49 protein-coding genes (2 of these 49 cut by a window edge) are annotated in these 57,671 nt (G+C 71.5%); 15 read left to right on the plus strand and 34 right to left on the minus strand.

The window, feature by feature from the left end; genetic code table 11:
* Positions 1 to 873, minus strand: partial view of a uroporphyrinogen decarboxylase gene (gene hemE / locus AB4091_RS14010; RefSeq protein WP_442292363.1) — the 5' portion only. It extends 180 nt beyond the left edge of the window; the window shows 873 of its 1,053 coding nt (coding positions 1-873); its start codon is at positions 871 to 873; its stop codon lies beyond the left edge, outside the window.
* A 93-nt stretch (positions 874 to 966) separates the two neighbouring features.
* Here hemE and AB4091_RS14015 point away from each other — a divergent pair, with 93 nt between their 5' ends.
* From AB4091_RS14015 to AB4091_RS14035, 5 genes are all read left to right on the plus strand, one after another.
* On the plus strand, positions 967 to 1,551 hold the full coding sequence (locus AB4091_RS14015) for a DUF3000 domain-containing protein (protein ID WP_442292364.1): 585 nt from the start codon (positions 967 to 969) through the stop codon (positions 1,549 to 1,551).
* Positions 1,548 to 2,822, plus strand: a complete 1,275-nt coding sequence (locus AB4091_RS14020; RefSeq protein WP_442292365.1) for an HRDC domain-containing protein — start codon at positions 1,548 to 1,550, stop codon at positions 2,820 to 2,822. The genes AB4091_RS14015 and AB4091_RS14020 overlap by 4 nt, the downstream gene beginning before the upstream one ends.
* Before the next feature lie 120 nt (positions 2,823 to 2,942).
* The gene (locus AB4091_RS14025; RefSeq protein WP_442292366.1) at positions 2,943 to 4,184 is read left to right on the plus strand and encodes a thiolase family protein; all 1,242 of its coding nucleotides are present in this window, start codon (positions 2,943 to 2,945) and stop codon (positions 4,182 to 4,184) included.
* Positions 4,181 to 6,313 (plus strand): 3-hydroxyacyl-CoA dehydrogenase NAD-binding domain-containing protein, encoded by a 2,133-nt coding sequence (locus AB4091_RS14030; protein ID WP_442292367.1) that lies wholly within the window; start codon positions 4,181 to 4,183, stop codon positions 6,311 to 6,313. Before AB4091_RS14025 ends, AB4091_RS14030 begins: the two co-directional genes overlap by 4 nt.
* Before the next feature lie 130 nt (positions 6,314 to 6,443).
* A complete protein-coding gene (locus tag AB4091_RS14035) occupies positions 6,444 to 7,973 on the plus strand; it encodes a helix-turn-helix domain-containing protein (RefSeq protein ID WP_442292368.1) in 1,530 nt (509 codons plus the stop codon).
* Here AB4091_RS14035 and AB4091_RS14040 read toward each other — a convergent pair.
* Positions 7,907 to 8,764 (minus strand): 2-oxo acid dehydrogenase subunit E2, encoded by an 858-nt coding sequence (locus tag AB4091_RS14040; protein ID WP_442292369.1) that lies wholly within the window; start codon positions 8,762 to 8,764, stop codon positions 7,907 to 7,909. The two genes, AB4091_RS14035 and AB4091_RS14040, sit on opposite strands and share 67 nt — an antisense overlap.
* Complete coding sequence (locus AB4091_RS14045; protein ID WP_442292370.1) at positions 8,761 to 10,314, minus strand: carboxylesterase/lipase family protein; 1,554 nt, start codon at positions 10,312 to 10,314, stop codon at positions 8,761 to 8,763. Before AB4091_RS14045 ends, AB4091_RS14040 begins: the two co-directional genes overlap by 4 nt.
* Before the next feature lie 218 nt (positions 10,315 to 10,532).
* Here AB4091_RS14045 and AB4091_RS14050 point away from each other — a divergent pair, with 218 nt between their 5' ends.
* Positions 10,533 to 11,354, plus strand: a complete 822-nt coding sequence (locus tag AB4091_RS14050; RefSeq protein ID WP_442292371.1) for a 3-hydroxybutyrate dehydrogenase — start codon at positions 10,533 to 10,535, stop codon at positions 11,352 to 11,354.
* A 68-nt stretch (positions 11,355 to 11,422) separates the two neighbouring features.
* Positions 11,423 to 13,315, plus strand: a complete 1,893-nt coding sequence (locus AB4091_RS14055) for a helix-turn-helix domain-containing protein (protein WP_442292372.1) — start codon at positions 11,423 to 11,425, stop codon at positions 13,313 to 13,315.
* Here AB4091_RS14055 and AB4091_RS14060 read toward each other — a convergent pair.
* From AB4091_RS14060 to AB4091_RS14085, 6 genes are read right to left on the minus strand one after another with little or no spacing between them, the layout of a single operon-like run.
* Entirely contained in the window at positions 13,300 to 14,223 is a 924-nt protein-coding gene (locus AB4091_RS14060; protein ID WP_442292373.1) for an alpha/beta fold hydrolase, read from the minus strand. The two genes, AB4091_RS14055 and AB4091_RS14060, sit on opposite strands and share 16 nt — an antisense overlap.
* The gene (locus AB4091_RS14065; RefSeq protein WP_442292374.1) at positions 14,220 to 15,296 is read right to left on the minus strand and encodes a branched-chain amino acid ABC transporter permease; all 1,077 of its coding nucleotides are present in this window, start codon (positions 15,294 to 15,296) and stop codon (positions 14,220 to 14,222) included. The genes AB4091_RS14060 and AB4091_RS14065 overlap by 4 nt, the downstream gene beginning before the upstream one ends.
* 53 nt (positions 15,297 to 15,349) lie before the next feature.
* The gene (locus tag AB4091_RS14070; protein WP_442292375.1) at positions 15,350 to 16,234 is read right to left on the minus strand and encodes a branched-chain amino acid ABC transporter permease; all 885 of its coding nucleotides are present in this window, start codon (positions 16,232 to 16,234) and stop codon (positions 15,350 to 15,352) included.
* Complete coding sequence (locus AB4091_RS14075; protein WP_442292567.1) at positions 16,231 to 16,971, minus strand: ABC transporter ATP-binding protein; 741 nt, start codon at positions 16,969 to 16,971, stop codon at positions 16,231 to 16,233. Before AB4091_RS14075 ends, AB4091_RS14070 begins: the two co-directional genes overlap by 4 nt.
* Positions 16,972 to 16,985: 14 nt before the next feature.
* Complete coding sequence (locus tag AB4091_RS14080) at positions 16,986 to 17,720, minus strand: ABC transporter ATP-binding protein (protein ID WP_442292376.1); 735 nt, start codon at positions 17,718 to 17,720, stop codon at positions 16,986 to 16,988.
* 16 nt (positions 17,721 to 17,736) lie between these two features.
* Positions 17,737 to 18,957, minus strand: a complete 1,221-nt coding sequence (locus AB4091_RS14085) for a substrate-binding domain-containing protein (protein WP_442292377.1) — start codon at positions 18,955 to 18,957, stop codon at positions 17,737 to 17,739.
* Positions 18,958 to 19,254: 297 nt separating this feature from the next.
* On the opposite strand from AB4091_RS14085, the gene AB4091_RS14090 reads away from it, so the two are divergent.
* Positions 19,255 to 21,255, plus strand: a complete 2,001-nt coding sequence (locus AB4091_RS14090) for a hypothetical protein (protein WP_442292378.1) — start codon at positions 19,255 to 19,257, stop codon at positions 21,253 to 21,255.
* 169 nt (positions 21,256 to 21,424) lie between these two features.
* Here AB4091_RS14090 and dxs read toward each other — a convergent pair whose 3' ends face one another.
* From dxs to AB4091_RS14125, 7 genes are all read right to left on the minus strand, one after another.
* Entirely contained in the window at positions 21,425 to 23,293 is a 1,869-nt protein-coding gene (dxs, locus tag AB4091_RS14095; RefSeq protein WP_442292379.1) for a 1-deoxy-D-xylulose-5-phosphate synthase, read from the minus strand.
* A gap of 106 nt (positions 23,294 to 23,399) precedes the next feature.
* On the minus strand, positions 23,400 to 23,777 hold the full coding sequence (locus tag AB4091_RS14100; protein ID WP_442292380.1) for a hypothetical protein: 378 nt from the start codon (positions 23,775 to 23,777) through the stop codon (positions 23,400 to 23,402).
* A gap of 92 nt (positions 23,778 to 23,869) precedes the next feature.
* A complete protein-coding gene (locus tag AB4091_RS14105; RefSeq protein WP_442292381.1) occupies positions 23,870 to 25,192 on the minus strand; it encodes a peptidase C39 family protein in 1,323 nt (440 codons plus the stop codon).
* Positions 25,193 to 25,361: 169 nt separating this feature from the next.
* A complete protein-coding gene (locus AB4091_RS14110; RefSeq protein WP_442292382.1) occupies positions 25,362 to 26,510 on the minus strand; it encodes a peptidase C39 family protein in 1,149 nt (382 codons plus the stop codon).
* A gap of 148 nt (positions 26,511 to 26,658) precedes the next feature.
* A complete protein-coding gene (gene acnA / locus AB4091_RS14115; RefSeq protein ID WP_442292383.1) occupies positions 26,659 to 29,451 on the minus strand; it encodes an aconitate hydratase AcnA in 2,793 nt (930 codons plus the stop codon).
* Positions 29,452 to 29,639: 188 nt separating this feature from the next.
* Complete coding sequence (locus AB4091_RS14120) at positions 29,640 to 30,938, minus strand: class I SAM-dependent RNA methyltransferase (protein ID WP_442292384.1); 1,299 nt, start codon at positions 30,936 to 30,938, stop codon at positions 29,640 to 29,642.
* Entirely contained in the window at positions 30,935 to 32,944 is a 2,010-nt protein-coding gene (locus AB4091_RS14125) for an APC family permease (protein ID WP_442292385.1), read from the minus strand. The genes AB4091_RS14120 and AB4091_RS14125 overlap by 4 nt, the downstream gene beginning before the upstream one ends.
* A 122-nt stretch (positions 32,945 to 33,066) precedes the next feature.
* Between AB4091_RS14125 and AB4091_RS14130 the strand changes: the two genes are divergently transcribed.
* Entirely contained in the window at positions 33,067 to 33,729 is a 663-nt protein-coding gene (locus tag AB4091_RS14130; RefSeq protein WP_442292386.1) for a potassium channel family protein, read from the plus strand.
* Positions 33,730 to 33,751: 22 nt separating this feature from the next.
* Positions 33,752 to 34,438 (plus strand): potassium channel family protein, encoded by a 687-nt coding sequence (locus AB4091_RS14135; RefSeq protein ID WP_442292387.1) that lies wholly within the window; start codon positions 33,752 to 33,754, stop codon positions 34,436 to 34,438.
* A gap of 3 nt (positions 34,439 to 34,441) precedes the next feature.
* On the opposite strand, the gene AB4091_RS14140 is transcribed toward AB4091_RS14135, so the two are convergent.
* The 5 genes from AB4091_RS14140 to AB4091_RS14160 form a co-directional block, all read right to left on the minus strand.
* Positions 34,442 to 35,173 carry a DUF3159 domain-containing protein gene (locus AB4091_RS14140; RefSeq protein ID WP_442292388.1) on the minus strand — a complete coding sequence of 244 codons (732 nt, stop codon included), beginning with the start codon at positions 35,171 to 35,173 and terminating at the stop codon, positions 34,442 to 34,444.
* A complete protein-coding gene (locus AB4091_RS14145; protein ID WP_442292389.1) occupies positions 35,166 to 35,558 on the minus strand; it encodes an OB-fold nucleic acid binding domain-containing protein in 393 nt (130 codons plus the stop codon). The genes AB4091_RS14140 and AB4091_RS14145 overlap by 8 nt, the downstream gene beginning before the upstream one ends.
* Positions 35,559 to 35,604: 46 nt before the next feature.
* Positions 35,605 to 36,378 carry a DUF3710 domain-containing protein gene (locus AB4091_RS14150; protein WP_442292390.1) on the minus strand — a complete coding sequence of 258 codons (774 nt, stop codon included), beginning with the start codon at positions 36,376 to 36,378 and terminating at the stop codon, positions 35,605 to 35,607.
* Between the two features lie 97 nt (positions 36,379 to 36,475).
* On the minus strand, positions 36,476 to 37,018 hold the full coding sequence (gene dut, locus AB4091_RS14155; protein WP_442292568.1) for a dUTP diphosphatase: 543 nt from the start codon (positions 37,016 to 37,018) through the stop codon (positions 36,476 to 36,478).
* Positions 37,019 to 37,080: 62 nt separating this feature from the next.
* Positions 37,081 to 37,380, minus strand: coding sequence for a DUF4193 domain-containing protein (locus tag AB4091_RS14160; RefSeq protein ID WP_030146251.1), 300 nt, complete (start codon positions 37,378 to 37,380; stop codon positions 37,081 to 37,083).
* Between the two features lie 347 nt (positions 37,381 to 37,727).
* Here AB4091_RS14160 and AB4091_RS14165 point away from each other — a divergent pair, with 347 nt between their 5' ends.
* Entirely contained in the window at positions 37,728 to 37,913 is a 186-nt protein-coding gene (locus tag AB4091_RS14165; protein ID WP_442292391.1) for a hypothetical protein, read from the plus strand.
* A 103-nt stretch (positions 37,914 to 38,016) separates the two neighbouring features.
* On the opposite strand, the gene AB4091_RS14170 is transcribed toward AB4091_RS14165, so the two are convergent.
* The 3 genes from AB4091_RS14170 to AB4091_RS14180 all read right to left on the minus strand — a co-directional run bounded on the left by AB4091_RS14170 (position 38,017) and on the right by AB4091_RS14180 (position 40,841).
* Complete coding sequence (locus AB4091_RS14170) at positions 38,017 to 38,919, minus strand: inositol monophosphatase family protein (protein WP_442292392.1); 903 nt, start codon at positions 38,917 to 38,919, stop codon at positions 38,017 to 38,019.
* 10 nt (positions 38,920 to 38,929) lie between these two features.
* The gene (hemH, locus tag AB4091_RS14175) at positions 38,930 to 40,108 is read right to left on the minus strand and encodes a ferrochelatase (RefSeq protein WP_442292393.1); all 1,179 of its coding nucleotides are present in this window, start codon (positions 40,106 to 40,108) and stop codon (positions 38,930 to 38,932) included.
* Between the two features lie 97 nt (positions 40,109 to 40,205).
* Positions 40,206 to 40,841 carry a trimeric intracellular cation channel family protein gene (locus tag AB4091_RS14180; RefSeq protein WP_442292394.1) on the minus strand — a complete coding sequence of 212 codons (636 nt, stop codon included), beginning with the start codon at positions 40,839 to 40,841 and terminating at the stop codon, positions 40,206 to 40,208.
* Between the two features lie 120 nt (positions 40,842 to 40,961).
* Here AB4091_RS14180 and sepH point away from each other — a divergent pair, with 120 nt between their 5' ends.
* On the plus strand, positions 40,962 to 42,317 hold the full coding sequence (gene sepH / locus AB4091_RS14185) for a septation protein SepH (RefSeq protein WP_442292395.1): 1,356 nt from the start codon (positions 40,962 to 40,964) through the stop codon (positions 42,315 to 42,317).
* A 95-nt stretch (positions 42,318 to 42,412) separates the two neighbouring features.
* Here the strand turns inward: sepH and AB4091_RS14190 are convergent, their stop codons facing one another.
* From AB4091_RS14190 to AB4091_RS14205, 4 genes are all read right to left on the minus strand, one after another.
* The gene (locus AB4091_RS14190) at positions 42,413 to 43,105 is read right to left on the minus strand and encodes a thymidine kinase (RefSeq protein WP_442292396.1); all 693 of its coding nucleotides are present in this window, start codon (positions 43,103 to 43,105) and stop codon (positions 42,413 to 42,415) included.
* An 11-nt stretch (positions 43,106 to 43,116) separates the two neighbouring features.
* On the minus strand, positions 43,117 to 44,307 hold the full coding sequence (locus AB4091_RS14195; RefSeq protein WP_442292397.1) for an alkaline phosphatase family protein: 1,191 nt from the start codon (positions 44,305 to 44,307) through the stop codon (positions 43,117 to 43,119).
* 8 nt (positions 44,308 to 44,315) lie between these two features.
* Complete coding sequence (locus tag AB4091_RS14200) at positions 44,316 to 44,915, minus strand: DUF5998 family protein (protein ID WP_442292398.1); 600 nt, start codon at positions 44,913 to 44,915, stop codon at positions 44,316 to 44,318.
* A gap of 110 nt (positions 44,916 to 45,025) precedes the next feature.
* Positions 45,026 to 47,722, minus strand: coding sequence for a bifunctional acetate--CoA ligase family protein/GNAT family N-acetyltransferase (locus AB4091_RS14205; RefSeq protein WP_442292569.1), 2,697 nt, complete (start codon positions 47,720 to 47,722; stop codon positions 45,026 to 45,028).
* 89 nt (positions 47,723 to 47,811) lie between these two features.
* Here AB4091_RS14205 and AB4091_RS14210 point away from each other — a divergent pair, with 89 nt between their 5' ends.
* From AB4091_RS14210 to AB4091_RS14220, 3 genes are read left to right on the plus strand one after another with little or no spacing between them, the layout of a single operon-like run.
* The gene (locus AB4091_RS14210) at positions 47,812 to 48,432 is read left to right on the plus strand and encodes a nitroreductase family protein (protein ID WP_442292399.1); all 621 of its coding nucleotides are present in this window, start codon (positions 47,812 to 47,814) and stop codon (positions 48,430 to 48,432) included.
* Between the two features lie 56 nt (positions 48,433 to 48,488).
* Positions 48,489 to 51,041: a DNA gyrase/topoisomerase IV subunit A gene (locus AB4091_RS14215; protein ID WP_442292400.1), complete on the plus strand. Its 2,553-nt coding sequence runs from the start codon at positions 48,489 to 48,491 to the stop codon at positions 51,039 to 51,041.
* A complete protein-coding gene (locus AB4091_RS14220; protein WP_442292401.1) occupies positions 51,038 to 52,294 on the plus strand; it encodes a sucrase ferredoxin in 1,257 nt (418 codons plus the stop codon). Before AB4091_RS14215 ends, AB4091_RS14220 begins: the two co-directional genes overlap by 4 nt.
* 206 nt (positions 52,295 to 52,500) lie before the next feature.
* Here the strand turns inward: AB4091_RS14220 and AB4091_RS14225 are convergent, their stop codons facing one another.
* The 6 genes in view from AB4091_RS14225 to AB4091_RS14250 are tightly spaced (at most 45 nt apart) and all read right to left on the minus strand, a layout consistent with a single transcriptional unit that may run on beyond the window.
* On the minus strand, positions 52,501 to 53,397 hold the full coding sequence (locus AB4091_RS14225; RefSeq protein WP_442292402.1) for a tetratricopeptide repeat protein: 897 nt from the start codon (positions 53,395 to 53,397) through the stop codon (positions 52,501 to 52,503).
* Complete coding sequence (locus AB4091_RS14230; protein WP_442292403.1) at positions 53,397 to 54,404, minus strand: VWA domain-containing protein; 1,008 nt, start codon at positions 54,402 to 54,404, stop codon at positions 53,397 to 53,399. The genes AB4091_RS14225 and AB4091_RS14230 overlap by 1 nt, the downstream gene beginning before the upstream one ends.
* Positions 54,401 to 55,390: a VWA domain-containing protein gene (locus tag AB4091_RS14235; RefSeq protein ID WP_442292404.1), complete on the minus strand. Its 990-nt coding sequence runs from the start codon at positions 55,388 to 55,390 to the stop codon at positions 54,401 to 54,403. Before AB4091_RS14235 ends, AB4091_RS14230 begins: the two co-directional genes overlap by 4 nt.
* A complete protein-coding gene (locus tag AB4091_RS14240; RefSeq protein WP_442292405.1) occupies positions 55,381 to 55,863 on the minus strand; it encodes a hypothetical protein in 483 nt (160 codons plus the stop codon). Before AB4091_RS14240 ends, AB4091_RS14235 begins: the two co-directional genes overlap by 10 nt.
* Positions 55,850 to 56,737, minus strand: a complete 888-nt coding sequence (locus AB4091_RS14245; protein WP_442292406.1) for a DUF58 domain-containing protein — start codon at positions 56,735 to 56,737, stop codon at positions 55,850 to 55,852. Before AB4091_RS14245 ends, AB4091_RS14240 begins: the two co-directional genes overlap by 14 nt.
* A 45-nt stretch (positions 56,738 to 56,782) precedes the next feature.
* Positions 56,783 to 57,671, minus strand: the 3' portion of a protein-coding gene (locus AB4091_RS14250; protein ID WP_442292570.1) for an AAA family ATPase. It continues 86 nt past the right edge of the window; only the last 889 of its 975 coding nucleotides appear in the window; its start codon lies off the right edge, out of view; the stop codon is at positions 56,783 to 56,785.

Here is a 57,671-nt window from a genome sequence, read left to right on the forward strand (position 1 = left end):
GTCGAGGTTGCCCTGCACGGCATACGTCGGCCCGAGTCGCTCGACGGCGTCGGTGAGCGACACGCGGTAGTCGACGCCCACGACGTCGGCGCCCGCCTCGCCCATCAGCGCGAGCAGCTCGCCGGTGCCCACACCGAAGTGGATGCGGGGGATGTCGAGGTCGGCGACGGCACCGAGTGCCACCGTCGAGTGCGGCATCGCCCGGGCCGTGTAGTCGGCGCGTGAGAGGGCGCCGGCCCAGGAGTCGAAGAGCTGGACGGCGCTGGCCCCGGCCTCGGCCTGCACGCGCAGGAACTCACCGGAGATCTGGGCCAGACGGGCACACAGGGCGTCCCACAGCTCGGGGTCGCCGTGCATGAGGGCCTTCGTCTTCTCGTGGTTCTTCGACGGGCCACCCTCGACGAGGTACGACGCGAGCGTGAAAGGAGCCCCCGCGAACCCGATGAGTGGCGTCTCACCGAGCTCGGCGACGAGCAGGCGCACCGCCTCGGAGATGAAGGTGACGTGGTCGGGCGTCAGCGGCACGAGCTGGTCGAGGTCGGCCCGGGTGCGGATCGGACGGGCCACCACGGGACCCACGCCGGGGACGATGTCGAGGTCGACGCCGATGGCCTTGAGCGGCACGACGATGTCGCTGAAGAAGATCGCCGCATCGACACCGTGGCGACGCACGGGCTGCAGCGTGATCTCGGTGACCAGTTCGGGGCGCATGCACGACTCGAGCATCGGGACGTTCTTGCGCACGGCGCGGTACTCCGGCAGCGAGCGGCCGGCCTGGCGCATGAACCACACGGGCGTCCGCGTGACCGACTCGCGGCGGGCAGCCCGCACGAGATCGCTCTGGCGGGTGGCAGGTGGGGCAGTGGTCGGCACCGGACAATCCTGCCACGACGCCGGGCAGGCTCCGTCCCAGCCGCTCGGCGCGCCCTGAGGACAGATCGCCCGACTCCGGCATACCCTCATGTGGTGCACACGAGAACGTTGCCGGGCAGCCACGGCGCGGTCTTCGCGAGGACGCTGAGCGCCCTGCGAGACGTCCGTCTGCGCTCGGAGGTGCGCCTGACCGAGGTGCCGGCCCCGACGCGCATCGCTCCGTATGCCGCCGCGCTCACTGCCGACGTCATCGACGTCTCCGACTCCGAGGCCGACCTCGCGACCGGTCGCTTCGTGCTCCTGCACGACCCCGCCGCGCCCGAGACGTGGAACGGCCAGTGGCGCGTGGTCACGTTCGCCCGCGCGGAGCTCGAGGCCGAGCTCGCCGGCGACCCGATGCTCGGCGCCGTCGGCTGGTCGTGGCTGACCGACTCGCTCGCCGAGCGCAACCTCTCGTGGACGGCCGAGGCCGGCACCGTGACCCGTGTGCTCAGCGAGAGCTTCGCCGGCCTCGCCGACCGCGAGGCGAGCGTCGAGATGGAGATCCGCGCCTCGTGGACCCCCGTGGCCGGCGACGTCGTCGACCACCTGCGGGCCTGGGCCGACATGCTCTGCACCATCGCAGGCATCCCGCCGCTCCCTGACGGGGTCGTCCCCCTCCCGGGGCAGCGCCGGTGACGGCTGAGCCCGACGCGCCTGCCGCCGACATCGACGCCGACATCGAAGCGGTCGCCACCGACCTCGTCCCGCTCACCCACCCGCGAGACGGGGTTCCCGACGTCGTCGTCGAGGAGCGCGACCTCATGCGGGCGGCCGAGGCCATCGCGACGGGCACCGGTCCGGTCGGCATCGACGCCGAGCGCGCCTCCGGCTACCGCTACGGCCAGAAGGCCTACCTCGTCCAGATCCGCCGCGAGGGCTCCGGCACCTGGCTGATCGACCCCATCGCCTGCCCCGACCTCTCGCCGGTCGGCGAGGCCATCGGCGACGCGGAGTGGATCCTGCACGCCGCGACCCAGGACCTGCCCTGCCTCGCCGAGGTCGGGCTGCACCCGAAGGCTCTCTTCGACACCGAGCTGGGTGGCCGTCTGGCCGGCCTGCCCCGCGTGGGCCTCGGAGCCATGGTCGAGCACTACCTGGGGCTCCAGCTCGCCAAAGAGCACTCGGCCGTCGACTGGTCGGCGCGTCCCCTTCCCGAGCCGTGGCTGCGGTATGCCGCCCTCGACGTCGAGGTGCTCGTCGACCTGCGTGACGCGGTCGGCGCCGAGCTCGCCGCGCAGGGCAAGGCCGCGTGGGCCGCCGAGGAGTTCGAGCACCTGCTCGACTTCACCGGGCCCGAGCCGCGCGTCGACCCGTGGCGCCGCACCTCGGGCATGCACAAGGTGCGTGGCCGTCGTGGGCTCGCCATCGTGCGCGAGCTCTGGCTGTGGCGTGACGCCCTGGCCCAGCAGCGTGACACCTCACCAGGTCGCGTGCTGCCCGACGCCGCCATCAGCGAGATCGCCCTGGCCAACCAGCGTGCGACGCGACCCCCGCGCACGGTGGGGTCCGCCGATCCGCGGCTGGCGAGATCGGTGCGCCGCCACCAGGAGGCGATCATCGAGGTCGTCGCACGGGCCCTGGGGCTGCCCGAGGACGACCTCCCGGTCGTGTCGCTGCCCCCCACCGGTCCGCCGCCGCCCAAGGCCTGGGCAGACCGCGACCCCGTCGCCGCCGGTCGGCTCGCTCGCTCGCGCGAGCTGCTGGGCGCCGTCTCGGTGGAGCTCTCGGTGCCGGTCGAGAACCTGCTGACCCCCGACCTGCTGCGCCGGTTCCTGTGGGAGGGGCCCGCTGCCCCGACGACGGCCGAGGTCGCCGAAGGACTCTCGGCCCTCGGTGCGCGGCGGTGGCAGACGACGATCTGCGCGCCGCTCATCTCGCTGGCCTGCAGCGAGAACCCGTCCGCCTGACTCCGTGCGGCTCGTGAGGATGGTCACCCGAGCGCCCGTTGGCCCGGAAGTTACTCGGAAGTAGTATCGAGGTGTCGCGCTCCGTCGCGGCCCACCGACCCTCGATCCCCTGGAGGCACCGTGCCCCGCGCACTCAATGAGGTCGTCTTCGTCGACGGCGTCCGCACGCCGTTCGGCAAGGCGGGCGAGAAGGGCATGTACGCCCAGACCCGAGCCGACGACCTCGTCATCCGGTGCATCCGCGAGCTGCTGCACCGCAACCCGAACCTGCCCAAGGACAAGGTCGAGGAGGTCGCCATCGCGGCGACCACCCAGATCGGCGACCAGGGCCTGACCCTCGGCCGCACGGCGGCGCTGCTCTCGGGCCTGCCGAACACGACCCCCGGCTACTCGATCGACCGGATGTGCGCCGGAGCCATGACGGCCGTGACCAACACCGCGAGCTCGATCGCCTTCGGCGCCTACGACGTGGCCATCGCGGGCGGCGTCGAGCACATGGGCCGGCACCCGATGGGCGAGGGAGTGGACCCCAACCCCCGCATCGTCGCCGAGAAGATCGTCGACCCCGACGCCCTCGTCATGGGCAAGACGGCCGAGAACCTCCACGACCGCTTCCCCCAGCTGACGAAGCAGCGCTCCGACGCCTTCGCCGTCGGCAGCCAGGACAAGCTGGCCCAGGCGTACGCCGACGGCAAGATCCAGCGCGACCTCGTCACGGTGGCCACCCGCCACGCCGAGCAGGGATGGGGCATCGCCTCGGTCGACGAGCCGCCACGCCCGGGCACGACGGTCGAGGACGTCGGGCTCCTCAAGACCCCGTTCCGGGCCCACGGCAACGTGACGGCGGGCAACGCCGCCGGCCTGACCGACGGTGCGACCGCGTGCCTGCTCGCCTCCGAGCAGGCTGCGAGCGACCTCGGCCTGCCGGTGCGGATGCGACTGGTCGCCTACTCCTTCGTCGGCGTCGAGCCCGAGGTCATGGGCGTCGGCCCCGTGCCCGCCACCGAGAAGGCCCTCGCCAAGGCGGGCCTCACGATCGAGGACATCGGTCTCTTCGAGCTCAACGAGGCGTTCGCCGTGCAGGTGCTCGCCTTCCTCGACCACTTCGGCATCGCCGACGAGGACCCCCGCGTCAACGAGTACGGCGGCGCCATCGCGACCGGGCACCCGCTCGCCAGCTCCGGCGTGCGTCTCATGACCCAGGTCGCCCGCCAGTTCGAAGAGCACCCCGAGGTGCGCTACGGCCTGACCGCGATGTGCATCGGCATCGGCATGGGGGGCGCCGTGATCTGGGAGAACCCGCACCACGCCGACTACTCCCCCACCGCCGTCGCCGGCACGACCGAGGAGGGTGCCAAGTGAGCGCCACGACCACCGAGAAGCCCACCGCTGCAGCCGACTTCGCAGCCGAGGTCGTCACGCGTACGCCGGTGCGCGACGTCGCGCTGCCCGGCGGCGCCGGCACGCTCGCGCTCATCACGCTCGACAACGGCTTCGACCACACGAAGCCCAACACGTTCGGCCCTCAGTCGATCGCGGGCCTGGCCGAGACCGTCGCCCGCCTGCGTGAGCGCGCCGAACGTGGTGAGATCGTCGCGGTGGCCGTCACGGGCAAGCCCTTCATCTTCGCGGTCGGCGCCGACCTCACCGGTGTTCCCGTGATCCAGTCGCGTGACCAGGCGCTCGAGATCGCGCGAGCCGGCCACGCGGCATACGCGTCGTTCTCCGACCTGCCCGTGCCGACCTTCGCGTTCGTCAACGGTGCGGCCATGGGCGGCGGTGTGGAGCTGGCGCTGTCGGCGAGCTACCGCACCATGAGCGCGGGCGTGCCCGCCGTTGCGCTGCCCGAGGTGTTCCTCGGCCTCGTCCCCGGCTGGGGTGGCTGCTGGCTGCTGCCCAACCTGGTCGGCATCGAGAAGGCGCTCACCGTCGTCATCGACAACCCGCTGAGCCAGAACCGCATGCTGAAGGGCGTCGACGCGTACAAGCTCGGCATGGCCGACGCCCTCTTCGAGCCGGCCGACTTCCTCGAGGAGTCCGTCGCCTGGGCGGCTCGCGTGCTGTCGGGCGAGGTCGCCGTCGACCGGCCGGAGGTCGACCGCGACGAGGCGGCGTGGAACGCCGCGATCGCCAAGGCCAAGGGCCTCGCCGACGTCAAGACCGGACGGCAGGCGAAGAGCCCGTATGCCGCCCTCGACCTGCTCGCCGCCGCCCGCACCGCGACGCGCGACGAGGGGTTCGCCGCGGAGGACGAGGTGCTCGCCGACCTGCTCATGAGCGACGAGCTCCGGGCCGGCCTCTACGCCTTCGACCTCGTGCAGAAGCGGGCCAAGCGTCCCGCCGGGGCCCCCGACAAGGCACTGGCGCGTCCGGTCACGAAGGTGGGCATCGTCGGGGCGGGCCTCATGGCGAGCCAGCTCGCGCTGCTGTTCATCCAGCGCCTCCAGGTGCCGGTCGTGCTCACCGACATCGACGAGGAGCGCGTGGCCAAGGGTGTCGGCTACGTGCACGCCGAGCTCGACAAGCTCGCGGGCAAGGGACGTCTCAACGCCGACAAGCTCAACCGCTACAAGGCCCTCGTCACCGGCTCCACGAGCAAGGACGGCTTCGTCGACGCCGACGTCGTCATCGAGGCGGTCTTCGAGGAGATGTCGGTCAAGCAGCAGGTCTTCGCCGAGGTCGAGGTCGTCGTGTCGCCCGAGTGCGTGCTCGCGACGAACACCTCGAGCCTGTCGATCGCCGAGATGGCCTCGAAACTCGAGCACCCCGAGCGGGTCGTGGGCTTGCACTTCTTCAACCCGGTGGCCGTCATGCCCCTCCTCGAGGTCATCCCCGGAGAGCGCACCGACGACGCGACGTTGGCAACGGCGTTCGCGGTGGGCAAGGCCCTGAAGAAGACGTGCATCCGTGCCGCGGACCGGCCGTCGTTCATCGTCAACCGACTGCTCGGCCGCTTCATGGGCGAGGCAGCGAAGATCCTCGACGAGGGCACCCCGATCGAGGTCGTCGACCGCGCGTTCGCGGGGCTCGCGCCGATGCCGCCGTTCGTGCTGATCGGGCTCGTAGGCCCGGCGATCGCGCTGCACAACGGCGAGACCCTGGTGCGAGCGTTCCCCGACCGGTTCTACGCCTCCCCGACGCTCCAGCGGATCGTGGCGGCCGGCAAGCGCGGCTTCTACGAGCTGAGCAGCGGCCGCCCGGTTCTCGACCCCGAGGTCGCCGAGCTCGTCGAGAAGCCGGCCGAGCCGGTCGTGCTCGACCTCGCCCAGGTGCGACAGCGCGTGCTCACGGTGCTGGCCGACGAGGCCCGCCGGATGCTCGACGAGGGCGTCGCCCAGGCCCCGATGGACATCGACCTCGCGATGATCACCGGCGCCGGGTTCCAGTTCTGGAACGGTGGCATCACGCCCCTGCTCGACCGCACCGGCGTCGCCGAGGCCGTCACGGGCAGCCGCTTCCTCCCCGTCGGCGTCGCGAACGCAGCAGGCTGACCGAGCCGCCCCCACGGCATACGGACGAAGCGCCACGAACCGGACGACCCGGTTCGTGGCGCTCTGCCGGTCGCCACGCCGGGCGCGCGGCGGATTTGCCCTAACTCATATATGAGTTAGCCTCGACGTCGTGCCCAAGACCTACCTGACCCGCATCGGAACCCTGATCCGCGACGCTCGACGCCACAAGGGGATGACCCAGTCGGACCTCGCAGAGCTCCTCGGGACCTCTCAGAGCGCTGTCACGCGCATCGAGCAGGGCAAGCAGAACCTCAGCCTCGACATGCTCGCGAAGATCGGCGACGCCCTCGACTCCGAGTTCGTCTCGCTCGGCCACTCCGGACCCCAGCACCTTCGCATCGTCGGCGGACAGAAGCTCAACGGCTCCATCGACGTGAAGACCTCGAAGAACGCCGCTGTCGCCTTGCTCTGCGCGGCGCTGCTCAACCGGGGTCGCACGACCCTGCGCAACCTCGCGCGCATCGAGGAGGTCAACCGCATCCTCGAGGTGCTCGCCTCGATCGGCGTGCGCACCCGCTGGCTGCCCGACAGCAGCGACCTCGAGATCATCCCGCCGGCCGAGCTCAACCTCGACGACATCGACGTCGCGGCCGCGCGTCGCACGCGCACCGTCATCATGTTCCTCGGCCCGCTGCTCCACGAGCACGAGTCCTTCCAGCTGCCGTATGCCGGCGGCTGCGACCTCGGCACCCGCACCGTCGAGCCCCACCTCAGCGCACTGCGCTCGTTCGGGCTCGAGGTCACCGCCACGCACGGCTTCTACGAGGCCCGCTCCGACCGGTCGGTCAACCCCGACCGCGCCATCGTGCTCACCGAGCGCGGCGACACGGTGACCGAGAACGTCCTCATGGCCGCCGCGCGGCACGCCGGCACGACCGTCATCCGCAACGCGAGCCCCAACTACATGGTCCAGGACCTCTGCTTCTTCCTCGAGAAGCTCGGGGTGCGCATCGACGGCATCGGCACCACCACCCTGACCGTGCACGGGCTCGCCGAGATCGACGTCGACGTCGAGTACGCCCCGAGCGAGGACCCGATCGAGGCCATGAGCCTCATCGCGGCCGCCGTGGTGACCGACAGCTCCATCACGATCCGCCGCGTCCCGATCGAGTTCATCGAGATCGAGCTGGCGACGCTCGACGGCATGGGGATGAAGTACAACCTCACGGGCGAGTACATGTCGGCCAACGGCAAGACCCGCCTCGTCGACCTCACGACCATCCCCGGCCCGCTCAAGGCGCCGGCCGACAAGATCCACCCGATGCCGTTCCCGGGCCTCAACATCGACAACCTCCCGTTCTTCGCGCTCATCGGCGCGGTGGCGGAGGGAAGCACGATGATCCACGACTGGGTCTACGAGAACCGGGCGATCTACCTCACCGAACTGACGAAGGTCGGTGCCCGCGTGCAGCTGCTCGACCCGCACCGGGTGATCGTCGAGGGGCCCACCCGGTGGCGCGCTGCCGAGGTGGTGTGCCCGCCGGCCCTGCGGCCGGGCGTCGTCGTGTTGCTGGCCATGCTCGCTGCCCCGGGCACGTCGGTGCTGCGCAACGTCTACGTCATCAACCGCGGCTACGAGGACCTCGCCGACCGGCTCAACGCGCTCGGCGCGACCATCGAGGTCTTCCGCGACATCTGACCTCGGGTCCCGTCGTCGAGGGCGGCGGCCGTCTCGACGAGCTCGCGCAGGGTCTCGACGAAGCGGGCGGCCGGCGCGCCGTCCACGACGGCGTGGTCGAAGGTGAGGGTGAGGGGAAGACGCGGCCGGGCCACCACGACACCAGCCTCGACGGCCGGCCGGTCGACGACGCTGCCCACGCTGACGATGACGGTCAGCGGGGCGACCGGGATGACCCAACCCCACGCGTGGCCGAACATCCCCAGCGACGTGACCCCGACCGCCGGGCCGAAACGGGCCGATGTCTTCGGTCGGGCCCCGAGGGCACGGATCCCCGCTCGTCGCAGGGGCGCCGGCAGGCGCAGCAGCGTGGTGACCGCGCGCGTGGCCTCGTGGACCGGCGGCGGCCCGACCTTGGCCTCGTGGAGCATCGAGGTGACCTCGGCGCAGCTGAGCCGGTCGGCGGCCGGCACGACGGTGATGTCGAGCATCGGGTCGTCGCTGGTGCCCCTCTCGACCGTGGTCCCGATGTCGACGCGGTCGAAGCAGACCAGGTGCCTGCCGGCCCTGCGCACGTTGACATCCGGGTGCACGGCCACGGCGCGGGCCACCGAGCCGATGACGAACCCCGTCCACGACACCTCACCGGCGGCGGACCGGATCCGCTCGGCGGCGCGGGCGACGTCGAGCTCGACGAGGGCGTGCACCTGGAAGCGTCTGCTGGCGCCGACCAGCCGGTCGAGCACGGGGTCGCGCTCCTTGCCGACACGCCGGACGACGTAGCCGGACGGCCGGGCTCGCGCTGCGCTCATCGCAGGCCGTCCCAGGTGGCACGTTCCCAGGCTCGCGGGTCGTCGACCACCGTGCAGGTGGTGTCGAACCGGCACGTCGAGCGGTGGTCGGTGTCGTAGGCCGGCCACCCGGGGTCCCCCGTGGACGCGAACTCCACCCAGGCGCGGTGCATGGTCCGTGCGAGGTCCTGGGGCGGCTCGGGCCCCAGCAGCGGCCCGAAGAGTGGCGCATCGCTCCGAGCCGTGTCGAAGACGAAGGGGACCTCCAGGGCGTGCACAGACCCCAGACCCGGTGCGGCCCAGGCGAACTCGTACATGTGGGTGCTCCCCGCGGGGGCGTCGTCGGCGTGCGCATCGGCCAGGCGGATGGCCGGAATCCGCATCCACCAGTCCGTCTGAACCGCGGCCAGCAGGTCGCCGGGCACCGCCTGCGGGTAGCGGTCCCGGTAGGCGCCCAGGGCGAGCGCCGCGTCCAGGCCGTACGCCGCGAGGCTCTGGTAGCCGTGGCTTCGGACGTCCCCGAGCAGCACCTCGTCCGTGATCCCGGGCAAGGCCCCACTGAGGACGAGAAACAGCCGCCAGTCGTCGGCGTTGGTCCCGACGAGCACGTCGACGTCTCGGGCCGAACCGCCCGCGATCCGCGCCAGCGGTGGGCCCGGGAGGACGTCTCCGTCGACGACCGGCTGCCAGGGCATGAGGCTCGCGACCACGGGCAGGCCCCACCGGTCCGGATCGGGGTGCGCCATGAGGTCCTGCTTCAGCTCGGCCTGCGCGACCAGCATTCGTGCGACACCCGCGTCGGCGATGGCTTCCCGCGTCGGCGGGACGCCCATCCGGCGGGCCAGGTCGTGCGCGACGCCGAGTGCCTGCTCCGTCTCCACGACGTGGTGGGCTGCCCCGCTCTGCAGCACCGCACGCCGGAAGAGACCGGCGGCGGCCGGCATCGCGAGCAGGCATCCGATGCTCATGGCCCCGGCCGACTCGCCGAAGACGGTCACGTTCGCCGGGTCGCCACCGAACGAGGCGATGTTCTCGCGGACCCACCGCAGCGCCGCCACCTGGTCGAGCAGCCCGAGGTCGGCGACCCCGTCGTCGAGGTAGAGGAAGCCCTCGGCGCCGGGGCGCCAGTTGATGACGACGCAGACGACGCCGTCGCGAGCGAACCGGCTGCCGTCGTACGCTGCGGTCGAGCTGAGCTCGAACATCCCGCCCTGGATCCAGACCATCACCGGCAGGGACGCCCGACCGGGCTCGGGCGTCCAGAGGTTGAGGTTGAGGTAGTCCGACGAGGCCGGTGCCCGATGCACCGCCTCGAAGGCGGCACCCACGTCCTGCCAGCTCTCCTCCGCTCCGGCCGGCGGGCCGCCCGTCGACGGTGGCGCCACCTGTGGCGGCTCGGGGCCCGGACTGCGCGCGTCACGGACCCCGTCCCAGACGACCGGGGGCCGGGGCGGTCGGAGCCGGTCTACGCCGACCGGCGGGGCGGCATACGGGACGCCCAGGAACGCGTGCACCCCGTCGTCCACGACGCCGCGCACGGCCCCGTACGCCGTCGACACGACACTCTCCACGCGTCCACGGTGCGTCGGCAACCGTGACGGCGACCAGAGGCGAAGGTCCCGGCACCGGAGGTCCCGTCACCGGAGGTCGAGCGCGCCAGGCCCGTCGAAGGGCTCGCTGAGGGACTCCCGGGCGGTGCGCCCGACGTGAGTGGGAGACACATGGAACCCGGTGTTTTGTGTCCGGTCACCACACAGGGGGCCTCGGGTCCCCTCCCTAGTCTCTCCGCATGGCCGACGCCCGCACCGACGCACGCGACGCCGCCCCGGACTCCCCCACGCGGGTCCGGACGGCGGTCAACGAACCCATCGACCTGACCGGCCGAACGGCCCTCGTGACCGGCGCCGCGAGCGGCATCGGGGCGAGCGTGGCCAAGGCCCTGGCCGACGCGGGCGCGAAGGTGCACGCGGTCGACCGTGACGAGCAGGGCCTCGCCGCCCTGGCCGACAGTGCGGCGCTCTCGACCATCACGGCGGACCTCGCCGACCTCGACGGTCTCGCCGATCTGCCGACCGAGGTCGACATCCTCGTCAACAACGCGGGCATCCAGCACGTCAGCCCGATCGAAGACTTCCCGCTCGAGCGCTTCGACCTCATCCTCGACCTCATGCTCGTCTCGCCGTTCCGGCTCATCCGCCAGAGCCTCCCGCACATGTACGACCGCGGCTGGGGCCGGGTCGTCAACATCTCGAGCGTCCACGGGCTGCGGGCCAGCGCGTTCAAGTCCGCCTACGTGACCGCCAAGCACGGCCTCGAGGGTCTCTCGAAGGTGGTTGCGCTCGAGGGCGGCCCGCGCGGGGTCACCTCGACGTGCATCAACCCCGCGTACGTGCGCACCCCGCTCGTCGAGAAGCAGATCGCCGACCAGGCCCGCACGCACGGCATCCCCGAGTCCGAGGTCGTCGAGAAGGTCATGCTGGCGCCGGTCGCCGTCAAGCGTCTCGTCGAGCCGGACGAGGTGGCCGCACTCACACTCTTCCTGTGCGGGCCGGCATCCGGCTCGGTCAACGGGACGTCCTTCTCCATGGACGGCGGCTGGACCGCGCACTGAGGCCCGCCCGGCGCCCCCCTATCCAGACCGCCCCCTTCCGCCACCTACGACGCGCCTAGGATCTGCCCGTGGCCACCCGCAGCGAGACGTCACAGACCGCCGAGCCAGCGGACGCGACCCTGCACGCCCAGCAGGTCCTGCACCTGCTCGAACTGCTCGCCTCGGACGCCCCCGTCGCCGAGGTCGCCGCAGCAGCCGCACCGGCCGAGGCGCGCGACGTCGCGCTGCGCATCGCGAGTGCGCGCGAGGTGCACCAGCACCGTGAGGCGGGTCTCGCCGCGCTGCTCGACACCGCGCGCGAGCTGGCCACCGCGAGCGACCCCGGGTCGGTCCTCGACGCCATCGTCCGTCGGGCGCGCCGGCTCGTGGGCACCGACCTCGCCTACCTCACCCTCTACGACCCCGAGGCCGGCGACACCTACATGCGGGCCACGGACGGGTCGGTGTCGGCCGCCTTCCAGTCGGTGCGCCTCGCGCTCGGGGCCGGTCTCGGTGGCCTCGTCGCCTCGACCCACAAGCCGTACTGGACGGCCGACTACTGGTCCGACGAGAGGTTCCGGCACACCGAGGCGATCAACAGCGCCGTCGGCGAGGAGGGGATCATCGCGATCTGCGGCACGCCGCTCATCGTCGAGTCCCACTTCGTCGGAGTGCTCTTCGCCGCCAACCGCTCGTCACGCCCGTTCACGCGCGAGGAGGTCGGCCTGCTGGGCAACCTGGCCACCCTCGCGGCCGTCACCCTCGTGCAGACACGCGCTCTTGCCGACGCCGAGAACGCCCTCGCTGCCCTGTCCGACGCGCACGAGACCGTGCGACAGTACGCCGAGGGGGTCGAGAAGGCTGCCGCGGCGCACGACCGCTTCGCCTCGCTCGTCCTGGGCGGTGGTGGCGTCGACGACATCACCCACGCGCTCGCCGAGCTGCTCGGTGGCTGGGCGGTACTGGTCGACGAGAACGGGCAGCGGCACAGCTCAGCCGGACCGGCCCCTGCCCAGTCGACCGACGGCGACGACCCCTTCGCCAGCCTGAACGCCCTGCCGGGACTCGGCAGCGGGCGCCTGGTCGAGAAGGACGGCGTCTACGCCGTCGCCGTCACCGCTGCCCGAGAGCGTCTCGGCACCATCTACGTGGGCGGCCTGGACCTCGGTGACTCGGACCAGCGCACGGTCGAGCGCGCCGGGGTCGTCACCGCGCTCGTCCTGCTCTTCGAGCGACAGGCCGCCGACGCCCGGCAGTCGGCCCGCAACCGGCTCGTCAGCGACCTCGTCAGTGCGCGCGGCTCGCGTGACGAGCGGCTCACGCTCGCCCAGACCGTGGGCTTCGACCCGCAGCGGCCGTTCTGCCTCCTCGTCCTGCGCGGGGAGGAGACGGGTGGGCACCGGGCGCTGCTGATCTCGGCCAGCGCTGCGACCGGCGAGGCCGCCCTCGTGGGGTCGCACGACGGCGACGTCATCGCCCTCGTCCCCGGCACCGACGCCGACGGCCTCGCGCGCTCGGCGGCGGCGCGCATCGGCAAGCGCACCTGCGTCACGGTCGCGGGCGTGGGACCGGTCAGAGACGTCGACGGCATCACGGAGGCGTACGAGGAGGGGCATCGCACCGTCGGCGCCCTCATCGCCCTCGGCCACCGTGGCAAGGGCGCGGCGGCCACCCAGCTCGGCTTCGCCGGCCTCATCGTGGGCTCGGCGCCCGACGTGGACGAGTACGTACGCCGCCTGCTCGGACCCGTCGTCGACTACGACGAGCGCCGCGGCACCGACCTCGTGGGCACGCTCGCGGCCTACTTCGGCGCCGGGGGCAGCCCGCGTCACGCGGCTGGCACGCTCCACGTGCACGTCAACACGGTGTCGCAGCGGCTCGAGCGCATCACGGCACTGCTCGGGGAGTCCTGGCAGCAGCCCGAGCACGCGCTCGAGCTGCAGATCGCGCTGCGACTGCGCGCCCTTCAGGCCCCCAGCTGACGGTCGACGGCGTCGACGACGGCCGCAACGCCCCGGTCTCCGAGGATGACGTCGTAGTGGTTGGCGTCGACGCGGGTGACCTTGACCTCCGAAGGCACCCCGAGGGCCTCGAGCCGCGACTCGTCGTAGAGGCCCTGCGGCTCGTCGAGCAGCCCCCTGGCTGCCCACACGAGCTCGGCGCGCACGCCGGCGGCCACGGCCGAGCGCAGCGCGCCGTGCGTCTCCGGGTCGGCCAGGACGTCTGCGCCGTCGGCCCGCACCGCGTCGAGCACGCACGTGCTGCGCCACTCCCCCGGCGCGTCCTCGACGAGGTCGTGCTCGATGTAGGCGCGCGCTGCGTCGCCGCCAGGTCCGCGAAGGACCGGCCCGAGCGCGGGGTGCTGCGACCAGAAGTCGAGGTATGCCGCCCGGTCGGCGAAGCGCATCGACAACCGGTCCATGGCCGGCCCGATGACGGACTGGAGCGCGGCGTCGACGTCGAGGTCATCGGGCACCGGGAAGGCGAGACCACCGTCGACGAGGACGGCCCCCGAGAACCGATCGGGATGGCGAGCGGCTGCCAGGGCGCAGATGAACGCCCCCATCGAGTGCCCCACGAGCAGTGGAGTCGCCGCGAACGCCGTCGCGACCGACACGAGGTCGTCGACGTGCGCTTCGAGTCCGTAGGGGGCCGGCGCCGACCGGCTGTCGCCACGGCCCCGCAGGTCGGGCGCCAGGACTCGCACAGCGCCGGGCCCGTGCCGGTGGCCGATCTCGTCGGCCACCCTTCGCCAGGAGAGTCCGTTGGCGGTGATGCCATGGACTGCGAGCACGACCGGTGCATCGGGAGGCGGGTTGCCGAGGCTCAGGTCGTGGATGGCGAGGCTGCCCTCGGGCAGCTCGATGACGAAGGCGGACGTGGTGCTCACCTGGACCCCGCTCTCCTGATCAGACGGCCACCGAGCCCGGTCAGGCCCGATGGTGCGAAGTAGACCACGACGACGAAAAACGCGCCGAGGATGAAGAGCGGCTGTGACAGCACCTGGCGCACGACGTCCGGCACGGACTGGAGGACGGCCGCGTTGCTGACCTCGACGAGCCGGGCGTCGGCATACGTGTAGAGCACACCACCGAGCAGGGCACCCCAGCGGCTGCCGGCCCCACCGAGCACCACCATGACGAGCAGCGCCAGGGTGAACTCGGAGGTGGTGAGGTGCGGGTTGGACCCGCCGAGCACGAGGGCGTGGACGACGCCGCCGAGCGCGCCGAGGAACGATCCCGCGACGATCGCCATCAGCTTCACCCGGTAGGTGCCGAAGCCCAGGACCGCGGCGCGTCGCTCGTTCTCCCGCACCGCTGCCATCGCGTGCCCAGTCCGCGATCGCACGAGCACCGTGACCAGGACCCACGCGACGACGACGAAGGCGAGTGCGAGCCAGTAGCGGTACGGCGCGTTGCTCACCCCGACCAGCACGTCGGGCAGGGCGTCACGGTCGAGGGGGCGCCCCTCCTCGCCCCCGGTGAGGCCTCCGGGGTTGCGCATGACGATGATGGAGGCCGCCTGCGCGAAGGCGAGGGTGACCATCGCGAAGGCGATCCCACCGACGCGCAGGGCGATCGCCCCGACGGTCACCGCGAGCAGCGTCGAGAGCCCGAGCGCCACGAGCACGGCCACGGGCAAGGGCAGCTCCCAGGTGGAGAGCGAGATCGTCAGCAGGTAGCTGCCCGCCGCCACGAACAGGGCGTGCCCGAAGCTGAGCAGCCCGGTGCGTCCGAAGAGCACGTCGTAGCTCAGGGCGATGCCGCCCACCACGAGACAGGTGGCGAGCAGCTGCATCGAGCCCGGCCCGTTCACGCGTCCGGGCAGGATGCCGGGCAGCTCGACCGCGACGTACGGCAGGTACGCCAGGGCGACCACGACGACCACGGCCGGCAGCGCGCGCAGGGCCGCACGCAGGCGGTGCGCCGGGGGCCGCGTGGCGCCGGCACGGTGATCCGTCACATCGGGCTCTCCCGAGGGGCTGCGGACACCTGGAGGGGTCTGCGTCGAGGACGTCATGCCGGGGCCCCCTTCAGGGAGGTCGGGCGGAGCAGGAGGACGAGGGCCAGGAGCAGCACGACCGACAGGTCCCCCACCCCGCTGGCCGCGTAGTAGTTCGCGAGCTGCTGGACCAGTCCCACGACCACCGCTGCCACTGCCGTGCCGGGCAGCGAGCCCATGCCGCCGATGACGACGACGATGAAGGCGAAGATCAGCAGCGACCCGCCCTGGGCCGGCGAGACCGCACCCACGTACTGCGCGTAGAGGACTCCCGCCAGCCCGGCCGCCGCGCCGCCGATGGCGAAGACCACCGTGAAGGTGCGGCGGACGTTGATGCCGAGAGCTTCGACCATGGTGCGGTTCTCGACGCCCGCGCGGATGACGAGGCCGAGCCGGGTCAGGTGCAGCAGCGCCATCAGGGCCGCGAAGAGGGTCACCGCCACGACGACGTAGACCAGGCGGTCGTTGGGTAGCCGCGCGCCGAGCAGGTCGCTCGTCGCACTCATCCATGCGGGCTTCTCGACGGGGCGGGGGTCAGCCCCCCAGATGCCTTGTGCCGCAGCCACGCCCGCGAGCGACAGGCCGACCGTGACGAGGACCTGCTGGATGTGGCGTCGGTAGAGGGGCCGGATCAGCACGACCTCGACGACCAGCCCGATGACGGCTCCGACGGCCGCTGCGACGAGCAGGGCGAGCAGGAGTCGCGACACCGTGGGCCAGTCGGCCGGCAGGGCATCCATCGTGATCCAGCCGGCATAGGCGCCGGCCGTCATGAACGCGCCGTGCGCGAAGTTGAGCACACCCATCAGTCCGTAGATGAGGCTGAGGCCGCTCGCGGCGATGAAGTAGAGGGCACCCAGGCCGAGGCCGGTGACGAGAAGCAGCGCGAGGTCGCTCATGCCGCGCCCTCGCGCCGCATCGAGACCCCGAGCAGCTCGCGGGTCAGGTCGGCATCCGCGACGAGTTCGGCCGCGGCACCTCGGTGCACGACGCGGCCGGCGTCGAGGACCACGACCCGGTCGGCGATCCGACGCACGAGCGGGAGGTTCTGCTCGACGAGCAGGATCGGGGTCGTCCGGGCCACCTCGGCCAGCACGTCGGCGACCTCGGTGACGAGCTTCGGGGCCAGACCCTTCGTGGGCTCGTCGACGAGCAGCAGCAGGTTGTCACGCAGCAGCACACGCGCGAGCGAGACCATCTGCTGCTGACCGCCGGAGAGCGTGCCGGCGCGCTGGCCGCGGCGCTTCAGCAGGTCGGGGAACAGCGTGGCGACCACCGGCGCCTCGACGCCGCGACCGGGGTCGACGAGGCGCAGGTTCTCGTCGACGGTCAGGCCGGCGAACACCTCGCGGTCCTCCGGGACGTAACCGACGCCGCCACGCACGATCCGCGAGGTGGGCTGGCTCTGGATCTCGTTGCCACGCAGGAGGATCCGCCCCGAGGCCGGCGCCAGACCGATGACCGACTTGAGCGTGGTCGTCTTGCCCACACCGTTGCGTCCGAGCAGCGCGGTGACCCCGGTCGCCGGCACCTCGAACGACACGCCCTGGAGCACGTGCGACCCGCCGTATCGGACGTGGACGTCGTCCAGCTCCAGCACCGGTGGTGCGTCGGTGACAGGCGCCAGGTGGGGCATGGCTCTCTCGTCGGTCACAGTGCTTCTCCCAGGTAGGCCTGCTGGACTCGCTCGTCGGACGTGACGTCGGTCGGGGCTCCCACGGCCAGCAGCTCTCCGTGGTGCAGCACCGCCACCCGGTCGGCGAGGCCCAGGACCACGTGCATGTGGTGCTCGACCATGGCGACGGCCACCCCCGCGTCGCGCACCTCACCGATGATCTCCGTAAGTCCGTCGACGTCCTCGGCGGAGACCCCCGCCATCGGCTCGTCGAGCAGGAGCACGGTCGGCTCGGACGCGAGAGACATCGCGAGCTCGAGCTTGCGACGTTCGCCGTGCGAGAGGTCGCGCGCCAGCGTGCGCCCGCGACCCGGCATACGGACTCGGGTCAGGAGGGTCTCGATGACGTCGCTCGACGCTGACCCCGCGCCACGGAGCGGCGAGAACGGGGCCGATCCGGCGGCCTGCACGGCGAGGCGGACGTTCTCGCCCGCCGTGAGCCCGTCGAAGAGCGCGGAGGTCTGGAACGACCGGGCGAGACCCAAGCGCGCCCGGCGGGTGGAGCTGGCGCGCGTGACGTCGTTGTCTCCCAACGTGATCCGACCGGTCGTTGGCCTGGTCACCCCACTGAGCACGTTGACCAACGACGACTTGCCCGCCCCGTTGGGACCGATGATGCCGAGCAGCTCACCGGCCCCGACGGACAGCGACACGTCATCGAGGATCTGGGCGCCGCCGACCTTCCAGCCGACCGCTTCAGCACTGATCACGACGGGAGGGGTCCGATCACTTGAAGGGCGTGACGGGCGGGGCGACTGCTGCGGCGTCGAGCGTGTCGACGAGCTGCGGCACGACGTTGCTGCCGTCCTTCTTCAGGGTCGCGGTGAACATCGGCTGCAGCAGCGCGTGGTCGTCGGCACGGATCTCGAGATTGCCCTTGGGGCCCTCGAACGACCACCCCTCCAGGGAGGTGACCATCTTCTCGACGTCGTCCCCGCCGCCCTCGAGGGCGTGCACGATCATCTGGCCGGCGACGAAGCCGTCATTGGTGAACAGGTCGACGGTGGCGCCTTGCTTCTTCATCCCGGCGTCGAGGGCCTGATAGGCCGGGTTCTGGGCGGCGCCCTCGAAGAAGTGCGACAGGAAGTTGATCTTGGTCGCGACCGCGCCGAAGAGGGGGTGCGTCGGCTTGATGTCGAGACCGGTGACGACCTTGGTCTGGTCGAAGACGCCCTGCTGGCCGAGAGTGGTCCACATCGACGTCGCGTTCGCGCCGGCCCAGGCCACGAAGAGCAGGTCGGGCGCCGCGCCCTTGACCTTGGTGGCGAACGGCGTGAGGTCGGTGGCGGCAGCGGGCACCTCGACGGATCCGACCGTCGCGCCCTTGGCTCCGAGGATCGCCGTGACCGCAGCCACGTTCGCCTTGCCGAACGCGCTGTCCTGCGCCAGCACGGTCACGTTCTTGCCCTTGACGTCACCGAGGATGCTGCCCGCCGTGGCGACGTCCTGGTAGGTCTGGCGGCCGGAGCGGAAGGTGTAGCGGTTGGCGCCGGTGACGGCGTCCGCCGCGGCGGGGCCCGACACGAACAGGATCTTGTTGTCCTTGGCGAGGGGCGCCACCTGGAGCGCGACACCGCTGGACGTCGACCCGGCGATGATCTTGTTGCCCTTGCCGATGAGGTCGGTCGCAGAGGCCACGGCCTTGGCCGGGTCTCCGGCGTCATCCTGCTCCGAGAACTCGATGGAGCGCCCACCTACCTTGCCGGTTCCCTTCGTGGCGTAGTCGATCCCGGCGGTGAGGCCCTGGCGGTACTGCGCTCCATAGCTGGCGAGCGGACCCGACTTCGAGTAGACGAGACCCACCTTGAACGGCGCGCCAGCACCAGCGGCGGCACCGCCCGACGCATCGCCCGCGGCGGGGGCGCCCGGCTGACCCGGCGACCCGCAGGCCGCGACCGACAGGGTGATCATGGCGCTCGCGAGCGCGAGACTCCACCGCTTGGACACCGACGTCCTCCACCTCTGGCGGGCGCTCGCGCCTTTGCTGCAACGAGATCCGTTGACGCCCAACCGTTTCGGTGAACCTAGGTCAGCCTTCTGGACGCGGCCGTGGCGCCGGGAGCCACAAACGGGCTGCGCACATGTGGTTCGCAGCCACTGGGCTCGGGCCGTAGGAGTGTCGGCCTGATGGGGCCGGGCGCCTCTCGAGGGCCTGACTCCCCGCCCCGATGCACTGGGCACCGGATCGCTTCCGGACGAGTACGCGGTAGCCTCACGCTCGACATGTCGAACCGAAGGACTATGGTGCACATCTTCTCCCGCGCGACTGCCGCGCTCCTGGTCTTCGGATCCCTGTTCCTGGGCCCGGCGGCCCTCTCGCCCGCTGTCGCGGACGGCGCCGACCCCGTGGTGACGGTGCTGACACCGGTGTCGACCGTGCCGGACACGAGTGCGACCGTCGACGGACCGTTCGACATGGTGGTGCAGGTGACGGGCGGCGTGCTCCAGGACCTGACGCTGACACCGCAGCTGCCGTCGTGGTGGGTCAGCACGCCGTCGACCCCACCGATCACCATCCCCGCCGGGTCGTGTCCGGACTCGTGCCTGGCGTCCTGGCGGATCGACCCGGCTGCCGAGACCGCCCCCTGGTATGCCGGCACGGCACACCTCGGTGTCGTCGCCTCCATGGGCGACCGCTCGGTCCAGAGCTACGGCAACGGCGTCACCTACGCGCCGCGCGTGACGCCCAGCTGGGTGGCCGACCTGGCCGCAACGCCGACGGCCAACACCTTCGGCAGCAGCCCGGCCGTCTTCGACACCGGCGGTGTCGTCGTCTTCGCGGGCGAGCACGGGCGCTCGCCAGGCGAACAGGTGCGGGTCACGGTGCGCCCCGTCGATGGTGACGCGAGCACAGTCCCACTGGTCTCGACCACCGCCGTCTGGGCGCAGGATCCCGCCACCGGCCACGCCGACGGCCGGGTCGAGATCGACACCTCCACGTTGCCTGAGGGGCGCTATCGCGTGTGGGCGCAGGCCCACGACGCGGACGGACGCTGGAGCTTCGCGACACCCGCCGGCATCGTCGTGGTGCATAGCCCACCGGTCGTCGTGCTCGAGGACGGACCCGGGATCGTCGCCGCCGGCCAGCCGGCGGCCGTGACGGTCAAGGTCCGTGGGCTCCGCTCCCCCGACCGCCGCCCCGGGACCGTCCGGTTGACGGTGGGCGGCACCGAACACATCCTTCCGGCTGGCACCGCGGACTGGTTCGTGCCCTACGACGGCGCGGAGCCCTCGAGCCGCTCGCTCGACTTCCCCACCGCCGGGCTGCCCGTCGGGCCGGCCTCCGTCGAGGTCGAGGTCCTCGACACCAAGGGGGTGACGATGGGCTCGGCCTCGGCGGTCGTCGACATCGTCGACTTCAAGGACGTCGTGACGGTGCCGACGCTCGTCGTAGGACGTAGTGCCTCCGTGCGGCTGCAGGCCACCGCGCCGTCGGGCACGTCGCTGCTCCAGTGCTTCGTCTACCTGCAGGCTCCCCTCGACCAGGACTACATGTACAACCTCTGCCGCGGGCCCCGCGCCACGACGGTGGATCGCGCCGCGGTGTTCGTGCCGCAGAACGCCGGCACCGGGCTGCTGCACACCGAGATCATGGCCAATGACGGCGTCGTCGGCCCGCAGCGCGACCTGCCCGTCACGGTCTATGCGAACCGCACGACGGCGCTCTCCGCGCCCGCTCAGGCCGCATGGGGAATCCTGCAGACGGCAACGGTCTCGGTCCGCGACGAGAAGCGCGTCGGCGTGGTCAGCGCAGCGCCGGGGGTCGCGGTCACCCTGCAGCGCAAGAACGCCGGCACGACGACATGGACCACGATCGGCACCGCGACCACCGCCGCGAACGGGGTCGCCGTCATCCGGTACACCAACGCGAGCTCCGGCCGGCTGCGCGCGGTCGTCAAGGGGACCGCTCCCGGAAGCACCGTGACGAGCCCCGAGCGGGCGACCACGTCGGTGGCCGTCGTCAGCTTGTCGTCGCTACCGACCTCCGCCCGTGCGGGTGCACTCGTCACCGGCGCGGTCTACGCCAAGCCGTACGAGAGGGGCGCCACCGTCCGGTTCCAGGCGCGCAGACTGGGCACGTCAGCCTGGACGACCTACGGGTCGGGCGCGGTCGCGAGCAGCGGCTACGCCAAGGCCGCAGGCCGGCTCTGGTCCAAGGGCACCTGGGAGGTTCGCATCCAGCGCGTCGCCAGCGCGACCCAGGCAGCCGGCTACAGCCCGGTGCGTCGGGTGACGATCGGCTGAGGTGTCGAGAGTGGGCGCCACGCAAGCGTCACGATGAGGTCATGTCGGCCCGCATGATGCGGCGACACCTCTCGGCGCTCGACCGACTCCGAGCACCCACCAAGACGTGCGCAGCCGTGCGCTCTGCCTCGACCAACTGCACGCGCCAGCGTCGTCGACGCCCCCCCGGTCAGCGCAGCCGCGGCTCGAGGTCGGCGACGACCTGGTCGGCGGTCAGGCCCAGCTCCTCGAGGATCTGCCCCCGGGACGCGTGGTCGAGGAACTGCTTCGGTATGCCGTAGGTGTGGACGGGCACGTCGAGCCCGGCTGCCCGCAGGGCGAGGGTGACGGCAGAGCCGACTCCGCCGCTGACGAGGTTGTCCTCGATGACCGCCACGGCGCCGGCGTGCCGGGCGAGCTCGACGAGGTCGTCGCTGACGGGAACGACCCAGCGCGGGTCGACGACGCGGACGTCGCGACCGTGGGCCGCGACCTTCTCGCCGGCCTCGATCGCGAGACCGGCGAAGGCGCCCACCCCGACGACGAGCAGGTCGACGTCCTTGCCCGAGTTCTCGAAGAGCACGTCGACGTCACCGGCGGTCCGCACGGCCGTCAGCGGGTCTGCGACATCGCCCTTCGGGAAGCGGATGACGGTGGGCCCGTCGGAGACGTCGAGTGCTTCACGCAGCTGCCGCTTGACCTGCTCGCCGTCACGTGGGGCCGCGAGGCGCAGGCCGGGCACGATCGAGGTGAGGGTCATGTCCCACATGCCGTTGTGCGAGGCGCCGTCGCTGCCCGTGACGCCAGCCCGGTCGAGGATGAAGGTCACCCCGGCCTTGTGCAGGGCGCAGTCCATGAGCAGCTGGTCGAAGGCGCGGTTGAGGAACGTCGCGTAGACGGCGACGACCGGGTGCAGGCCGGAGTACGCGAGCCCGGACGCCATCGTGACGGCGTGCTGCTCGGCGATGCCGACGTCGAAGACGCGGTCGGGGTAGGCCGCGGCGAAGCCGTCGAGACCGACGGGGATGAGCATCGCGGCCGTGAGGGCGACGACGTCGGGACGCTCGGCCCCGACCGCCACCATCTCCTCGTTGAACTCGTCGGTCCAGATGCGGCCCGACACCTCGAACGGCAGGCCGGTCTCGGGGTTGAACTTGCCGACGCCGTGGAACTGGTCGGCCTCGTCGTCGATCGCCGGCTGGTAGCCCCGACCCTTCTGGGTGATGACGTGGACGATGACCGGGCCGCCGAAGTCCTTGGCCTTGCGGAGCGCCCGCTCGACGGCCGGCTCGTCGTGTCCATCGACGGGGCCGATGTACTTCAGGCCGAGGTCCTCGAACATGCCCTGCGGCGCGACGATGTCCTTGATGCCCTTCTTGACGCCGTGGAGGGTCTCGAACATCGCGCCGCCGACGACCGGCGTACGAGCCAGCGAGCGCTTGCCCCAGTCGAGGAACCGCTCGTAGCCGCGGGTCGTGCGCAGGGTCGCGAGGTGGTCGGCGAGACCCCCGATGGTGGGGGCGTAGGAGCGCTCGTTGTCGTTGACGACGATCGTGAGCGGGAGCGTCTTGTCGACGGCGATGTTGTTGATCGCCTCCCAGGCCATGCCACCCGTCAGGGCGCCGTCGCCGATCAGAGCGACTGTGTGCCGGCCGGTCTCGCCCCGGAGGCGGCGGCCCTTGGCGATGCCGTCGGCCCACGACAGCGCAGTTGACGCGTGGGAGTTCTCCACGACGTCGTGCTCGGACTCGGCCCGGCTCGGGTAGCCGGACAGGCCCCCCTGCTTCTTGAGCCGGCTGAAGTCGTGACGTCCGGTGAGCAGCTTGTGCACGTACGACTGGTGGCCGGTGTCGAAGACGAACGTGTCGCGCGGCGAGTCGAAGACCCGGTGCAGCGCGATCGTGAGCTCGACGACACCGAGGTTCGGACCGAGGTGACCGCCCGTCTTGGACACCTCGGTGACGAGGAAGGTGCGGATCTCCTCCGCGAGCGCCGGCAGCTGGTCAGCCGGCAGCGCCTTGAGCGCCGCAGGGCTCGTGATGGTCTCCAGCAGGGCCACGCTGCCTCGTCCTCTCGGGTGTTCGGTGAAGTCGATCGAGTCTACGGGTCGGCGCGCATGGGCTCCCACGTGCGCGCACGCCACTGTCACGACCGTCACATCATCGTCACAACCGCGGGGCGAAGACCTTGCCCTGGAGCGCCTCCTGCAGCAGCTTGACCGACCGCGACGTGGCCATCAGACGGATGCCCTCGGCCTCGATCTGCCCGAGGATCTCGGTGAGGGCCTCGGCAGGCACGTGTGGCCCGACCGCGACCCGCGCCTCGCGCCAGGCATCGCGCATCGCGACGGCTTGGCCGTCGACGTGCCGGCCGGTCAGCCAGGCGAGCGCGATGGGGTGACGCCGCCACCCGGCATACGCCCGGTAGTCCGGCGGGCACTGGTCGAGCAGCCACAGCACGGCACGGTCCTCCCACCCCGGCGTGTGGGCCGGCGGGACACCCTGCGGCCACCCCGGCGGGGTGTGTCCGGTCGGCGTGGGCATGCCCCCAGTGTGCCTCCCCCGGTCGTCGGCCTCGAGGGCGGTCACCCGGCACCAGCCCACGCCGGTCGGTCAGCGGTGGGTCACCGGAACGGTCACCAGTTGGACTCCGGCCGCGGCGAGCGCGGCAGCGGGTGCCGCTCGGGGTGGATGACGTAGACGATGCCGCCGCTGTGGGGCACCCAGACGTTCTCGAACTGCTCACGGTCGTACGTGACGCGCACCTCGCCGTTGTCGCGGATGAGGTGCGAGGCGGGGTCGTTGCACACGACGTCACCGTCGGGGGTGAAGCCGACGACGACCATGAGGTGGCCGTTCGTGCCGTAGCCGGCACCGTCGAGCTCCCCCTTCTCGAACGACACGGACGTCACCAGAGGTATGCCGGCTGCGATGAACTCCTCGGCCTCGGTGAGCGAGCGCAGGCGCGTGACGAAGCCCCGCATGCGCGGACGCGTGGCTGCGTAGGCCGCGTTGAAGGGCCAGTTGCCACCACCGTCGTAGGTGTAGTCGTAGACGTTGCGGGCCGCGAAGTCGACCTGCGGGTCGTGCTCGTCGGGCATCGCCTCGGTGACCCAGGCCGTCTCATCGTTGCGAGGACCGGAACCCCAGTACGCGAGCACCATCGACGTCGACGTGGGCGAGCACCAGGCCTCGCCCCCGTTGTCCCACTGGGGGAAGTGGCCGATGTGGGTCTCCTGCGAGAAGGTCGGGACGTCCAGGACCCGGCCGCAGGCCCGCCCGTTCGCACTGCGGGGCACCCGCTCGACGTCGGGCAGCGCCGACGCCATCGCCCCGCAGGAGCGCAGTCGCGGTGCGTGCACGGTCCCCTCGGGACGCATGAGGCGCACGACGAGCTGCCAGGCCTCGAAGGTGACACCCGAGCGGGTCGCCAGGGTGTCGGTGTAGACCGTCGCGACGGTGTCGCCCTGGCCCTTGAGCGATGTGCGGTGGATGCCGCCGCCCTCTGCCGGGTCCCAGCGGGCCCAGCGCCCGAGGACGTACTCCTTGCTCCAGGTCCCGGCCGCCGCGCGACCTCGCGCGACGATCTCCACCCATGAGCGGCCCGGGGTGTCGGCGTTCCACGAGGCCACGAGCTCGGTCAGGCCGAATCCCGGCCGGACCACGGGTGAGGTCCACGTCGCGACGTCGTAGCGCTGGGTCGCGCCACTGGGGTCGTGCGGGTCGACGTACTCGCGGGTTCCGGTGAAGCGGGCGACGCCCAGCTGCTCACCGCTCCACTCCCGGTAGGCGACGTGGCGCGGGGGTTCGGCGGGCGGCACCGCGTCGGTCCCGGCCGCGCCGGCCGGTCGCGCTCCGACGACGCCGAGCAGCGCTGCCCCGGCTGCTGAACCGATGACGGCGCGACGTCCGGGCGCTCCTTCGTGGACGGTCCGAGAGCTGGTGGTGGGACGCGACATTGGGACACCTTCCGACGGAGGGACGGCCGGGCTCACCGGCACGCCGAAACGCGGTCAGTCAACACCGCGAGGAGCCGCCACGGGGCCTTGCGTGACAGTCTTTTCCGCTGAAGTCGATATTTCGCAAGAAATTTACGTCTCGTTGACCTTTGGGGCCGACATCCGTCGGTCAGGCCCAGTTGGCCTCGGCCGGCGGCGTCGGCAGCGGGACCCCTCGCGGATGCATGACGTACGCGAGTCCGCCGTTGTCGCCGAGCCAGACCCGCTCGAACTGGTCGCGCCGGTAGACGCGTCGCACCTCGTCGTTGGTCGCGACCCGGCCGGAGTTGGGGTCGTTGGACACGACGTCGCCGTCGGGGGTGAAACCCACGATCGTCAGCAGGTGGCCGTTCGTGTCGTAGCCCGAACCCTCGAGCTCGTCTTCGCGGAAGGCCACCGAGACGACGAGGGGCACACCCGCGGCGACGAAGGCCTCCGCCTCGGTGAGGTCGCGCAGGCGCGTGACGTAGGCGCGGAGTCCGCGAGCGCCCGCGTAGGCCGCGTTGAAGGCCCAGTTGCCCGCGCCCCCGTAGGCGCGGTCGAAGACGCGCCGCACCCCGTGCACGACCTGGGGGTCGGTCTCGTGACCGACCCACGCGACCTCCTCGGGGCTGGGAGCGGCGTCCCAGTGCTCGAGCAGCATGGTCACCGACGTCGGCGAGCACCACGACTGGCCGCCCCGGTCCCAGTCGGGGAAGGTGTCGATGTGCAGCCGCTGCGAGTGGGGCGGCACGGGCACCTCGCAGCCGGATCCGACGCCCGGCTCACTCGTCGGCGCATCCTCTGGGACGGTCATGCGCTGCGCGGCCCCGGCCACGAGCGACAACGTCACCTCGTCGGTGGCAGTGCTGCCGGCCAGCGCGGTGAGGCGCAGCTGCCAGCGGTCGAACCCGCGGCCGGGCGCGGCCAGCCAGGTGTCGGTGGACACGCGGCCGTCCTCGAGCTCCTGGCCGTGCACCGTCGTGCGGGTGATCGGAGACTCCCCCGCCGGGTCGTCCTCGGCCCACCGGGCGAACGTGAACCACGGGGTCCAGCCGTCGGCGTCGCCCACCCGGCCCTCGACGTGCAACCAGGTGCCCCCCGGAGTGCGGGCGTTCCACGAGGGGATGAGCTCCGTTGCGGCAAAAGGAAGATCGACGACCGGCGACTCCCACGTCCTGGCGGAGTAGGTCAACTCGCGGGCGTCGTCGACGTGTCCGTCGCGGTAGGTCACGTCAGCGGCCGGCGTCCAGTCGAAACCGGACTCCCAGACCGTCAGGACGGCGTGTCGCTCGTTCACCGGACGAGCATGCCATCCGGGCCCCGCGCCCGCCGAGCCGGGGCGCGGGCGAGCCGGGCGGCATACGTCGTCGGGCGTCGTGCCGCCGGTACGCCGACGGGCCCGGCCCCGCGTGTGCGGTGACCGGGCCCGTCGTGGAGGCGGTGCGTCAGCTCGCGACGAGCGAGCGCAGGACGTACTGGAGGATGCCGCCGTTGCGGTAGTAGTCGGCCTCACCGGGGGTGTCGATGCGCACGACGGCGTCGAACTCGACGGTCTCGCCGCCGTCCTTGGTGGCGATGACCTTGACGGTCTTCGGCGTCGTGCCCTCGTTGAGGGCCGTGATGCCGGTGATCGAGAAGGTCTCGGTGCCGTCGAGGCCGAGCGAGTCGGCGTTCTGGCCCGCAGGGTACTGCAGCGGGATGACTCCCATGCCGATGAGGTTGGAGCGGTGGATGCGCTCGTAGCTCTCGGCGATGACCGCCTTGACTCCGAGCAGGCTGGTGCCCTTGGCCGCCCAGTCGCGCGAGCTGCCCGAGCCGTACTCCTTGCCCGACAGGATGACGAGCGGCGTGCCGGCCTCGGCGTAGCTCTGCGCGGCGTCGTAGATGGTCGCCTGCTCGCCACCGTTGGTGAAGTCACGCGTGAACCCGCCCTCGACGCCGTCGAGGAGGAGGTTCTTCAGCCGGATGTTGGCGAACGTGCCACGGATCATGACCTCGTGGTTGCCGCGACGCGAGCCGTAGGAGTTGAAGTCCTTGCGCTCGATGCCGTGGTCGGCGAGGTACTTGCCGGCGGGGCTGTCGTTCTTGATCGCTCCGGCCGGGCTGATGTGGTCGGTGGTCACCGAGTCGCCGAGCTTGGCGAGCACACGAGCACCCTCGATGTCGGCGACCGGGGTCGTCTCCATCGACATGCCGTCGAAGTACGGGGGCTTCCGCACGTAGGTCGACTCGCCGTCCCAGGCGAACGTGTCCCCCTCGGGGGTCGGCAGCGACTGCCAGCGCTCGTCGCCCGCGAAGACGTCGGCGTAGTCCTCGGTGAACATCTCCTGGCTGATCGAGCTCGCGATCGTGCGCTCGACGTCGGCCGGGGCCGGCCAGATGTCCTGGAGGAAGACGTCCTTGCCGTCGCTGTCCTGGCCGAGCGGCTGAGACGCGAAGTCGAAGTCCATCGTGCCGGCGAGGGCGTAGGCGATGACGAGCGGCGGGCTCGCGAGGTAGTTCATCTTCACGTCGGGGTTGATGCGCCCCTCGAAGTTGCGGTTGCCCGAGAGGACCGACGTGACGGCGAGGTCGTTGTCGTTGATCGCCTGGGAGATCTCCTCGTTGAGCGGGCCCGAGTTGCCGATGCACGTCGTGCAGCCGTAGCCGACGAGGTGGAAGCCGAGCTTCTCGAGGTAGGGCCACATGCCGGCCTTGTCGTAGTAGCCCGTGACGACCTTGGAGCCGGGGGCCATCGAGGTCTTGACCCAGGGAGCGACCGACAGGCCCTTCTCGACGGCGTTCTTGGCGAGCATCGCGGCCGCCATCATCACCGACGGGTTGGACGTGTTGGTGCAGCTCGTGATCGAGGCGATCGAGACGATGCCGTGGTCGATCTCGAACTCGCGCCCCTCGGCATCGGTGACCGGCACCTTCTTCGACGGGCGACCACTGACGCCACCGGAGTCGGCCGGGCGGTCGCCGCCGTTCGTACCCTCGACGGTGCCCTGCGGCGTCGGGTCGCTGGCCGGGAAGGACGAGGCGGCGCCCGCGTCACCCTCCTCGTGCGCGACGTAGGTCGGGAGGACCTTGCGGAAGGCGTCCTTGGCGTCGGTGAGCGCAATGCGGTCCTGGGGGCGCTTCGGCCCGGCGATCGACGGGACCACGGTCGACAGGTCGAGCTCGAGGTACTCGCTGTAGCGGGCCTCGGGCTGGTCGGGACCGGCCTTGAGCCACATCCCCTGCTCCTTGGCGTACGCCTCGACGAGGGCGACGCTCTCGTCGGAGCGGCCGGTGAGGCGCAGGTAGTCGAGGGTGACCTCGTCGATCGGGAAGATCGCGCACGTGGAGCCGAACTCGGGGCTCATGTTGCCGATGGTGGCGCGGTTGGCGAGCGGCACCTGCGAGACGCCCTCGCCGTAGAACTCGACGAACTTGCCGACGACGCCGTGCTTGCGCAGCATCTCGGTGATGGTGAGCACGACGTCGGTCGCGGTGGCGGCGACGGGGATCGAGCCGCTCAGCTTGAAGCCGACGACGCGCGGGATGAGCATCGAGACGGGCTGGCCGAGCATGGCCGCCTCGGCCTCGATGCCGCCGACGCCCCAGCCGAGCACGCCGAGGCCGTTGACCATCGTCGTGTGCGAGTCGGTGCCGACGCAGGTGTCGGGGTAGGCCACGCCGTCGCGCACCATCACGGTGCGGGCGAGGTGCTCGATGTTCACCTGGTGCACGATGCCGGTGCCCGGCGGTACGACCTTGAAGTCGTCGAACGCGGTCTGGCCCCAGCGCAGGAACTGGTAGCGCTCGCGGTTGCGCTGGTACTCGATCTCGACGTTGCGCTCGAAGGCGTCGGCGCGGCCGAAGACGTCGATGATGACGGAGTGGTCGATGACGAGCTCGGCCGGGGCGAGCGGGTTGATCTTCGCCGGGTCGCCGCCGAGGTCGGCGACGGCCTCACGCATCGTGGCGAGGTCGACGACGCACGGCACGCCGGTGAAGTCCTGCATGATCACGCGCGCGGGCGTGAACTGGATCTCGGTGTCGGGCTCGGCGTTCTCGTCCCACGAGCCGACCGCGTTGATGTGGTCGGCGGTGATGTTCGCGCCGTCCTCGGTGCGCAGGAGGTTCTCGAGGAGGACCTTGAGGCTGTACGGCAGGGTCTCCTGCCCCTTCACCCCTGCGAGGCGGTAGATCTCGTAGGACTGGCCACCGACCTCGAGGGTCCCCTTGGCCTTGAAGCTGTCAACACTGCCCACGACGGGCTCCTTCCAGCAACTGAAGATGTCACGGTGCTCGATTTATCTTGACGTCAAGATATATCTAACCACACGGGGTGGTCGTTGTCAGTCCACCCCTACCCGCCCATCCTGTCCCGAGCGCGGGAGGTTGTCTGCCCGTGGAGCACCCCGTCCCGTATGCCGGTGGGCGGGGTGGGCGCGCGACCTCAGGCGGCGACGGGCTCGAGGACGGCGATGCACTCGACGTGGTGGGTCATCGGGAACGCGTCCCAGGCCTCCAGCGAAACGAGGCCGTAGCCGTGCTCGCCGGCCGCCTTGACGTCGCGGGCCAGCGCAGAGGGGTCGCACGCGACGTAGACGACACGGCGCGGAGCGAGCAGCGCGAGCTGGGCCATGACGTCCTTGCCCGCCCCGGTGCGCGGCGGGTCCAGGACGGCGAGGTCGGCCGAGATGCCCTGCGAGACGAGCGATCTCAGCTCGCGGTCGACCCGGTTGGCGCGCCACTCGACGTTCTCGAGGTGCTCGGTGTTGCCGATACCGTTCTGGACCGCGCGCGCGTCGCCCTCGACGCCCAGCACGAAGCCGTCAGGCGCCACCAGCTCACCGAGGCGCAGGGTGAACAGCCCCGCGCCGGCATACAGGTCGAGCACGCGGTCGCCCGGCTCTGCCCCGAGCAGCGCCACGACCCGCGAGAGGAAGGTGGAGGCGGCGCCGGGGTGCACCTGCCAGAAGCCGCGCGCGGCAACGACGTACTCGCCCTCCCAGTCGCCGTCGCGGGCCCGCTCGCCGACGAGGCCGCCCGTGTTCTCGCGGTCGGGCCTGCCCTTGGTCGCGGGTGCCGCGGCCGAAGAAGGGGCAGGCACAGGCACGGGAACCAGGACGGGCTCGTCGGGGTGGGCCGCGTCGACGACGTCGACCGACTCGACGTCGGGCCACTCCGTGTCGAGCACGCCCGAGTCGATGACGCCGCGCGTGGCGATGAGGCAGTCGTCGACGGCGACGACGTCGCGCGAGCGGTGGCCACGCAGCCCGGCGCGGCCGGACGGGTCCACCGCGAACTCGACACGGGTGCGCCAGCGCAGTCCCTCGTCGTCGCCCGGCACCGGACGGACCTCGACGGAGACGTCGGTCTTCGCGATGCGCGCGAACTGTTCTCGCACGACGTCCGCCTTGAGCGCCCGCTGGGTCTCGAGCGATGCGTGCTGGAAGTCGCAGCCGCCGCACTGGCCGGGGACGGCATACGGGCACGGTCGCTCGACCCGCCCGGGCGCGGCCTCGAGCACCTCGACGGCGTCGGCCCGCACGAAGTTGTCGCCGACCCGCCCCTCGGTCACCCGGGCGACGACGCGCTCGCCGGGCAGGGTGTGCCGGACGAAGATCACCTGTCCCTCGTGGCGTGCGACGCAGTGGCCGCCATGGGCGACGGGTCCGACGTCGACGGTCCACTGCTGCCCGACGAGCGACTCTCCGCCGGCGGCGCGCTCGCGGGTGCGACGTGCGCTCACAGTGCTCCGCCGCGCACCGAGCCGCTGATCGGCGGCTCGTCGATCCAGTCGCGCTCGGCGCCCTCGGACGACTGCAGCTGCCAGGGCACGCTCACCACCATGACCCCGGGGGTGAAGAGCAGGCGTGCCTTGAGGCGCAGGGCACTCTGGTTGTGCAGCACCTGCTCCCACCACTTGCCGAGGACGTACTCGGGCAGGTAGACGGTCACGATGTCACGGGGGTTGCCGCTGCGGATCGAGCGCACGTAGTCGAGGATCGGCTTGGTGATCTGGCGGTAGGGCGACGCGAGCACCTTGAGCGGCACCGGGATGTCGCGCTTGTCCCACTCGGCGAGCAGCACCTGCGTCTCGTCGGGGTCGACGTCGACCGTGACCGCCTCGAGGACCGAGGGCCGACTGGCGCGCGCGTAGGCCAGCGCCCGCATCGTCGGCTTGTGGATCTTGGAGATGCAGACGATCGCGTGCACGTGGCTGGGCAGCATCGGTCGGTCGACGTCCCAGTCGATCGCGAGCTCGTCGCGCACCCGGTTGTAGTGCTTGCGGATGCCGAGCATGAGGGCGAAGAGCAGCACCATGGCGAGGATGGCGTACTTGGCGCCGGCCTGGAACTTCGTCGCGAGCACGACCGCGAGGACGGTCGCCGACATCGCGGCGCCGATCGCGTTGATGACCCGCGAGCGCTGCATCCGGGCGCGCTCCTTGGCGTTCCGCTCGAGCCGGAGGTGGCGGGTCCAGTGCCGCACCATGCCGACCTGGCTCGTCGTGAACGACACGAAGACACCGACGATGTAGAGCTGGATGAGTGCCGTGACCTCGGCCTTGAAGACGATGACGAGCAGGATCGCCGCGCCTGCCAGGATCAGGATGCCGTTGGAGAACGCGAGCCGGTCGCCGCGGGTGTGCATCTGCCGGGGCAGGTAGCCGTCGCGGGCGAGGATCGAGCCGAGCACCGGGAACCCGTTGAAGGCCGTGTTGGCGGCGAGCACGAGGATCAGGCCGGTGACGATCGAGACGAAGATGACGCCGACGTGGAAGTTGGCGAAGACCGCCTCGGCCAGCTGGCCGATCGCGGTGTGCTGGACGTAGCCGTCGCCGACGGGCTGGCCGTTGCGCAACAGCTGGTTCGCGGGGTCCTCGGCGATCTTGACGCCGGTCCACTGCCCGAGCGCGATGATCGAGCTGAGCATCACGATGGAGAGCGTGCCCATGAGCAGCAGGGTGGTCGCCGCGTTGTCGCTCTTGGGCTTTCGGAAGGCCGGCACCCCGTTGCTGATCGCCTCGACACCCGTGAGGGCCGCGCAGCCCGACGAGAAGGCCCGTAGCAGCAGGAAGGCGGCCGCGATGCCGGTCATCTCGTCGCCGTGCTGCGACACGAGGGTCAGGGACGAGCTCTCCGCCGGGGTGAGGGTGCCGGTGAAGTGCTGGATGAAGCCGTAGAGGCCCATCCCGATGATGGCCACCATGAAGGCGTAGACGGGCACCGCGAAGGCCTTGCCCGACTCGCGCACCCCGCGCAGGTTCATCGCCGTGAGGAAGACGATCAGCGCGACCGCGACCAGCACCTCCCGCCCCCGCACGAAGCCGAGCACGGTGGCGGCGTTCTGCACGCCCGACGAGATCGAGACGGCGACGGTGAGGACGTAGTCGACGAGCAGCGCGCTGGCCACGGTGAGGCCGGCCTTCGGCCCGAGGTTGACGGTCGCCACCTCGTAGTCGCCGCCGCCGGAAGGGTAGGCATGGACGTTCTGGCGGTAGGACGCGACGACGACGACCATGACGAGCACGACGGCGACGGTCACCTGCCAGCTGTGCGTGACCGCGAAGGTGCCGCCGGCGAGACCGAGCATGAGCAGGATCTCGTCGGGCGCGTACGCCACCGACGACAGCGCGTCGCTCGCGAAGATGGGCAGCGCCAGGCGCTTGGGCAACAGCGTCTCGCCGAGCTTGTCGCTGCGCATCGCGCGGCCGAGGAGGAGGCGCTTGAACAGCGAACCGGTACCGGGCACGACGCCACTGTATGACGGATCGCCGGGCCGCACTCACCGCTCGCGGCCGGGCTGTTCCGAAGGCTGGGCGACGCGTCACGCCTGCGGGGTGGGCGGCCTCGTCACGGTGTAGCGTCGCGTCCGTGCACTTCGTCATCATGGGATGTGGCCGCGTCGGGTCGACCCTCGCCCGCACCCTCGGCCGCGGCGGTCACGACGTCGCGATCATCGACGTCGACGCCTCGGCGTTCCGCCGGCTCGGCACCTCCTTCGAGGGCCAGACCGTGACCGGTGTCGGCTTCGACCGCGACACGCTCGTCGCCGCCGGCATCCGTGACGCATACGCCTTCGCCGCCGTCAGCAGCGGCGACAACTCCAACATCCTCGCCGCCCGGGTGGCGCGCGAGACGTTCGGCGTCGAGCACGTCGCGGCCCGCATCTACGACCCCCAACGCGCCATGGTCTACCAGCGCCTCGGCATCCCGACGGTGGCCACGGTGCGCTGGACCGCCGACCAGATGATCCAGCGGCTGCTCCCCCAGGGCTCCGTGCCTGAGCTCACCGACCCGAGCGGCAAGATCGTCATCGCCGAGGTGCCGCTCGCCGAGACCTGGGTCGGTCGCCCGCTCACCGAGGTCGAGCAGCAGACCGGCGCGCGCGTCGCCTACGTCACCCGGCTCGGCGAGGGCACCCTCCCCCGCCCCGAGATGGTCGTGCAGCAGGGCGACCTCGTGCACCTCGCCGTGCAGCGCGAAGAGCTCGCCCGTGTCGAGCGACTCTGCGACTCGGCCCCCGCCGCCCACTGAACGGCCCAGGAGAAGAGAAAGCATGCGCGTCGTCATCGCCGGGGCCGGGAGCGTCGGCCGGTCCATCGCCCGTGAGCTGCTCGGCAACGGGCACCAGGTGCTGCTCATCGACAAGGACGCCGACGACGTCCAGGCGTCCCGCGTGCCCGAGGCGTCGTGGCTGCTGGCCGACGCCTGTGAGCTCGCCGCGCTCGAGGAGGCCCGGCTCGAGGAGTCCGACGTGTGCGTGGCCGCCACCGGCGACGACAAGGCCAACCTCGTGCTGTCGCTGCTGGCCAAGACCGAGTTCGGCGTGCCGCGCACCGTGGCCCGCGTCAACAACCCGAAGAACGAGTGGATGTTCGACGAGTCGTGGGGGGTCGACGTGGCCGTGTCGACGCCGCGCCTGATGACGGCCCTCATCGAGGAGGCCGTCAGCATCGGCGACCTCGTGCGCATCTTCGAGTTCCAGCAGGGGCGCGCCTCGATGGTCGAGATCACCCTCCCCGAGGGCAGCCGCTTCGCGGGGCGCCGGGTGGGCGACGTCGACTGGCCCACCGACACCGTGCTCGTCGCCATCATCCGTGACGAGCGCCCGCTGGCCCCGACGCCCGACGACGCGATGGAGGCCGGCGACGAGCTGCTCTTCATCACCACGCCCGAGCAGGAGGACCGCCTGCAGGACCTCGTCGCCCCCGACGAGCGCCACCGCAGCAGCGAGGCGGGCTGAGCCTCAGGCGGTTGCGCGGTTCGGGTCGATCGGCGTGTGACCGCGCATCAGGATGGCACCCATCGCGGTCACCGCGAGCAGGTATGCCGGCCACCCCAGGACGACCTTCGCGACGCCGAGCGCTGCGACCTGCTCGGCCAGGTAGAGCGGCACCATGATCGCCAGCCGAACGACGTTGAGGGCGATGAGCACCCAGGCGAGCCGTGCCGCGACGGTCACGATGCCGGCGTGACGTCGCCACCACGTCGGGTTCTCGGCGAAGGCCTCCGGTTCTGCCACGCCGACGACGAAGCCGAAGAGGGGCCACCGCGTCAGGTTCGTGACGAGCAGCAGCACGAGCAGGCCCGCGTTCTGGAGCATCCCCGGCAGGAACGCGTCTTCCGCACGCCCTGACCGGAGCGCGAAGAATGCCGAGATGCCCACTCCCACAGCGGCATACATGATGAAGCGGGGGTCCTGGCGCTGGACGAGGCGGACCAGCAGCAGGACGGCGACGCAGGCGCCGGCGACGATGAGCGCAGTGCGGAGGTCCTGGGTGCGTGACCACGTGACGGCGAAGGCCAGGGTCGGCACCGCGGACTCGACGGCTCCGCGCCAGCCACCGATGGCCTCGGACAGCTTGTCGCGCAGCAGCTCCTCCACCGTCTCGTAGCGGCGCAGGTCGGCCTCGGAGCGGGTGACACCCTCACCCTCCGGGTGTTCCGACACCGCGGCCTCGCGCTCGGCCTCAGCCATGCTGCTGGCCCGCCCGGCCGATGATCTCGTAGGCCGGGTTGAACATGGTCGTGACCTTCCGGCGGGTGGTGATGCGGCCCGTGGCCTGGATCTTGATGCCGGGCACGATGCCGGCGATGCGGCGCCGGCCGAGCCAGACCAGGTGCAGCGACTCCGTGCCGTCCCAGACCTCGACGTCGAGGGCCGGCGTCTCGTCGCGGGGCCGCAACGTCACCGAGCGGACCTCGCCGAGCACGGTGACCTTGGTGCGCTGCTGCGCGTCGCTGATGTGCACGACCCCGAGGTCGATCGACTCACGGCGCAGCTCGTCTGCCTCGATCTCGTGCGACGAGCGGGTGAGGCGGTGGCTGAGGCGACGGAGCGCGCCCGGCTGGCCCGTGCTCACGAGAGGGTGCCGGGTGGACACGGCGCTGGAGAGCACGAGCCGGCCATCAACGCACCTCGGTGATCTCGGGGCCGCGCTCGAACGGGTTGAGGTCGCTGTCGTCGGAACCTTGTGCGGGCTGCTCGGCCTGGGCGGCGCCGTCGGCGTCGGGCAGGCGCAGCGGCAGCAGCTCACGGGGCGGCATCGCCTCGTCACCGCGATCGATGACGGCGGTGCGGATGACCTCGTGCACCGCCTCGGCAGCCGCCGGCTCGATCGCGGCACGACCGGACACCACGGCGCGCAGGAACCACCGCGGACCGTCGACGCCGACGAAGCGGGCTGGCATGAAGACGGTGCGACCGTCGGGGCCTGCCTGCGGCATGCGGGTGAGCAGCTCCTCACCGAACTCACCGGTGAGCACCTCGGCCGTGCCGCCGGAGTCGACGATGCTCGCCGCGATCTCGTTGCGGATGTCGATCCAGACGCCCTCGGTGCGCGGTGCGGCGAAGGCCTGCAGCTGCACGGCGGACTCGCCGATGACGGCCGTCACACCGGTGATCTGCTGCTCCTGCTCGTTGATCTCGAGGCGCAGCTCCATGCCCTGCTGCCCACGCAGCCAGATGGCCCCGAGGTTGAGGTAGTCGCTGTCGTCGTCGACGACGGCGCGGTCGAGCGGACCGGTCGTGCCGTCACGACCAGCCTCGCCGGAGGCGCCGTCGAGCTCGTCCCGGTCGTCCTGGTCGTCGGGAAGGTCGTCGACCTCGGGGTCCAGGGCGTCGGTGTCCACGGCATCGGTGTCCGGGCGGTCCTTCGACTTGCCCCGGCTGAAGAGTCCCACGTCATTCCGTCCTTTGAAGTCCTGCGGGCCGGCGGGCGTCGTGCCCGGCCGTGTCGTCGCGGCGCTGACGCAGCGCCCGGCGAACCGTATCCGATGATCACGCCCCGGTGGGCGACTCCCCCGCCGTCGGCGAGGTGGCGGCCCCCGGACCGAAGCCGCCGGTGGATCCGTGTCCAGTGTCCCCCCGACTGGTGCGGTCGAGCGAATCGACCTCGACGAAACGCACGCGCTCGACACGCTGCACGACGAGCTGGGCGATGCGGTCGCCGCGTCGCACCGTGAAGGCGAGGTGCGGGTCGAGGTTGACGAGGTTGACGAGGATCTCGCCGCGGTAGCCCTCGTCGACGGTCCCCGGCGCGTTGACGATCGAGATGCCGTGTCGGGCCGCCAGCCCCGACCGTGGGTGCACGAACCCGGCGTGGCCCGGCGGCAGGGCCAGGGCGACCCCGGTCGGCACGAGCACCCGCTCCCCGGGCTCGATGGTCACGTCGACCCGGGCGCAGAGGTCCGCGCCGGCGTCGCCGGGATGCGCGTAGCCGGGCAGGGGCAGGTCTGCGTCGAGGCGCCGGACGGCCACGTCGGTGAGGCCCTCGGACGATGGGGCGGCAGAGACGTCCGGGACAGCACAAGGGTCGGTCACGAGGACCGACCCTACTTGTCCGACGTGGTGCGGACGCTGCTGCCCGGTGGGCTCGGAGACGCTCAGGCGGCGCACTCCGTGCAGATCATCATGCCGTTGCTCTCCTTGGCGAGCTGGCTACGGTGGTGGACCAGGAAACAGCGGCCACACGTGAACTCGTCGGCCTGCTTCGGCAGGACACGCACCGACAGCTCCTCGCCGGAGAGGTCGGCTCCCGGGAGCTCGAAGCCCTCGGCCTGCTCGGTCTCGTCGACGTCCACGCTCGACGACGTCTTGTCGACCCGACGCGACTTCAGCTCCTCGATGGAGTCCTCGTTCAGGTCGTCGTCTGTTTTGCGTGGCGCGTCGTAATCAGTTGCCATGTGTCGTCTCGCTTCTACTCGTGCTGCGCCTTGCGGTCTTGTGAGGCGGTGAACGCTCGTGGGCCCGTGCTTGTTCCCGAGGGAAAGGGGGTCGTCAACGCCGTTGTCACAACCACGAAACATGTCCGCGTGCGCGTATGGTGCCCGATCCCCGCGGCATTGTCACGTCGCGGCCGCCAACGGCTGAGACGGGGCCGTCCCGACCTTGGACACACCTACCCTTTTCGGACCAACCATTCACCTTCGCTTTGCCATCCGCCGACGCGGTCGGCTGCACATTGGTGGTCCTACGGCGCGGTAGGGTCTCCGGACCCGACCGATCGACTACCAGGCCCGGAGGTGGCACCATGACCGAGTTCGTCGACCAGATCAGGCAACGTGTCAACGACGCGCTGGGCGACCTCGCGGACGCCCGGACAGCGGGCGACGACTACCGCATCCAGGTGCACACCGGAGAGCTCGAGTCGTTCGCGCGGCTCGCCGCCGAGAACGGCATCCGCGTCCCTGAGCTCGAGCCGTTCCGCGCGGCCTGAGCCCGTCGCCCCGCGGGCGTATGCCGTCCGCTGCGTCCCACGACCAACGCCCCTCCCGGTCCTGCCGGGTGGGGCGTTCGTCATGCGGGGCCCTCGGTTCGGGTCAGCCCCGCTGGTCGGGACCCGGGAGGAACAGCTCCCGCACCTGCTCGACGAGCGCCGGCCCCGCCGCGACGGTCAGGGCCTTGCCGGGGTGCTCGCCCACTCCGACGACGACCGCCCCCGCCTCCTCGGCGATGAGCCAGCCCGCAGCGAGGTCCCAGGCGTTGAGCCCGCTCTCGGCGTACGCGTCGACGGAGCCGTCGGCGACCCGCACGAGGTCGAGGGCCGCGCTGCCGATGCGACGGATGTCGCGCACGAGCGGCAGAACACGACGCAGCACCTCGGCCTGCCTCGCCCGCACCTCGGGCGCATAGCCGAAGCCCGTGGCGAGCAGGGTGCGGCCCAACCGGTCCTCCCCCGAGGCAGCGAGGCGCCGACCCTCCGCCGTGGCGCCACCGGGTGGCGAGTCCGGGTTCGCGGGGTCGGGCTCGGGGCGGGTCCACGCGCCGGTGCCGAGGCCGGCGTGGTGGACGAGCCGCAGGCACGGGTCGGCGACGGCGCCGGCCACCGGCGTCCAACCGTCCTGCGAGCGCGCGTCGCCCACGACCACGGCGACCGACACGGCATACGCGGGCACCTCGTAGAGGTAGTTGACGGTGCCGTCGATGGGGTCGATCACCCACGTGAGGCCCGACGTGCCGTCGACGTCGGCGCCCTCCTCGCCGAGGATGCCGTCGTCGGGGCGCGCCTGCTGGATCAGCCGGTGCAGCAGCTCCTCGGAGCGGCGGTCCATGACGGTGACGACGTCGGTGTCGGTGGACTTCGTGGCGGCCACGCCCATGCGCGCCGGCCGCTCGTCACGGATGAAACGGGCTGCCTCCGTGGCGAACTCGATGCAGAGGCGCTCGAGGTCCTCGACGGTGACGCCGGCGGGCAGGGTGGGGACGGTGCGAGTGGTGCTCATCGTGACCTTCTCAGTCGCTGCCGCAGAGGGCGGGTCGGTGCTGTCGGAGGTTGGGGCAGCAGCCCGGTTCGCAGACCGGTGGCCGGCGGCCCTCGAACTGCGGTACGGACTCGCCCCTGGCCTCCGCGGCCCGTTCGAGCAGGGCGTCGGCGAGGTCGCTGACGAAGGTCGGCGACGTGCCGACGGTGGGGACGCGCACGAGGCGCAGCCCGAGCTCGTCGGCCGTCTGCTGGGCCTCGGTGTCCAGGTCGTAGACGACTTCCATGTGGTCGCTGACGAAGCCGATCGGGGCGACCACAGCGGTGCCGACGCCCTCGGCAGCGAGCTCGCGGAGGCGGTCGTTGACGTCGGGTTCGAGCCAGGGGTGCGTCGGCGGCCCGGACCGGGAGCAGAAGACGAGCTCGCCGGTCAGCTCGCGGCCGAGCAGCCGGCCCGCCTCCTCCGCGAGCCGTGAGGCGACGGCGAGGTGCTGGCGCTGGTAGAGGTTGCCCTCGCCGTCGCCCGGCCCGGACGTGTCGTCCATCGCGTCCGGGATCGAGTGGGTGACGAAGAGCAGCGCGATCTCGTGGTCGGGGGCCCCGTCGAGCGCCCGCAGCGAGCGAACCAGCTCGTCGAGGTTCGCGGCCGCGAAGCCGGGACGGGGCGCGTACTGGGCGACCTTGTCGATCGTCAGCTCGATGCCCTCGTCGGCGACGGCCGCGGCGGCGTCGGCGAGGTTCTCGCGGTACTGGCGGCACGACGAGTAGGACGAGTACGCGCTCGTCGTCAGCACCACGACCCGACGGTGCCCGGCGGCGTGGATCTCGCGGAAGGCGTCGTCGATGAAGGGCGCACTGTTGCGGTTGCCCCAGACGATCGGTGTCTCGATGCCGCGGCTGTCGAGCTCGCCACGCAGCGCCGCGATGAGGGCACGGTTCTGGTCGTTGATGGGGCTGCGGCCGCCGAAGTGGTCGTAGTGCGCCCCCACCTGGGCGAGCCGCTCGTCGGGGATGCCCCGCCCGGCGGTCACGCGCCTGAGGAACGGCATGACCTCGTCGGGGCCCTCGGGGCCACCGAACCCCAGCAGCAGCACGGCGTCGTAGGGGGCGAGGCCGTGGTCCTCGGTCGTGGCCGACCGGGGTTCAGCGGGTGCGGGTTCGGCGGGTGTGGCTCCGCCGGGCTGGTCGGGCGTTCGCGGTGTCTCAGTCATGTCTCCGCCATCGAAGGGCTGTGGGTCTGGGGTGTCACGGTGTCTGGGGGTGCCGGGGCGTCACGGGCTCGGCCGCGGGCGACGGTCCTACGGAGCGTCACGTCGGCGTGGACCGCAGCGGCGTGGGTGCGTTGAGGTCGAGGCGCACGGCGACCATGCGCACGGCGAACACGAGGGCCGCCGAGGCCCACAGGACCCAGTCCTGCAGCGAACCGAGCTGGGCGGCGACGACCACGATGACGGCCCCGAGCATGGCCGGGAGGGCATAGAGCTCGCGCCGGAGCACCTCCGGCACCTGCCCGGCGAGCAGGTCGCGGACGATGCCCCCACCGATGGCCGTGATCACCCCGACCAGCACCGAGGCGATCGGCGAGACGCCGGCGGTCGTGATCGCCTTGAGGCTGCCGGAGACGGCGAAGGCCGCGAGGCCGGCCGCGTCCAGCACGCGTACGAAGCGGGTCACGCGCTCGACGCCGGGATGGAACAGGAAGGTGACGAGGCCGCCGAGGGCTGCGGCGGTCAGGAGCCGCCAGTCGCTGATGCCGACCGGTGGCACGCTGCCGATCAGCAGGTCGCGCATGATGCCGCCGCCGAGCGCCGCCGCACACGCGAGCACGAGCACGCCGAAGAGGTCGAAGCGCTTCTTCACCGCCACCAGGCCGCCGGACAGCCCGAAGACGAACACGCCGACGAGGTCGAGGGCGAGCTGGGCGGACGCGAAGGTGGTTGGCATGCCAGAGCAAACGGTACCCGTGCGGCGTGGTCGCTTTGGTGGGCACCCGCGCCGGTGGCATGCTCGACTGCACAGCAGGACCCGCACCACCCCGCAGACTCGCTACCGGGAGACCCACCCATGCAGCACCTCAGGCTCGTCGGCGTCCACGAGGACGGAATGCACCTGCTGCTGGCCGACGACGACGGCAACCGCTTCTCCCTCCCCCTCGACGAAGGAGTCCGGGCCGCGGCACGCCGCGACCGTCCCCGGCACGGCCGGCTGCAGGTCGAAGTTCCCGGTGGCCTCCGCCCGAAGGACGTCCAGTCGATGATCCGGGCCGGCATGACGGCCGAGGAGGTCGCCGATCGGGCCGGCTGGTCGGTCGAGAAGGTGCACCGCTACGAAGGCCCGATCCTCGCCGAGCGCGAGCACGTCGCCGGCCTGGCCCGACAGACCCGGCTGCGCCCACGCGGTGGGTCCCACGGCGCCGCGCCCACCCTCGACGCCCGGGTCACCGAGCGCCTCCGCAGCCGCGAGATCGACGGCGGGTCGGCGCGTTGGGACTCGAGGCGCACCGACAAGGGCGCCTGGACCGTCCTGCTCTTCTTCAACGCGGGCGGACGCCAGCGAGAGGCGGCCTGGCAGTTCGACGCCCTGGCGCGCACCCTGTCCGCGGTCGACGACGAGGCCCGCTGGCTCAGCGAGGACGAAGACGTGCAGTCGCCCGGGCCCATCCCGGCCCCCCACCTGAGCGCCCCTGCCCGGCCCAGCCGGGTCTACGACCTCGAGGCCGAGGGCGGCATCACCGCCCCCACGCCGCGCCGTCGCGAGGGCGAGACGGTCGACCTGATGGCAGCCATGCGTGAGCGCAGCGCACAGCGCGGCCGTCGGCGCCGGCCGAAGTCCGCCGAGGTGCCCGGTCTCGACTCCGCGCCCGAGGAGGCCCTGCCGCTCGAGGAGCTCGCCGGCGACCACCGCGACCAGCTGCCTCCCCCGGCCCACACGCATCCCGAGGACGACCCCGAGGTCGTCAAGACCGGTTCGGTCGAGGAGCGCATCGGCGAGGAAGCCGCCTCACGTCGCACCCGCGCTGCCGATCGCACGCGGCCGTTGCAGCAGGTGCCGGGCGACCCGACTCCCGCCGAGCCCGAGGACCTCGACGACGAGGCCGTCCAGGACACCGTCGCCGAGGCAGAGGCCACCGAGCCGGTCGACGGCACCCACGACGGCGCTGCCCGCGACGTCCCCGAGGCGCACGTCGCGCTCCCCGTGGCCGACGACAACGCCGTGGGCACGCGTGGACGGGCGAGCGAGCCCGCCATCCCCGACGAGCATGACGACGCCGACGAGCAGGAGTACGCCGACGTGATCGAGCAGCGAGCCGCTGCTCCGGCGGCTCGGCCGACGCCGAAGCCGGCACCGCCGGCGCGCAAGTCGGGCCGACCGAGCGTCCCAAGCTGGGACGACATCATGTTCGGCCGCAAGACCGACTGACGCCGGCGAGCCAGCTCCACGCGAACCTACGCGTACGCAACTGAGCACTCGATGGTCGAGTGCCCACTTTCCGTCGCAGGGTCGCGTGCGGGGCCTTACTCGGCCTGGGTGATCGGCAGCGGAGGGAGGGGGCACACGTCGAGGTCGAACGGCAGCACCTCGGGCGAGATGGCCGCGGCCTTGGCGGCGTGCGAGGTCATCCGCCTCATGTAGTGGCGGCGGCAGAGCACCTCGTACTCGACGAGCCCGGTGGTGCCGGGCTTGGTGTCGCCGACGACGACCTGCTCGCCCTCGACGACCATGACTCCGTCGAGCACGCGTGCATTGGTGGTCGCCCGGCGACCGCACCAGCAGAGCGCCTCCACCTGCAGCACCTGCACCTTGTCGGCGAGCTCGATGAGCCGCTTGCTGCCCGGGAAGAGCTCGGTGCGGAAGTCTGCGGTGATCCCGAAGGCGAAGACGTCGACCTCCATCTCGTCGACGATGCGGGCGAGCTGCTCGACCTGGTCGCTCGTGTAGAACTGGGCCTCGTCGCAGATGAGGTAGTCGATGCGGGTGCCGGCCGTCGCGCGCCCGACGATCTCCTCCCAGAAGTCGAGGTCGTCGCCGACCTCGAGCGCGCCGGTCGACAGACCCAGGCGGGAGCTGAGCACGTTGGTGCCGGCTCGGTCCATCTTGGTGAAGATGAGGCCGACGCGCCCCCGCGCACCGTGGTTGTGATCCATCTGCAAGGCGAGCGTCGACTTGCCGCAGTCCATGGTTCCGGAGAAGAAGACGAGCTCAGCCACGAGGCACCACCCTAGGTGTCACGACCGGGTGGCACCACGACCACGGGCACGGCGAGTTCCGCGTCGCTCGTCGACCCGTGCTGGCCGAGCAGTGCAACGAGCTCCTTGCGCATGAGTCCCGAGTGCACCACGGCGAAGGAACCCCGGGTCACCACCAGGAGGTCGCCGATGCGCGCCTCGACGCCGGTGCGCACCGGGCCGAACCACCCGTCGTCGACGGCCTGCTCGCGCGTCAGGAGCTGAACCCGGTCGCCGAGGCGGTCGGTCCACGCCTGACGGACGTCCTCGACGGCGCCGGGCTCTGCGTACAGCTGGAGGTTGCGCGGCTCCCCCCCGAGGTGGCGGACCCGGGCCATCAGCGCCGGCTCGTCCACGAGGTCGATGCGGTCGCCGAACGGGATGTCGACCATGCCGTGGTCGGCGGTCACGACGACCGACGTGTCGTCGGGAACCCGGGCGGCGAGCTGCCGCAGGGCTGCGTCGACGGCCTCGACCTCGTCTCCCCACTGCCACGACTGGCAGCCGTGCACGTGGCCGATCTTGTCGACGTCGCCCCAGTAGAGGTAGACGAGGGAGCGGGGCGCGGCGCGAACGGCCGCCACCGCCGCGTCGACGCGCTCGTCGAGAGTGCGTGCCGCGCGGAACTGCGCTCCACGCAGGGTGGCGAGGGTGAGGCCGGAGCCGTCGAAGTAGTAGGGGCCGACCATCGTCACCGAGACGCCGGCGTTCTCGGCGGCCTCGAAGACGGTCTCGTTGGGCTGCCACGTACGCGGGTCGGGGCCGTCCTCCCACGACAGCTCGTTGAGCAGCTTGTCGGTGGCAGGGTCGAGCACCTGCATCCCGACGAGGCCGTGCGAACCGGGGGGCAGGCCCGTTCCGAAGGTGCCCATCGAGGTCGCCGTCGTGGTCGGGAAGCCGCACGGCACACGGTGGGCGGTGCCGAGGTGGCTGCGCAGGAACGGGGCGTGGCCACCGCGCTGGCGCAGCAGGTCGTGACCGAGACCGTCGACGAGCACGACCACGGTGCGCGGCGCCGCCGGCAGGTCGAAGACGTCGCGGCCGGCATACCTTTGCACGCCCAGCCGGTCGGCCACCGACGGGAGCACGGAGGCGAGGGTGCCGCGGGACCAGTCGGTCGGGCCCGACGGGTCCTGCGTCGCACGAGCGGACGAGGTTTCGTCGGGGCCACCGGGGAGCGTCATCGGCCGCGTCAGTGCGCCGTGCCGCCGCCGATGCTGGCGGACAGCACCCGCGCGAAGCCCATCGCGTTGCCCACGGCGTCCTCGCCGTCGGCAGCCGAGCTGATGCGCAGCGAGATGTCGTCGGAGGCGATGGTGCCCTCGAAGCCGTGGTCGGCGGTGCAGTCGGGGTCGCCGCACTGGGCCGGGATCATGTCGAGCCGGCTGACCGCGCCCCACCCGAGCGTCAGGGTGAGGTCACGCCCGTGCGTGCCCGGCGTGAAGGTGTCGGGCTGGGCCACGACGTGGGTGAGCATGACCCCTCGCACGGCCGCAAGGGGCACCGTCTCGGTGGTGGCGGTGGCCATCAGCTTGTCCTCGGACTCGGCGTGGTCGTCGGCGTGGGCGATGACGAGGCGCAGCGGAGTGACCACGAGGACGGTGACGTGACGCCGCACCGTCTCGTGGTCGAAGGTCGTCTCCTGGTGCACCAGGTGCGACACGACCTCGTCGTCGGCGATGGCCGACTCGACGACGTCGCAGACGAGGGAGGGGTAGTAGCCGGCTCGGGTGATCGCCTCGGTGAGGTCCTGGGGAAGGGCTCGGCCGGTGCCCTGGGTGGCGCGTCGCATGCCCCCATCCTTGCACCCGCGAGACCCTGCACCCTCCGCACGGCCCACAGGCAGGCCCCTGCACGACAGGTGGGGCCCGGGCACGACCCGGCCGGGCCGGGGCTCTCGGGTCAGGTCATGCGGCGTCGTCCGGGGTCCTTGCGCACGAGGGCCGGCCGCACCACGACCTCCGCCCCGAGCACGTCGACCCCGCCCGTCCAGGCGTTGACCGGGTTGAGCTCGACCGACGAGAGCTCCGGGTGGTCGTCGGCCAGGACGGACAGCCGCGCCACCAGGTCGGCGAGCGCGGCGCGGTGCACCGGCGCGGCCCCACGGTGACCGCTCAGCAGCGGCGCTGCCTTGACGCCGTCGATGAGGTCGGTGACGTCGACGTCGGTGAGGGGTGGGATGCGGTGGGCCACGTCGCCGAGCAGCTCGGTCGGCGGCCCCGCGACCGAGAAGCTGACGACCGGACCGAAGAGCGGGTCCTCGGTGGCACGGATGACGGTCGAGACACCGGGCACGGCCATCCGCTGGACGACGAACCGGTCGGCGACGAGGGGGCCGAGTCGCTGGCTGAGTGACGCGTACGCGTTGCGGACGGCGTCGGCGTCGACGAGGTCACCTCGCACCCCGACGAGCCCGGGCTGGTGGCGCACGACGGGTGAGGTCGACTTGAGGATGACCGGGTAGGTGAGCTCGTCAGCGGCGGCCACGGCCGCGTCGACACCGGTCACCTCGACGGCCGGCCACACGCGTATGCCGTAGGCCCCCAGCAGCTCACGCGACTCCTCTCGAGTCAGCGCGCGTCCCTCGACCGCGCCGGCGAGGTAGCCGTCGATGAGCCCCTCGGCGCGCAGCCGGTCGATGCCGACAGGGGCCACCGCGGTGCCGCGGTCGCGCTGGCGCCACAACGCGTACCTCGTGACCGCGTTGAGTGCGCGGATGCCGTCCTCGGGCATGCCGTACGACGGCACGGACCGGCGTATGCCGTCCTGGTCGTAGGAGAGTCCGTCACCGACACCGCGCATGCCGAGGAACGTTGCCACGCAGGGCTTCTCGTAGTCAGCGACGATGTTGCGCACGGCCGTGTGGACTTCTTCGTCGGGGGTGACGAGCGGCGGGATGAACGCGGCCACGACACTGTCGACCTCGGGGTCGGCGAAGGCGGCGTCGAGCGCGGCCGCGAACTCCTCGGCGGATGCCTGCGGCGCCAGCGACACCGGGCCGTGCGTCACGCGAAGTCCCCAGCTGACACACGCGCTCGCACTCAGCGCGCCGAGGGCGTCGGAGTTGCCGACGATCGCGACCCGGTCGCCCTTCGGCAGGGGCTGGTGCAGGGTCAGCTGCGCGACGTCGAAGAGCTGGTGCACGTTCTCGACCCGGATGACGCCGGCCTGCCGGAGCAGCGCGTCGAAGGCCTGCGGAGGCACGTTGGTGACCCGGGTTCGGTGCCCGGGTGGTGCGGCGAAGCTCGAGACGCCCGAGCTGACGACGACGACCGGCTTGACGGCGGCGAGCGCCCGCGCGATGCGCGAGAACTTGCGCGGGTTGCCCATCGACTCCAGGTAGAGGCCGACGGTGTCGGTCTCCGGGTCGTCGATCCAGTACTGCATGAGGTCGTTGCCCGACACGTCGACGCGGTTGCCCGCCGAGGCGAACACCGAGATGCCGAGCCCTCGCCTCGCGGCCGACGCGAGCACCGCGACGCCCAGGGCGCCGCTCTGGGCGAAGAGGCCGAGGCGTCCGGAGTCCGGGATCACCGTCGCCAGGGTGGCGTTGAGGCGCACGGCCGGGTCGTTGTTGATGAGGCCGAAGCTGTTGGGCCCCACGATGCGCATGCCGGCACGACGCACCCGGCGCCGTAGCTTCTCCTGCAACAGGATCCCGTCGTCACCAGCCTCGGCGAACCCGGCGGACAGGACGAGGAGCGCCTTGACGCCGGCCTTGCCGCAGTCCTTGACGACGTCGATCGCCTGGGCCGCCGGCACCACGACGACGGCGAGGTCGACCGGTTCCGGGGTCTCCAGGATGCTGGGGTAGGCCTTGAGCCCCTGGATCTGCTCGGCCACCCGGTGGATCGGGTAGAGCTGGCCCTGGTAGCCGGCGTCGAGGATGTTGCGCATGACGAGCGCCCCGATCGACTCGTCGCGGCGGCTCGCCCCGATGATGGCGACACGCTCCGGGAAGAGGATGGTGCGCATGCTGCGCGACTCGGCTCGGTGCTCACGCGAGAGCTGCACGGCCTTGCTCTGCTCGGTCGGCTTGATGTCGAAGGCGACCTCGACGACGCCGTCCTCGATGTGGTGGGTGACCTCGTAGCCGGCGTCCTTGAAGACCGTGAGCATCTTGCGGTTCTGCGGCAGCACCTCGGCGACGAAACGAGTGATCCCCATCTCCTGGGCGATGGCCGCGAGGTGCTCGAGCATCACCGAGCCGATTCCCTTGCCCTGGAAGTGGTCCGAGATGTTGAACGCCACCTCCGCCGACGTCTGGTTGATGCGGTCGTAGCGCCCGATGCCCGTGATCTCACCGTCGAGGGTGGCGACGAGAGCGACCCGGTCGTGGTGGTCGACGTGCGTGAAGCGGTGGACGTCGCGTTCGCTCAGCTCGCGCAGGGGCGCGAAGAAGCGCAGGTAGATCGACTCCGCCGACTGGCGGCTGTGGAAGGCACGGATGCCCTCGGCGTCGTCGGGTGTGATCGGACGGATGTGCGCGACCGAACCGTCGCGCAGCACCACGTCGGCCTCCCACTCGACCGGCGCTCCCGCCGCAAGGGCCGAGACCCGCTCCATCGCCGCGGTGTCGTCGAGCTCGCCACCCTCCATGGCCCACATCCTGTCACCTCGTCGTGGCGCCGCCTCGGACCTGTGCGCTCGTGCCTGAACCAGAGCAGGACGGATGGCAGGCTGTTCGCATGGAGTTCACCGAGGTCGTCCGCGCCAGACGCATGATCCGCCGCTACGACCCCGATCGACCGGTTCCCAAGGACGTGGTCGAGCGGTGCCTCGCGAACGCCGTGCGCTCCCCCAGCGCCGGCTTCAGCCAGGGCTGGGACTTCGTCGTCCTGTCGACCGCGGAGGAGCGCGACGCGTTCTGGGCCGCCACGACGGAGGCCGGCGCGCCGAGCGACCGCTGGCTCGACGGCATACGCAAGGCTCCCGTCCTGGTCCTCTGCCTCTCGCACAAGGATGCGTACCTCGACCGATACGCGGCCCCCGACAAGGGCTGGACCGACCGCGACGAGAAGCGCTGGCCGGTCCCCTACTGGGACGTCGACACGGGCATGGCGTCGCTGCTCATCCTGCTGACGGCCACCGACGAGGGGCTCGGGAGCCTCTTCTTCGGGGTGCCTCCGGAACGACACGACGCAGTGCACGAGGCGTTCGGGATCCCCGGGTCGCGCACCGTCGTCGGCGTCGTGTCGATCGGGTATGCCGTCCCCGGACCCAGGAGCCCCAGCCTCCGTCGACACCGGCGAAGCGGGCGCGAGGTGGCCCACTGGGGCCGTTTCGGCGTGGCAGGTGAGGACGCGTGAGCGGCCTGCGCGAAGATGGGGCGTTGACCCGCTAGCGGCAAGGAGCACCACCCGGCATGGCCCGTCGAACGACCACCCCGCCTCCGCCCGAGGACTTCGAGGAGAAGATCGTCGGGATCGACGTCGAGGAGGAGATGCAGAACGCCTTCCTCGAGTACTCCTACAGCGTCATCTACAGCCGGGCCCTGCCCGACGCGCGAGACGGCCTGAAGCCCGTCCAGCGACGCATCCTCTACGGCGCCAACGAGCTCGGCCTGCGCCCCGACCGCGGCCACGTCAAGAGCCAGCGCGTCGTCGGCGAGGTGATGGGCAAGTACCACCCGCACGGCGACCAGGCCATCTACGACGCCCTCGTGCGCATGGCGCAGCCCTTCACGCTGCGCCTGCCCCTCATCGACGGGCACGGCAACTTCGGCTCCCTCGACGACGGGCCCGCCGCAGCTCGTTACACCGAGGCGCGGATGGCGAGCGCCGCCCTGCTGATGGTCGGCTCGCTCGACGAGGACACCGTCGACTTCGTCCCGAACTACGACGACACCCAGTACCAACCCGGCGTGCTGCCCGCCGCCTACCCCAACCTGCTCGTCAACGGCGCGGCCGGCATCGCGGTCGGCATGGCGACAAACATGCCGCCGCACAACCTCGTCGAGGTCATCGGCGCGGCCCGCCACCTCATCGCCAACCCCGGCTGCTCGCTCGACGAGCTGATGAAGTTCGTGCCCGGCCCCGACCTGCCCTGTGGCGGCAAGATCGTGGGTCTGGAGGGCATCCGCGACGCCTACCTCACGGGACGCGGCAGCTTCCGCACCCGTGCCACCGCGCGCATCGAGTCGATCACCCCGCGCCGCAAGGGCATCGTCGTCACCGAGCTTCCGTACCTCGTCGGCCCCGAGAAGGTCCAGGACAAGATCAGCGACCTCGTGCGGGCCAAGAAGCTGCAGGGCATCGCCGACCTCAAGGACCTCTCCGACCGCAACAACGGGCTGCGCCTCGTCATCGAGATCAAGAACGGCTTCAACCCCGACGCCGTGCTCGAGCAGCTCTACAAGCTGACGCCGATGGAGGAGAACTTCGGCATCAACAACGTCGCCCTCGTCGACGGCCAGCCCCGCACCATGGGGCTCAAGGACCTGCTCAAGGTCTACGTCGACTTCCGCACTGACGTCGTGCGGCGTCGCACCGCGCACCGGCTCGCCAAGCGCGAGGAGCGCCTGCACCTCGTCGAGGGCCTGCTCATCGCCATCGTCGACATCGACGAGGTCATCCAGGTCATCCGCAGCTCCGACGACGCCGGCACGGCCCGGGCGCGGCTGATGGAGGTCTTCGACCTGTCGGAGGCACAGGCGACCTACATCCTCGACCTGCAGCTGCGCCGGCTGACGAAGTTCTCGCGCATCGAGCTCGAGACCGAGAAGTCCGAGCTCGAACGCGCCATCGAAGAGCTGCGTGCGCTGCTCGAGAACGAGAAGCTGCTGCTCAAGCTCGTGTCGACCGAGCTCGCCGACGTCGCCAAGGCCCATGGCACACCGCGACGCACCGTCCTGCTCGAGAGCTCGGGCGCCAGCGCTGCTGCCACGGCAAGCTCTCCGCTCGAGATCGCCGACGACCCCTGCTGGGTGCTGCTCTCGTCGACCGGGCTGCTGGCGCGCACGGGCTCCGCCGACCCCGTGCCGGCCGACGGGTCCCGGTCCAAGCACGACGTCGTCATCGGCGCGGTGCCCACCACGGCCCGCGGCGAGTTCGGCCTCGTGACGAGCGCCGGGCGCATGGTGCGTCTCTCCGCGCTCGACCTGCCCACGCTGCCCCCGACCAACGGGGCACCGAGCCTCTCGGGCGGAGCTCCCCTGGCGGCATACGTCGACCTCGCCAAGGACGAGGAGCCGGTGACGATCGTGCCGATCGGGGCCGATGCTCCCGTCGTCGCCCTGGGCACGGCCTCGGGCATCGTCAAGCGCGTGACTCCCGACGCCCCCAAGAGCAACGACTGGGACGTCATCAGCCTCAAGGACGGTGACCGGGTCGTCGGTGCGGGGGTCGCCGGTCGTGACGACCTCGACCTCGTGTTCGTCACGACCGACGCCCAGCTGCTCCGCTTCGCGGCCAGGTCGGTGCGTCCACAGGGCCGCTCGGCGGGCGGCATGGCCGGCATCAAGCTCGCCGCGGGAGCACGCGCGGCCTTCTTCGGCGTCGTCGACCCGGGGCGAGACGGTGTCGTCGTCACCTCGGCCGGTTCGTCGGGTGCCCTGCCCGGCACCGAGGGTGGGTCGCTCAAGGTGACCCCGTATGCCGAGTACCCCGCCAAGGGACGCGCGACCGGCGGAGTGCGGTGCCACCGCTTCCTCAAGGGTGAGGACACCCTCGTGCTGGCGTTCGCCGGCAACCTCCCCGCGCGGGCCGCCGCCGCCAATGGCGTCGCGATCGACCTACCGGCGGCCGACGGCCGACGGGACGGGTCGGGCCTGCCCACGACCACTGTCATCGCCCACGTCGCTGCTCCCTCGACTGCGGAGCGGTCGGCCGGCGGCGAGGTTCGAGATGCCGGATCGGTCGCAGGTCCGGGCGACGCGGCAGACGTCGAGGGACCGACGACCGACGGAGGCCAGGAATGAGCGACGCGGCTACCGCATCCAGCGAGTCCGACAAGACCGAGCCGGCTGAGGGTGCTGAGGGTGCTGAGGGTGCTGAGGGTGCTGAGGGTGCTGAGGGCACTGGGGTCAGCGCCGACCCCAGTGCGGACTCGAGCGCGGACTCGAGCGCGGACTCGAGCGCGGACTCGAGCGCGGACTCGAGCGCGGACTCGAGCGCGGACTCGAGCGCGGACTCGAGCGCGCACGCCAACGCTGTGTCTCCCGCCGAGGACTTCGACGAGCACCCGGCCACGAGCGGTCATGGGCGTCCGGCCACCGACGCCTGCTCGGTCCAGTGGGACCGAGACGGCACGAGCGCCTACGGCACCGCTGCGACGGCCCGGTTCTTCGTCGTCGTCGAGCAGCCCGGGCCGTGGGGCCGCGACGCCGCCCGCGAGTCGCACCTCGACCACGACCTCGGAGCCGAGCTCGATGCCCGCACGAGTCGTGCCGGCGGACGGTTCATGCTGATCCGCCGACCCGGTGGCCACCCGGCCCACGACGGCCCGAGACGAGTCCTGCTCGCCCATGCCGGCGTGCGGCCCGAGGACGCGTGGCTGCTCTCGGCGGAGGTCGACGACATCGGCAGCCTGCTCGGTCTCGACTGGGGCGCTCTGGCTCGCGGCAGCCGCACCCTCGTGCAGGCATCCCTGCCTGGGTCAGGGCCGGCCGAACCCACCCTGCTCGTCTGCACGAACGGCCGCCGCGACGTGTGCTGCGCGGTCAGGGGACGCCCCCTGGCGGCGCATGCGGCGCGGCTCGCGCCCGGCCGCGTCTGGGAGGTGTCGCACACGGGCGGCCACCGCTTCGCCCCGACGGCGGTGCTCCTGCCGTGGGGCCAGACGCTGGCCCGCCTCGACGACCACGGGGCCGAGCGCGTGCTCGCCGCCAGCGACAGCGGCAACCTGCCGGCCGAGCTGGTCGGACCGATGCACGACCGCGGGCGATCCGGTGTGACCGGTCCGGCGCAGTGCGCCGAGTCCCACGTGCGCGCCGAGACCGCAGAGACGCGCCTCACGGCACTCTGGGCCGACGAACCGGTTGCTGCCGAGGGCCTCGACACGTCGGGACCGCAGGGCACCGGCTGGGAGGTCATCGTCAACCACACCGACGGGCGACGCTGGCGGGTGGCGGTCACGCGCGTGCCGGCCGACCGCACGCGACCTGAATCTTGTGGCAAGAAGGCCATCCACGTGATGGAGCACCGAGCCGCGACCCTCGAGGCTTGGTTTTAGGCGACTCGGGGCCGACGCCTGACGAACCCCTCACCCACCGCCTCGTGCGAGTGGCGCTTCGTGAGCGTCAGGTCTACCCGTCAGTGGCCGACCGCGTACGAGAAGGCCGTCCTGGTCACGAACGGACCGAGCGCACCCAGCCGTGACGTGCCATGCCTGCTCCCTGGCCGCGGCCCGTCGTCCTCGGCTGCCCGCGCAGCATGTCCTCACCAGGGCTTGGGGTAGGACGGTGAGCCGTCGCCGGGCACCGACTGGTTGCCCTGCTGTTGCTGCTGGTTGCGCTCGATCGTGTTCTGGCGCTGCTGCTCCTTGAGGTAGTCCTGCTCCTCCTGGCTCGGGGTGTTGCTCGGGTCGGGCGTCGGCTGCGGGGGCTGGCTGGGCCCGGGCTGGGGCTGCTGGTCCTTCTGCTGCTGCGGGTCCTGGGGAGGGGCGTCGGAGCTCTTCTGCTCCATGCGCTGCTGGGCCTGCTGGAGCTGGTCGCCCGTCTGGCCACCCTCGGGAGCCTCGCAGAGCGGTGGGCGCTCCTTGGTGATCTTGATGCCCTTGTCGTAGAACTGCTTCCACTCGTCGGTGCGCTCGCGGGCCTTGGCGGCATCACCCAGCGCCTCGTAGGTGAGGCCGAGATTGACCCGCACCTTGCAGTCGTCGACGCCGCCCTTGGGGACCTCCTCGAACGCCTGCTCGAACCACGGCCTGGCCAGCTCGAAATGGCCCGACAGCACGTGGGCGTCACCGATGGCGAACGGTGACCTGAACTGCTCGACGACGTTGACCCAGCCCTGTCGCTCGCCCCAGGTCAGGGTGCGTGGCTTGTCGCCGGCCTCGTAGGCGGAGAGGGTCTGGGCGTGGACGAGGTTGAGCGAGAGCAGCCGCGCAGCGACGAGCACCAGGAGCACGACCACCGGTGCGGAGCCGAGCAGCAGGCGCCGCCGGCGACGCCGCAGGTGGGGCGGAAGCGGTCGGCGCTCCGGGCGGAGGCGGCCCAGCCAGCTGCGAATGCGGGCCGATGCGTGGGGTGCGACGACCGCCGAGTCGCCCGAGTCGCCCGAGTCGCCCGGGGCGCCGGTCTCGGGTCCGGCAGGTCGTTCGTCGAGGACCGTCATCACCGCGGCTCCTTGCGTCGGCGGGTCTGGAGCAGCGCGGTGGCGGCAGCGCCGATCTCCCACGCGGCGATCCCGGCGACCCCGATGAGCAGCGGCCAGTAGAGCTCACGCCGGGCCAGCACCTTCTGCTTCTCGATCTCCTCGCTCGTGCCGAAGCGCTCCAGGTCGATGCCGGCGACAGCCGGGTCGATGGAGTCTCCCGACGTTCGGTGCAGGTAGGGCAGGCCGAGCTGTCCGGCGATTGCGCGCAGGGTGTCCTCGCTGATGACCGACCGGGCGTCCTCCCCCGTCGTGGGGTCCTTGATGTAGTCGCGGCTGGAGTCGAACCGCGAGCGGGTCGCCTTCATGCGGCCGCCTTGGGTCGTGCCGTAGCCGAGCACGGCTCCGCCGTTGACCAGGCCCTTGGCCATGTCGAACGGCGCCGGCGGGTCGGCGGCCGTCTGCTCGCCGTCGCCGAGGTAGTAGACGACGCGTCCTCGTTCGGGTGCACGCGCGGCCGCCTGCTCGAGCAGGGACTTGAGGCGGTCCTTGGCCTGGGTCACCGACGAGCCGCGAGACACCTCGTAGGACTCCGGCAGCAGCGTCTCGACCGCCGCGTCGAGCGCGGTCGTGTCGGTGGTCAACGGCAGGCGTACGCGGGCGTCCTGGTCGAACGTGACGACCGAGTAGCGGGCGCCGGGCAGCGCCTCCGCGATCGCTGCGATGTCGGCCGCGACGCCTTGGATGCGCGGGCGCTCGTCGGCATAGTCCTCGGCGATGATGCTGCTCGTCGTGTCGACGACGAAGTAGACGTTGAGGTTGGCCGCCGTCGTGTCGACCTGCTCCCCCGGAACGGCCGGACGCACGGCGGAAAGCCCGAGCAGCAGCGCGGCCGCCGTGAGCCGCCAGTGCGTCGCCCGGGACTCCCCCGGCACGGTGCGGGAGGTGGGGTTCCACCAGACGGCGGCCAGCGCCGCCACGAGCAGCACGAGCAGCAACGGCCACGGCGCCACGGGAAGGAAGGTCACGAGGCCCACCTCCGGCTCGCGCCGACCACGCCGAGCAGGCCGATGCCGGCCAGCGCGATGGGCAGCTTCGGGTTGTCGGAGTAGAGGGATCGGGAGGCTGCGTCGATGAGCGTGGCCTCCTGGGCCTGCACCGAGTCGACGATCCCCTTGATAGCGGACTGGTCGTTCATCGCGTAGTACTGGCCGCCTGTCCCGGTCACGACCTGACGCATCTGGACCGCCTCGTCGTCGGGGCCGTCCTCCTCGGGGTTCAGCCCGTAGACGCGCACGCCCTTGGCCTTGGCCAGCTCGCCCGCCTCGTCGACGTCGATGATCGGGCGACCGGCGAGGTGGTTGTCGGTGGCGAAGACGACCGAGCGGGCGCGCTGGAGGTCGACCTTGTCGAAGCTCGACACGCAGGTGGCGAGCCCGTCACCGATGAGCGAGGTGCCGCGCCCGTTGAACGTGCCGGCGAAGAACGAGTCGAGCTCCGGGTCGCCACTGAGCGCCTTGGTGGCGGTGTCGAGCTCGTCGTTGATGAAGTCGTAGTCGTCGGTGAGCGGGAAGACGGTGGCCGCCGACGAGTTGAAGATGACGAGGCCGATGCGCTCGCCCTGGAAGCTCTTGACGAGCGTCTTGAACGTGGCCACCAGCGTCGCGTCGTAGGCCGCCATGGAGCCGGAGATGTCGAGGCACAGCATGATGTCGCGGCTGCGGGTCTGGGGCTTGTCGACGGTCGTGTCGAGCGGGCGCGCGGCCCCCACGAGGGCGGCACCACCGAGCAGCACGGCGCTCAGGGCCAGAACCGCCATGCGGATGCGGTGCAGCCGCAGGGCGCGGCGGTACTCGGGCAGCTGGGTCAGGCCCGTCGAGTTGGCCACGGCCGCGGCGGCCCGGGCAGATCGCCGCGAGATCCGCCGGTGCACGAGGAACGCCACCGCCAGCGCGAGCAGCACGCCGAGGAAGAGGACGGCGGGGTACTTCAGGTCGAGTCCGCTCAGCTCCACCGCGCCACCACCTGCTTCGCCACGGCGCCCGCGCCCACCAGCGTGGCCGTCTCGCGGGGGCCGAACTCGCCGGGGTAGAGCGTGCCGACGACCTCCGAGACCGGCGTGAGCCGGGCACCGCTGGCGTGGAGCTCGGTGAGCGTCATCGTCGGGGCGTGGATGCCGGAGACCTCCTGGACGAAGTGGCGCACGAGCACGCTGAGCTGCTGATGGGCTCGGCGCTGCGTGATCTCCCCGGCGGCGGCGCGGTCGAGCACGAGGTCGATCTGGTGCGCGTAGTCGGCCCGTAGCCGGGTGAGGCGGTCGGTGGTGACCCGCGACGGCACGACGACCTTGCGCTCCCGGGTGGACCACCACACCCAGGCGTACCAGGCTGCCACGAGCGCGAGGACGGCGATGCCGATCCACACCCACCTGGCCGCATACGGGTCGGGGGCGTAGAACCCCGGCGGTGGCGCGTCAGCGGCGTGCACGGCGCTGCCTCTCGAGGAGCGCGAACATCGTGTGGACGACCTCGTCCGAGGACCCCAGGCGCGCGTGGTTGATGCCCCGCCGGTCGAGCAGCTCGGTGGTGCGGCGGACCCGCTCGGCCACCGAGGAGGCATACGCCGCCCGCACTTTCGGGTCGAGGCGCACCAGGGTGGGCAACGTGTAGGTGTCGGCCACGTCGTATGCCGTGCGGTCGCCGGCGATGGCCGTCGGGTCGGCGTCCTCGACGGTGATCCAGAGGATCTCGTGCTGCACCCGCAGGCGCCGCAGGAGGTCGTCGAGGGCGGGGTCGAGCTCCTTGTCGTCGGCGACGACGAGCAGCACGAGTCGGCGCCGCACGTTGCGGACGATCCAGCGCAGCTGGGTTGCCAGGTTGCTCTGGTCGCCGTCGACGACCGTGGCCGAGTCGACGGCCCGGAGGAGCAGCTCGAGGTGTGCCTCGCTGCCGCGCAGGTCGTGGGCGACGGTGGAGCTCGCCGTGCCCCGCACGAGGCCGATGAGGTCGCCGTGTCGTTGCGCGAGGTAGCCGACGAGCCCGGCTGCTGCCACCGCGACGGACTTCTTCGGCTCACCGCTGCGCGTCGTGGCGGCCATGCCGCGCCCGGTGTCGATGACCAGCATGAGGTTCTGCTTGCGGGTGGCGACGTAGCGCTTGACGAGCGGCGCCTGGTGTCGGGCGGTGGCCCGCCAGTCGATGTCGCGCACCTCGTCGCCGGGCACGTAGTCGCGCAGGTCGTCGTAGTCGAGGCTGCGCCCGTGGAACACCGAGGCGTACTCGCCCTCGAGCAGGCTGCGCGACTTGCGGCGCGCGTGGACGAAGAGCTTGCTCTTCACCCTCGTCAGCAGCGTCGTCGTCATCTCGCGTCCTCGTGAGTCCGGTGCGGCTCGTTCGTGGTCCGGCCCTCAGGGGGTCCGGATCCCGCCGACCATCGCATCGATGATGCCCTCGACGGCCACCTCGTCGGCGGCCGCCTCGAAGCCCAGGGTGACCCGGTGCCGCAGCACCCGGTGCGTCAGCGCCTTGACGTCGTCGGGCACGACGTGGTTGCGCCCGTCGATGAGCGCACGGGCCCGGGCGGCGCTCGTGAAGGCGATGCTCGCCCGCGGACTCGCGCCGAAGTCGACGTAACCCGCGAGGCGCGGCTCGATGTAGTCGCGCGGATGACGCGTGACGTAGCCGATGCCGACGATGTAGTTGATGATCGCCGGGTCGACGTAGACCCGGGCGACGAGCCCCTGCAGGCGCTTGACCTCGGCGATGGGCACGACCGGCTCGGCGGCGGTGGCGAAGATGCCGGAGTCGATGCGCCGCAGCACCTCGGCCTCCTCGGCGGGCGACGGGTAGTCGAGGACGTCCTTGAGCATGAACCGGTCCATCTGCGCCTCGGGCAGGGGGTAGGTCCCCTCCTGCTCGATGGGGTTCTGCGTGGCGAGCACGAGGAACGGGTCGGGCAGCGCGTAGCTCTTGTCACCGATCGAGGTCTGGCGCTCCTGCATCGCCTCGAGCATCGCGGACTGGGTCTTGGCGCTGCTGCGGTTGATCTCGTCGAGCAGCACGAAGTTGGCGTGGACCGGGCCGAGCTGCGTCTCGAAGGTGCCCGAGTGCTGGTTGTAGACCTGGGTGCCGACGATGTCGCTCGGCAGCAGGTCGGGCGTGCACTGGATGCGGTGGAAGCGGCCGCCCACGGCCTGGGCGATGGTCTGCGCCGCCGTCGTCTTGGCCAGCCCGGGCACGCTCTCCAGCAGGACGTGCCCACCCGTCAGCAGGGCGATCAGGAGGGTCTCCTGCAGG

Source organism: Terrabacter sp. 2RAF25 (assembly GCF_052115265.1).
Classification (GTDB): domain Bacteria; phylum Actinomycetota; class Actinomycetes; order Actinomycetales; family Dermatophilaceae; genus Terrabacter.

What these genes read in the sequence shown, in the direction of transcription:
- AB4091_RS14225 (WP_442292402.1), bottom strand. Translation starts at nt 53,397, where the DNA reads ATGACGGTCCTCGACGAACGACCTGCCGGACCCGAGACCGGCGCCCCG.
- AB4091_RS14245 (WP_442292406.1), bottom strand. Translation starts at nt 56,737, where the DNA reads ATGACGACGACGCTGCTGACGAGGGTGAAGAGCAAGCTCTTCGTCCAC.
- AB4091_RS14105 (WP_442292381.1), bottom strand. Translation starts at nt 25,192, where the DNA reads ATGTCGCGTCCCACCACCAGCTCTCGGACCGTCCACGAAGGAGCGCCC.
- AB4091_RS14200 (WP_442292398.1), bottom strand. Translation starts at nt 44,915, where the DNA reads ATGCGACGCGCCACCCAGGGCACCGGCCGAGCCCTTCCCCAGGACCTC.
- AB4091_RS14070 (WP_442292375.1), bottom strand. Translation starts at nt 16,234, where the DNA reads ATGAGCGACCTCGCGCTGCTTCTCGTCACCGGCCTCGGCCTGGGTGCC.
- AB4091_RS14075 (WP_442292567.1), bottom strand. Translation starts at nt 16,971, where the DNA reads ATGCCCCACCTGGCGCCTGTCACCGACGCACCACCGGTGCTGGAGCTG.
- AB4091_RS14170 (WP_442292392.1), bottom strand. Translation starts at nt 38,919, where the DNA reads ATGAGCACCACTCGCACCGTCCCCACCCTGCCCGCCGGCGTCACCGTC.
- AB4091_RS14180 (WP_442292394.1), bottom strand. Translation starts at nt 40,841, where the DNA reads ATGCCAACCACCTTCGCGTCCGCCCAGCTCGCCCTCGACCTCGTCGGC.
- AB4091_RS14220 (WP_442292401.1), top strand. Translation starts at nt 51,038, where the DNA reads ATGAGCGACGCGGCTACCGCATCCAGCGAGTCCGACAAGACCGAGCCG.
- AB4091_RS14140 (WP_442292388.1), bottom strand. Translation starts at nt 35,173, where the DNA reads ATGGCTGAGGCCGAGCGCGAGGCCGCGGTGTCGGAACACCCGGAGGGT.
- AB4091_RS14160 (WP_030146251.1), bottom strand. Translation starts at nt 37,380, where the DNA reads ATGGCAACTGATTACGACGCGCCACGCAAAACAGACGACGACCTGAAC.
- AB4091_RS14205 (WP_442292569.1), bottom strand. Translation starts at nt 47,722, where the DNA reads ATGGAGGGTGGCGAGCTCGACGACACCGCGGCGATGGAGCGGGTCTCG.
- AB4091_RS14040 (WP_442292369.1), bottom strand. Translation starts at nt 8,764, where the DNA reads ATGAGCGCAGCGCGAGCCCGGCCGTCCGGCTACGTCGTCCGGCGTGTC.
- hemH (WP_442292393.1), bottom strand. Translation starts at nt 40,108, where the DNA reads ATGACTGAGACACCGCGAACGCCCGACCAGCCCGGCGGAGCCACACCC.
- AB4091_RS14195 (WP_442292397.1), bottom strand. Translation starts at nt 44,307, where the DNA reads ATGACGCTCCCCGGTGGCCCCGACGAAACCTCGTCCGCTCGTGCGACG.
- AB4091_RS14165 (WP_442292391.1), top strand. Translation starts at nt 37,728, where the DNA reads ATGACCGAGTTCGTCGACCAGATCAGGCAACGTGTCAACGACGCGCTG.
- AB4091_RS14135 (WP_442292387.1), top strand. Translation starts at nt 33,752, where the DNA reads ATGCGCGTCGTCATCGCCGGGGCCGGGAGCGTCGGCCGGTCCATCGCC.
- AB4091_RS14215 (WP_442292400.1), top strand. Translation starts at nt 48,489, where the DNA reads ATGGCCCGTCGAACGACCACCCCGCCTCCGCCCGAGGACTTCGAGGAG.
- sepH (WP_442292395.1), top strand. Translation starts at nt 40,962, where the DNA reads ATGCAGCACCTCAGGCTCGTCGGCGTCCACGAGGACGGAATGCACCTG.
- AB4091_RS14100 (WP_442292380.1), bottom strand. Translation starts at nt 23,777, where the DNA reads ATGCCCACGCCGACCGGACACACCCCGCCGGGGTGGCCGCAGGGTGTC.
- AB4091_RS14210 (WP_442292399.1), top strand. Translation starts at nt 47,812, where the DNA reads ATGGAGTTCACCGAGGTCGTCCGCGCCAGACGCATGATCCGCCGCTAC.
- AB4091_RS14050 (WP_442292371.1), top strand. Translation starts at nt 10,533, where the DNA reads ATGGCCGACGCCCGCACCGACGCACGCGACGCCGCCCCGGACTCCCCC.